The following is a 56,139-nucleotide window of genomic DNA, read 5'->3' on the forward strand; positions in this document are numbered from 1 at the left end:
GCCGGCCCGCTCCAGCGCCGACATCAGCTCGCTGGCGTCGATGTCGGCGTTGAAACGGAACCACACCAGATTGATGTGGACATCGGCCGGATCGATGTCGACGCACGGCAGCCTGGCCAGACCCTCGGCCAGGTAGCGGGCGTTGGCGTGGTCCTCGTCCAGCCGCGCCGCCATCTCGGTCAAGGCCAGCAGGCCGGGCGCGGCGATCACGCCGGCCTGGCGCAGGCCGCCGCCCAGCAACTTGCGCTTGCGGCGCGCCTCGGCGATGAAGCCGGCCGAACCGGCCAGTATCGAGCCTATCGGCGCGGCCAGGCCCTTGGACAGGCAGGCCATCACGCTGTCGGCGTGGGCGGTGATCTCGCGCACGTCGCAGCCCAGGCTGGCGGCGGCGTTGAACACCCGCGCGCCGTCCAGATGCACCGGCACGCCGTGCCCGCGCGCCAGCGCCGCGGTGTCGGCCATCGCCGCCAGCGGCAGCACCCGGCCGTTGCCGTGGGCGTTCTCGACGCAGATCAGGCCGGTGCGCGGCTCGTGGATGTCGTCGCCGACGCGGATGCGTCGCTCGATGTCGCCGACCGCCATCAGTCCCTTGTCGCCTTCTATCGTCCGCAGATGGGCGCCGGCGATCACCGCCGCCGCGCCGGCCTCGTGCCAGACGATGTGGCTGTTGTCCTCGACGATGACCTCGTCGCCGCGCCGGCAGTGGGTGAACAGCGCCAGCTGGTTGCCGAAGGTGCCGCTGGGCACCAAGAGCGCCGCCTCCTTGCCCAGCTTCTCGGCGGCCAGCGCCTCCAAGCTGAGCACGGTCGGATCGTCGCCGTAGACGTCGTCGCCGACCTCGGCCTCGGCCATCGCGCGGCGCATCGCCGGCGTCGGTTGGGTGACGGTGTCGCTGCGGAAATCTATCCACTGCATCTGTGCTTCTCCTCTAGCGTGTCGTTGCCCGCCGGCAGGCCCAGATAGCCCGCCAGCGCGTCGGTGATCACATCGTCCAGCGCCTCGCCCGGCGCGTCGGCGTCCAGCAGCAGGCCGTGCACCAGGCTGTCGGCCATCGCCAGCAGCAGCCCGGCCCGGCCGGCGTCGGCGCCGATGCCGTCCAGCCAGCCGGCGACGAGCTCGCGCAGCGCGGCGTCGCCGGGATTGCTGGCCGGCGGCTCGTCATACGCCGGCCATTCGCGCTCCAGCACCCGGTGCAGGCCCAGTTCGCGCCGGTGCAGGTCCAGCGTGGCCGCCACCATCGCCGCCAGCTGCGCGCGCGGCGGCCGGCCGGCGCCGTGCGCCAGCGCGGCGGCCAGCGCCTCCAGCGTCTGTTCGCCGTGACGGCGGTGCAGCGCGGCCAGCAGCGCCTGCTTGTTCGGAAAGTACTGGTACAGCGAGCCGACGCCGACGCCGGCCAACTCGGCGACGCGGTTGGTGTTGAAGGCGGCGTAGCCGTCGCGGGCCAGAATGCGAGCCGCCGCTTCGAGAATGGCGGCGACGGCATGGCGGGAACGGGCTTGGCGCGGCTGTTTGCGCGGCTGCGGAATGACGGTCATGGGCCTAGCTAAACACGAGTTTTCCGGCATCGCAAGCGCGCTTACATTAGTGCTTGAGCGGAGCCGGCCCGCCGTCTATTTCCATCGATACGGGAGCACCACGATGTCCAAGACCCTGACCTTCTTCGCGCTGATGCGCGTCCACCCCAACTGGCTGCGGCTGAGCCGGCCGGAGCGCCGCCGCTTCGAGGACGAGACCCTGAAGCCGATCTACGCCCGCTATCCGGAGGTGAGGATGCGCTGGTTCGACGCCGAGGCCTTCACCACCCGCTGCAGCGACGTCGCGATGTTCGAGACCGGCTCGCTGCAGGCCTTCCACTACCTGATAGACGCGTTGCGCGACAGCAGGCTGGTGACCGAGCCCTATTTCGAGTTCGTCGACATCATTCCGGCGGTGGAGGAAGGCTTCCGCGACTACGACGCCCAGCTGGCCGACTGAAACGCCGACGGCGGCCGCTTGGGCCGCCGTCCGACGATCAATTCAGGCGCTTGCCTGACAAGGCCGGCGGCGATGCCGGCCGAGGCGTTTCTACAGATTGTGGGAAGGTCCGCTCAGTGGATTCGATACGATTGACGGATGGCGTCGGCCTGGCGTTCGGCCCGCTGGATGTCGGGCGCCGCCAAGGAGATGTCGGCGCCGCAACTGCAGCGCAGCGACTGGTCCGGCAATATGGTCCTCAGATGCTGGCGGGTTTCCTTCCCACACTCTTCGCAGGCGATCACCACGGTGGCGTTGTAGTGCTTGTCCAAATCGATATCGAATCTTTGCTGCTTCATCGGAATCTCCCTAATGCTGAGAGTCGGCCGGCAGAGGATTTGCACGCGGCAATTCATGCCGGTCCCGGACACGCGCCCAGCTCGGGCGCGTATAGAACAAGATAAGGCAATCGAAAAAAGGTTCCAATCAATCAAGCAGTTGGATTGTAAAAAATCCTTCACGCCCGGCAGAAACGCCACACCGCCCCCGCCCGGCGCCGGACAAAACCTCGCCGGGGCTGGCATGGCGCCGTCCGCTTGGTTATCCTTGGCCGTTTTTGCGCAACAGGTTATACCGATGGACCATTCCGCCGACCTCGACCGCCGCTTCGGCGGCATTGCCCGCCTGTACGGCGACGACGCGCTGACGCGCTTTCGCCGCGCCCACGTCTGCGTGGTCGGCGTCGGCGGCGTCGGCTCCTGGGTGGTGGAGGCGCTGGCGCGCAGCGCCATCGGCCGGCTGACGCTGATCGATCTGGACAACGTCGCCGAATCCAACACCAACCGACAACTGCCGGCGCTGGACCCGCTTTACGGCATGGCCAAGGTGACGGCGCTGGCCGAGCGGATCAAGGCCATCAACCCGGCCTGCGAGGTGACGGAGATAGAGGATTTCGTCACCGAGGAGAATATGGACGAGATGCTGGGCCAGGGCTACGACTACATCGTCGACTGCATAGACAGCCTGAAGGTGAAGACGGCGATGGCGGCCTGGTGCGCCGGGAAGCGCCAGCGCTTCATCGTCTCCGGCGGCGCCGGCGGCCAGATGGACCCGAGCAGGATCAAGCTGGCCGACCTGGCCGAGGTCACGCAGGACCCGCTCTTGTCCAAGCTCCGCTATAACCTGCGCCGCCATCACGGTTTCGCCCGCGACGGCAAGAAGATGGGCGTGCCCTGCGTCTATTCGACCGAGCAGCTGGTCTATCCGCAGGCGGAGGCCTGCGACGCCGGCCAGGCCCGCGGACCGCAGGGCCTGTCCTGCGCCGGCTTCGGCGCAGGCATGGTGGTGACGGCCAGCTTCGGCCTGTTCGCCGCGTCGCGGGTGCTGACCGATCTGGCCAAGGCCAAAAAGTAAGCCTCCTACGCCGGCTCTTAGCGCCTGTTCAAGGTCTTTTTGCGGCATCGGCGGTTTAGGGCCACGGGACGCATCGAAAACCTTATGTCTCCGCGACAACAAACGCCAATGTCGCGTCAGGCATTACCAATCGATACTCAGTCCTTGCGCTGAATCAGGTCCCACTGATTGCCGCACAGGTCGCGGAACACCGCCACCGTGCCGTAGTCCTGCTGCTGCGGCGGGCGGGTGAATTCGACGCCGGCCGCGCGGTAGCGCTCGTAATCGCGCCAGAAATCGTCGGTGTCCAGGAACAGCCACACCCGGCCGCCGGCCTGATTGCCTATCGCCGCGCGCTGCGCGTCGTCGCTGGCCCGCGCCAGCAGCAGGCCTGCCGCCGAACCCGGCGGCGTCACCACCACCCAGCGCTTGTCCTGCTCCGCCTGGTAGCTGTCCTCGCTCAGCTCGAAACCGAGCTTGCCGACAAAGAATGCGATGGCCTCGTCGTAGTCGGCCACCACCAGCGACACCAGCGCCAGACTCTGCTTCATATCCGTCCCCCTTGCCCGGCGCCGCCGGCGGGAACTCCGCCGGACCATGCCGCGCCGCGGCCAGGACGCGATGATACCGCGAACGGGCGCCGCCGCTCACTGCCGCAATATCTTGCAGTCGTGGTCCTGCAATTCCTCGGCCGACGCCCGGTTGGCGCGCAGCAGGTCGACGCGGGTGGCCAGCAGCGCGAAACCGTCGCCGTCGGAAAAGCTCGCCGGCAACAGCGCCAGACCGTAGCGGCCCATGTCGTCGCGCGCGCCCGGCATTTCGTCGGCCAGCAAGCGGAACGGGTCGCCGACCGGATTGCCGTCGGCGTCGGCGTCGACGCGCCGCGCCCAGTAGGCATGGCCCTTCAGTTCCACCGGCAACAGGCGCCATCGCCGCGGCAGGCCGTCGTCCAGATCGTCGATCTGCTGCCTAACCGTGCGGTCGATACAGGAAATATGGATGTGCAGCTGGTTCTGGCTGCGGCCGTATTGCGAGTTGATCGCCAGCGACACCGCCCGCCGCGGCAGCGGCTGGCCGCGCCGGGCATCCATGAAGGCGCGCGCCGCCCAGGCCTCGCGCCAATAGGCCGGCGCGTCGCCGTCGAGCAGCTGCGGGCTTTCGATGCCGCCGACGCGTCGGGTCGGAATCAGCAGGTATTGCAGCGCGCCGTCGCGGTCCTTCAACACCGCCACGCCCTGCGACAGCTTCACCTCGGCGCAGGGCGCCGGCGCGCCCTGCGCCTGCTGGCCGGGCACGCATTGTTCGCCGACGATGCGCCACAGCGCATCGCCGTCGGCCAAGGCATAGTAGGACGCGCCGGCGGCCGCGAGGCCGCACAGGCCGATGCTGAGCAACAGTCGTTTCTTCATCGTCACCGGATTCCAGGATGGTCCTCGGCCGTCCGCGCGGCCGACGTCGGCATGATAACCCGCGCCAGCGCCGCGACCAATCGCCGAAACTCCATTGAAAATTGTCAGACAACAGGGCAATTAAATTGCCAAACTTGTTGATTTTTATCCAAAACAAATTCAATTTAAATACAAATAAGCGACCTGACATTCCTCATATCAGCCAAAAAAAGCCACAAACACCGAATCCAGTACCAAAGGACAGGGTCTGGGTCGGAGGAATTGACCTATGGTGGCGCCGATTCCGCGCCGGCCTCGCCGCCGGGCGCCGCAACCACCCCTCATCAGGAAAACCGCGTCACCCATGTCCGCTGAACCGTTTCGCCCGCTGCTCGCCATCTCCCGCCGACAGGCCCTGCTGTTCTGCCTGCTGCTCACCGCCTTCGAACTATTGACCTATCTCGCCAGCGACATGGTGATGCCGGCCATGCTGCGCGTCACCGCCGACTTCGCCGCCGACAGCCGCCACGTGCCGACGGCGCTGAACGCCTTCCTGCTCGGCGGCATCGCCTTCCAGTGGCTGATCGGCCCGCTGTCCGACCGTTTCGGCCGCCGCCCGCTGCTCCTGGCCGGCACGCTGATCTTCGCGCTCGCCTGCCTGGCCGCCGCCGGCAGCCAGCACATCGCCTGGTTCAATCTGCTGCGCTTCGTCCAGGGCATCGCGCTGGGCTTCATCGTCGTCGTCAGCTACCCGGCGCTGCAGGAGACCTTCGCCGAGAGCGACGCGGTACGGCTGATGGCGCTGCTGGCCAATATCGCGCTGCTGTCGCCGCTGGTCGGCCCGCTGCTGGGCAGCCTGCTGCTGGAAGCGCTCTCCTGGCGGGAACTGTTCGCCGCCCTTGCCGCGGCCACCGCGCTGGTGGCGCTGGGGCTGTGGCGCTGGATGCCGGAAACCATGGGCGCGCCGACGCCGCTACGCCTGCGCGTCGCCCTGGCCAACTATCTGGCGCTGCTGCGGCACCGCGACTTCGTCTGCGGCAGCCTGGCGCTGGGCCTGCTGACGCTGCCGCTGATCGCCTGGATAGGCCTGTCGCCGCTGCTGCTGATCCGCCATCTCGGCTACAGCGGCCTGGAATACGGCCTGTGGCAACTGCCGGTGTTCGCCGCGATGATCGCCGGCAATCTGCTGCTGAACCGGCTGGCCGGCCGCATGGAACTGTCCCGCCTGCTGCGGCTGGCGCTGTGGCCTATGGCCGGCGGCCTGTCGCTGGCCGGCCTCGCCGCGCCGCTTCAGCCGTCTCTGCCGGCGCTGGTCGCCTGCCTGGCCGTCTACGCCTTCGGCCTGGGTCTCGGCAACGCCACGCTGTACCGGCTGACGCTGTACAGCAGCGACAACGCCAAGGGCAGCGTCGCCGCGATGCTGGGCATGCTGTCCACCGCGATGCTGGGCGGCGGCAGCGCCGTCCTCGCGCTGCTGGACGCCGGCGACAGCCCGGCCCGCTTCGCCGCCGGCATCAGCCTGGCCTCGCTGCTGGCCGTGCCGCCGCTGTGGCTGCTGCTGCGCCGGCCGCTGCCCGCCCCCGTCGCCGCCTGAAGCCCGATTTCTTCATCACTGGAACCGTCATGAGCACACTTCCCCATGTCGAGGCGCTGTGCGCGCTGGAACAGCCGTACCGCGCCGACGCCGAATGCGACCGCCTGTTCGACGCCGCGATGCGCGAGCTGGTCGACTACCATTGCGAACACAGCCCAGGCTACCGCCAATGGCTGCAACAGAACGGCTTCACGCCGGAGCGGCTGGCCGGCCTGTCCGACTGGTCGCAACTGCCGCCCATCTTCGCCAACTATTTCAAGCGCAGGCTGCTGCTGAGCAAGACCGGCGAGGACGCGCTGGAACTGACCTCGTCCGGCACCACCGGCCAGAAGAGCCGGATGCGCTACGACGCGCGCAGCATAGGCGCCGCCCAGCGCATGGTCGACCGCATCTTCGACCACTACGGCTGGAACACGCCGGAGCAAGCGTGCAACTACCTGCTGCTCAGCTACGAGCCGGCAGGCGCCATCACGCTGGGCACCGCCTATACCGACCAGTTCCTGTGCAAGTACGCGCCGATCAACCGCGCCGTCTACGCCTTGCGCCACAACGGCAAGAGCAACGAGTTCGACCCGTTCGGCGCGATACGCGCGCTGCGGGAGTTCGCCGACGAGGGCCTGCCGGTGCGCATCTTCGGCTTCCCCGCCTTCCTGTGGTTCACGCTGGAGCGGATGCGGGACATGGGCCTGCCTCCGCTGGCGCTGCATCCGGAATCGCTGGTCCTGCTCGGCGGCGGCTGGAAGACCCACGCCGACAAAGAGATACCCAAGCTCGAGCTGTACCGCCGGCTCGGCGAGCAGCTGGGCCTGCCGGACGAGCGTTGCCGCGACGGCTACGGCTCGGTCGAACATCCGGTGCCGTACAACGAATGCCCGCGCCACCGCTTCCACGTGCCCAGCTGGGCCCGCGCCTGGGCGCGCGACACCGCGACGCTGGCGCGGCTGCCCTACGGCGAGGCCGGCTTCCTGCATCTGGTTTCGCCGTACATCACCTCCAGCCCGGCGCACAGCATGCTGCAGAGCGACCTCGCCGTCGTTCATCCGGCCGAGAGCTGCGGTTGCGGCCTGGCCACCGACTGGTTCGAGCTATTGGGCCGCGCCGGCACCAGCAAGAGCCGCAGCTGCGCGCTGGCCGCGTCCGAACTGATCAAGGAGTCCTGACATGTATCTGATTGATGGTGAACTGCGCGCCGATCTCGAACTCGATGCCGCACTGGCCGCGCTGCGCGGCCGATTGGCCGACACGCTGGCCGACACGGTCGACGTCGAGACCGTGCTGTCCTGCGCCGAGCGCTTCGCCGACGCGCTGGCCGCCTCCCCGCGCCACCCGCTGCTGGACGACCCCGCGCGCGCCGATCTGGCCGCCTTCTGCCGCCGCGGGACGCTGCGGACCAAGCTGGAGCGCGAGCTCGGCGAGCGCCCGTTCTCCCTGCGCCGGCCCGACTACCGCGAGGCGCGCTTCGAAGCCTGGCAACCGCTGGGCCTGGTGCTGCACGTGACGCCGTCCAATGCGGCGCTGCTGCCGTTCATGGCCGCGCTGGAAGGCCTGCTGGCCGGCAATATCAACTGGCTGCGCCCCAGCGGCAGCGACCGGGATCTCAGCGCCAGGCTGCTGGCGGAATTCCTGCAGCACGACACCAGCGGCAAGCTTGCCGCGCGCCTGGCGGTGCTGCCGGTGGCCAGCGGCGAGCTGGGCAGGCTGCTGGCCGACGCCGACGGCGTGTCGGCCTGGGGCGGCGACGCCGCGCTGACGGCGATCCGCGCCCAGTTGCCGCCCGGCTGTCGCTGGATAGACTGGGGCCATCGCGTCAGCTTCGCCTACCTCGATCCGGCCGCCGCCTCGGACGAGGCGCTGGACGCGCTGGCCGACGATGTCTGCCGTCTGGACCAGCAGGCCTGTTCCAGCCCGCAGGCCCTGCTGGTGGACAGCGACGATCCGGCGGTGATCCAGGACATGGCGCGCCGGCTTGCCGCCGCGCTGGCGCGTCGCGCGCCGCAGTGGCCGGCGCTGACGCCTAATTTGCAGGAGGCCGCCGAGATCAGCACCCGGATGGCCTTCCACCGGCTGGACCAGGCCTTCGCCGACGAGCAGGACCAGGTGCTGTCCGGCCAGGGCTGGCGGCTGGCCTGGAATATGGAACAGGCGCTGGCGCCGTCGCCGCTGTTCCGCACCGTGGAATTGCGGCCGGCGCCGTGCGCCGCGCTCGCCCGCGTCCTCCGTCCGTGGCGTACCCGCCTGCAGAGTTGCGGCCTGATCGCGCCGGCCGCGCGGCTGCCCGAGCTGAGCCGCGCGCTCCTGGCCGCCGGCGTCAGCCGCGTCGCGCCCGCCGGCCGGATGCACGACGGCTACCACGGCGAACCGCACGACGGCGTCTACGCCTTGCAGCGCTTGTCGCGCCGGGTGTCGGTCAGCCTGGACGCCGCCGCGCTGCCCGGCCACGCCCACCTGGACGCGCCCCCGGCCGAACCGGAAGGCCTGACGGCGCTGCCCTTGATGGACAAGGCCGTCTTCCAGGGCGAGCCGGCCAACGACAAGGCCCAGCTGTTCTTCCGCAGCGGCGGCAGCAGCGGCGCGCCCAAGCTGGCGGGGGTCAGCTACCGCGACTACCGCCACCATATGCGCGCCGCCGCCGACGGCATGCTGGCCGCCGGCCTGAACCCGACCACCGACCGCGCGATGAATCTGCTGTACGGCGGCAAGCTGTACGGCGGCATGCTCAGCTTCTTCTCGATCATGGAGCGCATGGGCGTCACGCAGTATCCGATGGGCGGCCCGTCCGACGACGACTTCAGCGAGATCGCCCATTTCATCGTCGACCAGAAGATCAACACGCTGATCGGCATGCCGGGCACGCTGCATCGGCTGTTCGAATGCGAGAACCGGGTGCTGCGTCGCTACGGCGGCGTGCGCAAGGTGTTCTGCGGCGGCGAGCACATCAGCGACGGCCAGCGCGCCTACATCGGCAGCTTCGGCGTCGAACTGATCCGCTCGGCGATGTACGGCTCCGTCGACGCCGGCCCGCTGGGCCACGCCTGCCCGCACGGCAAGGACGGGGAATTCCACCTGCTGGCCGAAGCCCAGTGGCTGGAGATATTGGAAACCGACAGCGACGCGCCCGCCGCGCCCGGCGCCGTCGGCCGCCTGGTGTTCACCTCGCGCGAGCGCGAGGCGCAGCGAGTCGAGCGCTACGACCTAGGCGACCTCGGCCAGTGGCTGCCCGGCCGCTGCCGCTGCGGCCTCGCCACGCCGCGCTTCAGGCTGGCCGGCCGCCACGGCGCGCTGCTGCGCGTCGGCACCATCTTCGTCAATCCGACCGCGCTGACCGAGAAGATAGGCCTGTCGCTGCAATGGCTGGTCGACCGCGCCGACGACGGCGGCGACCGCATCCATCTGCTGGCCGACGGCGATCCGTCGGCGATACGCGCGCGCTTGCTGCAGGAGCCGATACTGGCCGAAGTCGTCGGCGGCGGCCTGCTGAGGCTGGAAATCACCGGGACGCCAGCGGCCGAGTTCCGCCGCCACCCGCACAGCGGCAAGACGCCGCTGGTGATGGACTTTAGACATTGAAATCCGGCCGGCGCCACGGCGCCGGCATATACACACATAATGATGAATTCGAAACTGATCTCGCTGGTCGAGCACGCCAGACGCCATTCCCCGCTGTACCACGAACTGTATCGCGAGCTGCCCGCACGCGGCTGGCGGCTGTCCGAGCTGCCGCCGGTCGACCCCGCCGCCTACTGGCGGGACTCGCGGGACCTGTCGCGCTGGCCGGCGCTGACCGCCGCCCCGGTCGGCGGCCATGTGTTCAAGACCGGCGGCTCCACCGGCGACGGCAAGCTGTCGGTGTTCAGCAGCGACGAGTGGCAGGCCTTCGTCCAGACCTTCGCCTCCGGCCTCGCGCGCCAGCTGCGCGCCGGCGACCGCGTCGCCAATCTGTTCTTCGCCGGCGACCTGTACACCAGCCTGCTGTTCACCCACGACGCCTTGTCGCGCTCGCCGGTGCCGGTGCTGGAATTCCCGTTCACCTGCCATGTCGACGACGACGTGCTCATCGACGCGATCCGCGTCCACAGGATCAATGTGCTGGCCGGCGTGCCGGCCCAACTGCTGCGCTTCGCCCACTATCTGGACGAAAACGCGCTGGCGCTGTCCGAAGTGGAAACGGTGCTCTACGCCGGCGAAAGCCTGTTCGGCGAGCAGATCGCGCTGTTGAAGCAGGTGTTTCCGCTGGCGCGGATAGGCTCGATCGGCTGCGCCAGCGTAGACGCCGGCCTGATAGGCTACGCCGAGCCGGACTGCGCGCACGGCGAACACCGGATGTTCGACGGCGACAACATCGTCGAGATCGTCGACGAGGACAGCGGCGAGGCGATAGAAGAGCCCGACCGGCCCGGCCTGCTGCTGCTGACCAATCTGCAGCGCAGGCTGATGCCGGTGATACGCTATCCCAGCGGCGATCTCGCCTGCTGGCGCGAGCCACCCGGCCCGAACCGCAAGTTCGCGCTGCTGGGCCGGGCCGGCAACGGCCATCGCGTCCGCGTCGGCACCCTGTCGCTGTTTCCGGACCAGTTGGGCGCCTCGCTGCTCAGCCAGGGCGAGCTGCTGGCGTGGCAGTTGCAGATCTCGCGCCGGCACGGCCGCGATTGCCTGCGGCTGCTGCTGGCGGCTCGCACGCCGCTGGACCTGCCGCCGCTGCGGCAGGCCTTGCTGCGGGCGCAGCCGGCGATGGCCGCGCTGTGCGCCGCCGGCGAGCTCGACCTGGAGCTGGAACAGGTCGCGCCGGCGCAAATGCGCACCCACCCCCGCTCCGGCAAGCTGATGCGGGTGGCCGATCTGCGCGACTACCGGCCGGCGGAGGCCACCGCATGAGCGCCCGCCATCCGCAAGCCGCCTGGGCGCGCGACTACCAGCCATCCGACGCCGCCGACATCAGCGCGCTGTTCCGCGCCATCTACGGCGACCGCTATTTCTACGCCGACGTCTATCTGCCCAGCCAGATCCAGCAACGCAACGCCAGCGGACAATGGCGCTCGGCGGTCGCGGTCCGCGACGACAGGCTGCTGGGCCACGCGGCGCTGTGGATGGACCCGGCCAGGCCCGGCCAGGCCGAACTGGCAATGAACGTCGTGCACCCGGACGCGCGCGGCCAGGGCATCGCCAGCCTGCTGGGCCGCCACCTGCGCGACGCGGCCGTCGGCCTCGGCGTCGAACTGCTGACGATCAAGCAGGTCTGCTCGCATCCGCGCAGCCAGTACGTCGCGCGCGCGCTGGGCTTTCACAACACCGCGCTGCTGCTGGACTACATCGACACGCCGTTTGCCGGACCGGAACCGGAAAGCATCGTGCTAGGCTGCCTGCCGCTGCAGCCGAGGCCGTTGCCGCGGCTCGAGTGGCCGGCGGGCTGGGAGACGTGGGTGGCGCCGCTGCGGCTGGCCTTCGGTGAAACCGGCGAATCCGGGCAGGCCGGCCTGCCCAGGCTGAGCCTGAGCCGCCACGGCCAACGGCTGGAGATCATCGTCAGCCAGCCCGCCGAGGCGCGGCTGCGGGAGCTGGCGGCGCTGCCGGCCGGCCAGCTGATCTATCTGAAATTGCCGGCCGCGGCGGAAACGCTGGCAAGGCTGCCTCAGCTGGAACGCGACGGCTTCCGCTTCGGCGGCCTGCTGCCGGACACCGTCGGCTGGCAGCTGCTGTTCCTGCGCGGACACGGCGACGGCGAGCCGGGCTTCTGCGATCCGCAGTCCGAACGCCTGCTCCGGCTGGGAGCGGGCTAGCCGGCCGACGACGCGTCCAGCGGCTCCACCCTGACCGCGGTGCCGTAGCACAGCACCTCGGTCAGGCCCGCCATCACGTCGGTGGCGTCGTAGCGCATGCCGATCACCGCGTTGGCGCCCTGCGCCATCGCGTGCTCGCACATCAGCGCGTAGGTTTCCGAACGCGCCTGCTCGCATAGGCTGGTATAGATGGTGATATTGCCGCCGAACAGCGACTGCAGACCGCCGAGGAAGTTGCCGACCAGCGAGCGCGAACGCACGGTGATGCCGCGCACCACGCCGAAATTGGCGACGATGCGATAGCCTGGCAGTTCGAAGGCGGTGGTGATCATGCGGGCGGGCAGCATGGCGTTCTCCTGGATAAGAGCCTGTTTACGAGCAACGCAGCCGGCAGGCCGGATGCGGAAGGGGGCGGCGGTCCGCCCGGACCACCATGGTAGCGCGCCGCCGCCGCGCCTGCATCCCCGCTCAGGCCCCGGCCAGCGCCTCCAGCGCGCGATAGGCGCCGTCCCGCAGCAAGGGCACGCAGTCGCTGACGTTCAGCTGCGCCGCCAGCGCCACGTCCTCCTCGAAGCCGCGCTCTCGCAAGGCCGCGGCCGACGCGCCCAGCCCCAGCTGGTTCTCCAGATCGTGACGGGCCAGCACGAAGGCGGCCTCGGCCGCCAGCGCCTCCGGGGTCTTGCTGCCGGACAGGCCGTAAATGATGGCGCCGGCGCCGATGAAGTCCTCGTAGGCGAAACGCAGGCGGCCGTCCTTGTCCACTTCGCCTGCGGCGATCACCAGCACCGATCCGCCCTCGCGCTCCAGATGCGCGGCCACCGCGGCGGCGTTGCGCAGGCAGCCGGCGACGGTGCCGGCGGCGCAGCTGGCCAGGCTGGTCCGCGCGCCGTTCGGCGACGGCAGCACCAGCCGGCTGCCGTCGGCCAGCTGCTGCAGCGAGGCCGGCGACAGCGACGGCTGCAGGCGGTTGCGCCGCGCCGCCAGCTGCGCGCGCCTCGCCTCGGCGAACGCCTGGGCGTCGTCGCCGCGCTCGTGGTAGGGCCAGACCTCGGCGCCCCTGGCGCAGGCGACGTCGACGCTGGTGCTGAACGACAGCACGTCGACCACCACGCAATGATCGGCCTGCCCGCTCAACAAACGCGCCGCATCCAGCCCCCATTGCAGGCGCACCGAAAATTCCTGTTGCGCGTAATGCATTTCCCGTCCCCGAAAAACGGAAGCCGCCGGCATGATGCCGGCGGCGCCTCCGAATGATCCCGCCCGGCCGCGGCCGGACGAAACTTATTATTCAAAAGGTCAAAATCTTAACCATTGGACGGGAAAAACTCAAAAGAATCAGGCAGCAAGGCCGTCGCCGGCGGCGGCCTCGCTGCGGAATTTCCAACACTGGCCGGCGATTCAGTCCAGCCGCAGCGTCAGCAGGTATTCGCCGCCCCGCTCGCCGGCGCGGGCGACGATGCGGCCATCGCCGGACAGGCCGGCGAAATCGCCGCCGCCGCTGCCCTCCACCACCGTCAGGCGGCCGCTGACGCCGGCGCTCGGCGAATAGACGCCGTCGTGCTTCAGGACGAAGCTGCCGCGGCGCTCGCCCCAGCTCGCCGTCACCCGCTCGTAGCCGATGAAGGCGGCGTCGCCGCCCGGCCGGGCCGGATACAGCAGCTGGTACTCCAGCCTGCCCTCGCCCTCCAGCGGTCCGCTGAAGGCGTTGACCACGCTGGCGCGCTTCAGCTCGCCGGCCCCGTCGGCCGCGTTCAGACCGGTTTCCTGCCATTGGCTGACCTGGAAACGACAGGCCAGCGCCACTGCGCTAGAAGAACCCATGACAACCTCCCGACAAAGCACTGCACGCTACGAAAAAACGCCGCCGGTCTTTCGAGCGGCGGCGTCGTCGATACGGAACGGGCGACCTCAGGCCAGCAGGCAGGACGACTGCGTCTCGCCGCTCAGCCGGCGCAGCTTCGGCACCTCCTGCGCGCAGCGCGCCTCCGCCTGCGGGCAGCGCGTGCGGAACACGCAGCCGGACGGCGGACTGATCGGGCTGGGCAGGTCGCCCTGCAGGATCTGGATCGCCTTGCCCCTCTCCAGCTTGGGATCGGGGATAGGAATCGCCGACAACAGCGCGCGGGTGTAAGGGTGCGACGGCACATCGTACAGCGCGCGCTTCTCGGCCAGCTCCATCTCGCGGCCCAGGTACATCACCAGGATGCGGTCCGAGATGTGTTTGACCACCGCCAGGTCGTGGGCGATGAAGATCAGCGCCAAGCCCATTTCCCGCTGCAATTCCTTCAACAGATTGATGATCTGCGCCTGTATCGACACGTCCAGCGCCGACACCGGCTCGTCGCAGATCACCAGCTTGGGCTCCAGGATCAGCGCGCGGGCGATGCCGATGCGCTGACACTGGCCGCCGGAGAACTCGTGCGGATAGCGGTTGATCATCTGCTCGCGCAGACCGACCTTGCGCATCATCGCCTTGACCCGCTTCATCACCTCGTCGGCGGACAGCTCGGGCCGGTGCACGCGCAGCGGCTCGCCTATGATCTGGGCGATGGTCATCCGCGGGTTCAGCGAGGCCAGCGGATCCTGGAAGATCATCTGGATATCCTTGCGGACGTTCTGCCAGTCCCTGGCCGAACCCTTGCGCAGGTCCTTGCCCATCCAGACGATCTCGCCGTCGGTGGCCGGGATCAGGTTCAGTATCGCGCGGGACAGCGTGGACTTGCCGCAGCCGGACTCGCCGACCACGCCCAGCGTCTCGCCGGCGAACAGGTCGAAACTGACGCCGTCCACCGCCTTCAGCGTCTTCTTCGGGCTCCACGGCCAGGCGTCGCCGGCCTTGACCTGGAAATGCACCTTGACGTTGCGCACCGACAGGATCGCTTGCTTTTGATCAGACATGGGTCACCTCCTCGGCGGCTTGAAGCAGTTCCTCCGCCGGCTTGTGACAGGCGCGCAGCAGTTGTGGATTGAGCGGGCTGGCCGCCAGCGGCGGCAGCTCGCTGGCGCAGCGGGCGTTGGCGTGCACGCAGCGCTCGCTGAACGGGCAACCTTTTGGCATATTCGCCATATTCGGCGGATTGCCCGGGATGCTGACCAGTTCGGAACCGTCGTGGTCCAGTCTCGGCAGCGCGCCCAACAGGCCTATCGTGTACGGATGGCTCGGACGGTAGAAGATGTCGTCGGCGCGGCCGTATTCCATCGCGCGGCCGCCGTACATCACCAGCACGTTCTCGCACAGGCCGGCCACCACGCCCAGATCGTGGGTGATCATGATGATGGCGGTGCCGAAATCGCGCTGCAGATCCTTCAGCAGCGTCAGGATCTGCGCCTGCACCGTCACGTCCAGCGCCGTCGTCGGCTCGTCGGCGATCAGCAGTTCCGGCTCGCACAGTAGCGCCATCGCGATCATCACCCGCTGGCGCATGCCGCCGGAGAACTCGTGCGGATACATATCGACCCGGCGCGCCGCCTCGGGAATGCGCACCGCGTCCAACAGCTCGATCGCGCGCTTCTTCGCCTCGCGGCGGCTGATGCCCTTATGCAGCTCCAGCACCTCGGTCATCTGCCGCTCCACCGTCAGATACGGGTTCAGCGAGGTCATCGGGTCCTGGAAGATCATCGACACGCGGTCGCCGCGGATGCGGTTCAAGTCGCGCGTCGGCAGCGTCAGCAGGTCCTTGCCGTGGAACAGCGCCTCGCCGCTGGTCTTGCCGTTGCGGGCCAACAGGCCCATCAGCGCCAGCATGGTCTGGCTCTTGCCGGAACCGGACTCGCCGACGATGCCCAGCGTCTGGCCCTTGTTCAGCTCGAAGCTCACGCCGTTGACGGCGTTGACGACGCCGTCGTTGGTCTGGAACTGAACCCCGAGGTTGTTGACTTTCAAAATGCTCATGGCTTGCCTCATCTATCCTGCGGGGGTCAGCGGTCTTTCGGGTCCAGCGCGTCGCGCAGGCCGTCGCCGATGTAGTTGGCGCAGTAAAGCGTCAGCGACAGCATGCCGGCCGGGAACAGCAGGATCCAAGGCGTGGTTTCCATCACGCCTGCGCCGTCCTGGATCAGCACGCCCCAGCTGGTCATCGGCTCCTGCACCCCGAGGCCGAGGAAGGACAGCACCGACTCGGTCAGGATCACGCCCGGCACCGTCACCGTCGTGTAGATCACCACGATGCCCAGGAGGTTGGGCACGATGTGGCGGAAGATGATGGTCGGGGTCGACACGCCGATCGCGTGCGCGGCCTCGACATACTCCTTGGACTTGATCGCCAGCGTCTGGCCTCGCACCACGCGCGCCATGTCCATCCACGAGAACACGGTGATGGTCAGCACCACCAGATAGAACTCGCGGCCCAGCAGCGTCACCATCAGGATGGCGATCAGCAGGTAGGGCACGGCGTACATCATGTCGACGATGCGCATCATCAGCGCGTCGACCTTGCCGCCGAGGAAGCCGGCGGTCGCGCCCCAGACGACGCCCAGCGTCACCGAGGCCACGGTGGCCAGCGCGCCGACCATCAGCGAGATGCGGCCGCCGGTCAGGCAGCGCACCAGCAGGTCGCGGCCCAGCGCGTCGGTGCCGAACCAGTGCGTGCCGGCCCAGGCCGGCGCCTGGCTCATCGCGTTCCAGTCGGTATCCTCATAGCTGTACGGCAGCACCATCGGGCCGACGATACAGGACAGCGTGATCAGCACCAGCACCACCAGGCTGACCACCGCCGCCTTGTTGCGGAAAAAACGGATGCGGGCGTCGCGCCACGGGCTGCGGCCCTCGACCGCGGCTTCGGCCAGGCCGTTCTCGATTGCCACCACGGCGGCGGCTTGCTTGCTCTTCATCATAACTCCCGCCCCCTCAGTAGCGGATCTTCGGATCGAGCAAGGCGTAGGCCAGGTCGACGAGGAGGTTGAATACCACGGTGATCACCGTCACCAGCACCACCAGGCCCAGCACCAGCGTGTAGTCGCGGTTGGCGGCGCCGTTGACGATCAGCTTGCCCAGGCCGGGCAGCGAGAAGATCGATTCGGTCACCACCGCCGAGGTGATCGACGAGATCGCCAGCGGCCCCAGCAGCGTCACCACCGGCATCAGCGCGGGCTTCAGCGCGTGGCGCAGCACGATGGTGCGCAGCGGCAGGCCCTTGGCGCGGGCGGTGCGGATGAAGTTGCTGTTCAGCACCTCGATCAGGCTGCCGCGCATCACGCGGCCTATCGTCGAGATGTTGATGAACACCAGCAGCATGATGGGCAGCACCATGAACTTCGGATCGAAATGGTTCCAGCCGCCGGCCGGCAGCCATTTCAGCGTCACGGCGAAGATCAGCACCAGCACCGGTCCGAGGATGAAGGACGGAAAGGCGCCGCCGATATTGCCGAGGAACATCACCAGGTAATCGACCATGCTGTTCTGGCGCAGCGCGGCCATCACGCCGAGCGCGATGCCTATCACCAGCGAGATCAGGATGGCGCTGCCGCCTATCGTGGCGGAAACCGGCAGCGCGCTGGCCACCAGGTCGTTGACGCTCCAGTCGGCGTAGCGGAAGGAGGCGCCCAGATCGCCGTGCAGCAGGCTATTCAGGTAGTACAGATACTGCTTCCACAGCGGCAGGTCCAGATGGTATTTGGCCTGCAGATTGGCCAGCACCGCTTCGGAAATCTTGCGCTCGCCGTCGAACGGCCCCCCCGGGGTCATGTGCAGCAGCAGATAGCAGACGGTAATGACGGCCAGCAGCGTCGGAATCGCCGCCAGAATGCGTCGGAAAGTGTAGGACCACATGGTGTAACTCCGTATGGGCGGACGCGGCGCGCGCCGCGGCCCGGCCCCTACATCACAAGCCGGATGGCCGCGTCGGCGGACATCCGGCCTCGTTTGTCGCCGGCGGGGCCGGCGTTTCGCCTCAGTGCTGGATGATGTACAGATCCTTGCTGCGGTAGCGGTCCAGCGGGTTCTGGCCGACGCCTCCGACATAGGACTTGATCAGACGCGGCGCCGTGTACTGCAGCAGCGGCAGCATCGCGTAGTCGTCCATGATCATCTTCACCGCCTGGGTGAACAGCTGCTTGCGCTTGGCCGGATCCAGCGACTGGTTGCCCTGCTTGATCAGCTCTTCGGCCTTCGGATTGCAGTTCTGGTTGTCGTTCTGGGTGTTGCCGCACTCGACCAGCGCCAGGAAGGTGGTGGCGTCGTTATAGTCGGCGTTCCAGCCATTGCGGGCGATCTGGTAGTCGCCGTCGTGACGCTTCTTCAGCAGCACCTTGAACTCCAGGCTTTCCAGCTCGGTGTTCAGGCCCAGCTTGGACTTCCACTCGGACGCGGCGAAGATCGCCATCTTCTTGTGGTAGTCGTTGGTGTTGTAGGTGAACTTGATCTTGGCGCCCGGCTTGACGCCGGCCTGGGCCAGCAGCTTCTTGGCCTCGTCCACGCGTTTGGCCATCGGCCACTTGACCCAGTCGTAGCTGGACGGATCGGCGCCGGACACGCCGTGCACCATCACGCTGTAGGCCGGATTCTGGCCGTCGGCGGTCACTTTCTTCGCCAGGATGTCGCGGTCGATGACCATGGACAGCGCCTTGCGCACGCGCACGTCCTTCAGCAGCGCATCCTTGTTGTTGAACGAGTAGTAGCGCAGCGCGGCCAGTTCGCCGTTGTGGATTTCCTTCGGATACTGGGCCTTGTACTTGTCGAAGGAGCCCGGCGGCAGGTTCAGCACCCAGTCGTTCTGGCCGGACTCATACAGCTTGACGTCGGCGTTGCTGTCCTCGATCGGCAGATAGGTGGTCTGGTTCAGCACCACGCTCTTGGCGTCCCAGTAGTTCGGGTTCTTGGCGACGACGACCTTGCTGTTGACCTGCCAGTCCTTCAGCATGTAGGCGCCGTTGCTGACCATCTTGCCCGGTTTGACCCAGTCCTTGCCGTACTTCTCGATCACGGCCTTCGGCGCCGGAGCGAACTGGGTGTTGGCGACCAGCGCCGGCAGGAACAGCACCGGGTACGGCGTCTTCACTTCCAGCGTGTATTTGTCGACGGCCTTGATGCCGAGCTCGGACGGCTTCTTCTTGCCGGTGGCGATCTCCTTGCCGTTCAGGATGAAGATGCCGTAGGTCTCGGAATACGGGGAGGCAGTTTTCGGATCGAGGAAGCGCTGCCAGCCGTAGACGAAGTCGTCGGCGGCGACCGGACGGCCGTCGGACCACTTGGCGTTCTTGCGCAGATGGAACACCCAGGTGGTGGCGTCGGTCTGCTTCCAGGACTCGGCCACGCCCGGCAGGATCTTGCCGTTGTTGTCGGCGCTGGTCAGGCCTTCGAACAGATCGGCGGTGATGGTGTTGGCCGGCACCGATTCGGCTACCGCCGGGTCCAGCGTTTCCGGCTCGGAGCCGGTGTTGCGGATCAGGGTCTGCTTGGCGGCCAGCTTGACGCCCGCGGGCACCTGGGCGGCCAACACGGAACCGGAAGCCAGCGCCAGCGCGACGGCGGCGGCGACCGCGCGCAGCGATTGCTTATTCGTCATCTTCTACTCTCCTTGTTCTGTCTCGCCACTCGGCGCGCCGGCAGCGGATTTTTTTCACTCGATTGTATCCAGAGTGGATGCGCAGATTATGCGCAGAGGGTTTTGAATACATCAAGCCCCCAGACAGACAATATGCCATTCATTTTAATCAAAAAGAAAAATTTGTCCGACAATGGACTATTCAGCTAAATCAATGGCCTTGCCGGGCATTCGTTTTTATTGTTTTGACATCCTGACATGTGAAATGCTGGTGGCTGATCCAAGTAAAATTCATGCCATATCCGGGGGCGGACCCTTATTTCATATTTAAAATCAGAATAATCTTATATTTAAAAAGCGATCGCGCCTGTCGCATTCAATGCGAAACGGCCCGCCGATGAAAAAAGCCGCCCGAAGGCGGCCTTGGCGTGATGGCGTGCCGGATCAGTCCCTGAACCGCCAGGCCACGCTTTCCCCGGCGCGCAGCGGCACCAGCGCGTCGCCCGGATACGGCAGCTCGGCCGGCACCGTCCAGCTCTCCTTGACCAGTTCGATGCGGTCGCCGTTGGCCGGCAAGCCGTAGAAGGCCGGACCGTTCAGGCTGGCGAAGGCCTCCAGCCTGTCCAGCGCGCCGGCGGCCTCGAAGGCCTCGGCGTACAGCTCGATCGCCGCGTTGGCCGTGTACATGCCGGCGCAGCCGCAGGCCGCCTCCTTGGCGCCCTTCGCGTGCGGCGCGCTGTCGGTGCCGAGGAAGAACTTGGCCGAGCCGGACGTCGCCGCCTTCAGCAGCGCCTGGCGGTGCAGCTCGCGCTTCAGCACCGGCAGGCAGTAGTGGTGCGGACGGATGCCGCCGACGAACAAGGCGTTGCGATTCATCAACAGATGATGGGCGGTAATGGTCGCGGCGACATTGGCCGGCGCGGCGGCAACGAACTCGGCCGCCTCGCGGGTGGTGATGTGCTCGAACACCACCTTCAGCGTCGGCAGCTTCTGCAGCAACGGCTTCATCACCCGCTCGATGAAGACCGCCTCGCGGTCGAACACGTCGATGTCGGCGTCGGTGACCTCGCCATGCACCAACAGCGGCAGGCCGAGCTCGGCCATCGCCTCCAGCGCCGGCATCGCGCGGGCGATGTCGGTGACGCCGTGGTCGGAATTGGTGGTGGCGCCGGCCGGGTACAGCTTGACCCCGTGGACGAAGCCGCTGGCCCTGGCCAGGCGGATCTCGTCCGCACTGGTCTTGTCGGTCAGGTACAGCGTCATCAACGGCTCGAAGCGGCTGCCTGCGGGCCGGGCGGCCAGGATGCGCTCGCGGTAGGCGGCGGCGGCCTCGACGGTGGTCACCGGCGGCTTCAGGTTAGGCATCACGATGGCGCGGCCCATCTGGCGACAGGTGTCGGGCAGCACCGCCGCCAGCGCGGCGTCGTCGCGCAGGTGCAAGTGCCAGTCGTCGGGGCGGATCAGGGAAAGTGTCTGCATGGTGGATGGCTTGCCGTTACGATGGATAAAACAATGGCGACGGAAAACCGTCGCCAGCGATGTCTACTTGCGCCGGAGCACCATCCGGAACTTGCCCTCGGCGGTGGCGGTCGATTCCAGCAGGCCGTTGCCGGTCTGCCGGCAGAAGGCCTCGAAGTCCTTGGGCGCGCCGGGGTCGGTGGCGATCACCTCCAGCACGGCGCCGCTGGCCATGTCGGCCAGCGCCTTTTTCGCGCGCAATATCGGCAGCGGGCAGTTCAGGCCGGAAAGATCAATCTGCTTGTCGGGTGTCATGGGCCGGTATCCTCAGCCATATCGCGTTACAATGGAGAAATCCGGGCCTGCGCCGACGAGCGGACAGGCCGTAGCCGTATAGTTTACGCCAGTCGTCAAGCCTTACCCAAATCGGTCACCGCATCATGTGCATCATTGCTTTCGCCTACAAAACGCCGGGCCTGGGCCAATTGGTACTGCTGGCCAACCGCGACGAATACTACGCCCGCCCCGCCGAGCCGCTGGACTGGTGGCCGGAATACCCGAACACGCTGGGCGGCCGCGACCTGCAGTCCGGCGGCAGCTGGCTGATGGTGGACGGCCGCAACCGCATCGCCGCCGTCACCAACGTCCGCGACGGGTTTCCCGCCAAGGCCGAGCGCTCGCGCGGCGAGCTGGTGCAGCGCTTCGTCAGCGGCGACGAGGACGCCTTCGCCTTCGCCGACTGGCTGCGCGCCGAATGCCACCGCTACGGGCCGTTCAATCTGTTGTTCGGCACCACCGCCGACCTGTTCTTCTTCCACAGCCCCGGCCGGCAGATCGCCCGCGTGACGCCCGGCATCCACACGCTGTCGAACGCCACGCTGGACACGCCGTGGTTCAAGAGCCAGCGGCTGGCGGAATACCTGGGCGGCTTCGGCCGGACGCCGACCGAGGATCAGGCCTATGCGGCGCTGTCCGATCCGACGCCGGCCGGCCCGGGCCAGCTGCCCAATACCCGCATCGGCCTCGCGCTGGAAAAGACGCTGTCCCCGATCTTCATCCAGGGCCGAGACTACGGCACCCGCGCGTCGATGCTGCTGACGGTGTCCAGCCGCGGCGACATAGGCTTTTCCGAACTGAGCTGGGGCCTGGCAGGACGCGAGACCGGCCGCCGGCATTACAATCTGCGCGCCGGCCAGGCGCGCTGAGGAGCACACCGTTGAATATCCGTTTCACCGCATTGCCGGCCGCGCTGGCCTTGTGCCTGAGCCTGACGGCCCAGGCCGAGGGCCGCGTTATCAAGAACTACAACTACGCGATCGACGACGACAAGCCGTGGCAGGAAGAGGACTACGCGCTGCCGCCGTACCCGCAGGCGGCCGACTGGGTCGAGGTGAAGCCGGACTGGCTGCAGCAGAACCGCTATTTCGTCGATGCCGGCTCGCTCAGCATCGGCAAGGACGGCGTCGTGCGCTACATCAGCAAGGTCCTCAGCAGCGGCGGCGTCGAGAACCTCAGCGCCGAGGGCATACTGTGCAAGGACAACAAGTACCGCGCCTACGGCTTCGGCGACAGCGTCAACCATCGCTGGATTGAACCGATGCGGCCGCTGTGGCAGGACATCGTCTTCGGCGACAAGCTGCGCCGCGAACTGCGCGAACGCCTGTGTCCGGACCACCAGGCCCCGCGCGACCTCGACGTCGCCCGGCAGGCGCTGCGCAAGGGCGGCTGAGCCCGCCGCGAAGCCGCCCGGCGGATGTTCTAGAATAAAACATCTGTCTTGCATTCGCGCGGGCGCCGATGGATCAGCAAACTCAGCAGGAAAACCGGGAAAGGGAATGGGTCAGGCGGCTATTCGAGCAAAAGGGCATGGAGCCGCTCGACATGCAGTCGCTGAAATGCCCGGCGCCCGACGTCGGCGTCAAGCTGCCCGACGGCCGCCTGCTCGCCATCGAGGTGACCGAGGTGCTGGCCGGCGAGCATACCCGCCGGCACAGCCGCAAACGCGAGGCGCACTCGACGCTGCAGATCGCCGGCGGCATCGGCTCGCTGTTCTCGCTGCCGGCCAACGCCCTCGACGTCGCCTGCCGCATCGAGGCCAAGGTCGGCAAGGACTACCAGGTCCCGTCCGGCCACCAGTTGCACCTGCTGCTGGCGGCCGGCACGCTGGAGCACGGCGTCGCCGCCTGGCCGCTGCTGCTGGCCATCTCCATCCCCGAACTGAACCGCCTGACCGACGGCATGCTGGCGCGCTCGCGCTACCAGCATGTCTACCTGCACCTGCAGCGCGGCCGCGCGCTGTACGAGTGGAATCGCCACGACAGCTGGCACGAGATCCATCCCCCCGCCGTCCACGCCGACGGCTATCCGCAGATGCAGCCGCAGGAGGCGGGCAAGTAGCCGGCGCATGCCAATGTTATGGTATAGTCGCAGGCCTCGCGCCGGCATGCCGCCGCGCGCCGATCGCAACCTCGAACCGATACCCGGCATGTCGATTTCCCTGTTCGCTCCGCTGCTCTACCTGCTGGCCGGCCTCGCGCTCGGCCGCGCCCCGTTCGACGTCAAAAGCCGCGCGTCGGCGCTGCTGACCAAGTTCGTCATTCCGCTGGTCATCATCTACAACATCGCCGCCCACCGGCCCGGCGTATTCGCCGTCATGGCCGGCACAATGGCCATGATGGTCGGCCTCCTGCTGCTGAGCCGGCTCTCTACGCGGGACCCGGTGCGCAATCTGTGCTTCAGCTATCTGAACATAGGCTGGCTGGGCATGCCGGTGGCCAGCACGCTGTTCGGCGACGGCGCGGCGACGGTGTTCATCGCCGCCTATGTCGGCAGCTCGCTGCTGGGCAATTCGGTCGGCGTCGGCCTGATGGCCGGCGGCAGCAGCCTGAAGGCGCGGACATGGGAGACGTTGAAGGCGCCGCCGGTGTGGGCGCTGCTGGTCGGCGTCGCGCTGATGCCCTTCGGCCCGCAGCTGCAGGCCTACGCCCGTCCGGGCTACGAGGCGCTGAAATTCCTGATGAGCCTGCTCGGCATGTCGATACTCGGCATCTGGCTGTCGGCCACGCGGCTCGGCGTCGCCGATTTCGGCCGGGCGCTGCGGCTGTCGGCGCTGCGCGCCGCCGCCATCGCCGCGCTGCTGACGCTGTTCGTCGCGGTCTGCCGCCAGCTGGACATCCGGCTGGTGCTCGACAACCAGCCGGCGCTGTATCTGATGTGCCTGCTGCCGCCGGCGGCGAACATCATCGTGCTGGAAACCCACTATATGAAGACCGGCCGCTCGGCCGGCCCCATCGCCTGCGGCACCTGCATCAGCATCGTCGCCATCGGCGTCTACGCGGCGGCGGCGCTGCTGCTGCGCGGCGCCGGCGGCTAGCCGGCGCGCCAGCTGCCGCTGTTGCCGCCGTCCTTCTCCAGCAGGCGCACGCCGTCGATGACCATGCCGCGGTCCACCGCCTTGCACATGTCGTAGATGGTCAGCAGGCCGACGTTGACCGCCGTCAGCGCCTCCATCTCGACGCCGGTCTGGCCGGCGCACTCGGCGATGACCGCTATCCGCACCGCCGATTCGGCGTCCCTCAGCTCGAAGTCCACCGCCAGCCGCGTCAGCGCGATCGGATGGCACAGCGGGATCAGGTCCCAGGTCTTCTTCGCCGCCATGATGGCGGCGACACGGGCGATGCCGAGCACATCGCCCTTCTTGTGGCCGCCGCCCTTCACCAGCGCGAACGTCGCCGGCTGCATGCGGATCAGGCCCTCGGCGACCGCGCGGCGCGCGGTGACGGCCTTGGCGCCGACGTCGACCATATGGGCCTGGCCGGCTGCGTCGAAATGGGTCAGTCGGGTCATGGACAATCCATCCTTCAATGCAAAACGCCCGCGGCGCTCAGCGCAGCAGGCGGAAAATCAGCCAGAAGCAGGAAACGACGATCAGCAGGCCGGCGCTCCAGCGGACGATGGCCAGCACGCGCCGCAGGTGGCGGCGGTCGCGGGTCAGCGCGAAACACAGCAGGGCCCAGCCTGTCGCCAGTATCGTCGCCAGCAGCCACAGCCGCCAGAAGCCGAACACGGCCTCACTCCTCGGGCGGCAGCTGATGGAAGCTGGACGGCGCGTCCAGCGGATCGTCGAAGCTGGCGTACTCCCAGGCCTCCGGCGTTTCCAAGAGCTTGCGCAACAGCCTGTTGTTCATCGCGTGGCCGGATTTGTGGCCGGAGAACGCCGCGATCAGCGGGTGGCCGACGATGTAGAGGTCGCCGATCGCGTCCAGGATCTTGTGGCGGACGAACTCGTCCGGGAAGCGCAGGCCTTCCGGATTCAGCACGTATTCATCGTCGATGACGATGGCGTTGTCCAGGCTGCCGCCGCGTCCCAGGCCGTGGTTGCGCATGTATTCGACCTCGTGCATGAAGCCGAAGGTCCGCGCGCGGCTGATCTCGTCGGTATACGAATGATGGGCGAAGTCGACTTCCACCGTCTGCGGCGCGCGGTTGAACGCCGGATGGTTGAACTCGATGGACAGCGTGATCTTGAAGCCGTCGTGCGGGTCCAGCCGGACCCACACGCCGCGGTCTTCCACCATCACGGTCTGCTTGACGCGGATGAAGCGCTTCTTCTTGGCTTGCTCGACCACCCCGGCCGCCTGCAGCAGGTAGAGGAAGGGGGCGGCGGAACCATCCATGATGGGGATTTCCGCCGCCGTCACCTCGACGATCAGGTTGTCGATGCCGAAGCCGGCGAACGCCGACATCAGATGCTCGATCGTGCCGACACGCACGCCGGTATCCGTCACCAGCGTGGAGGAGAGGCGCGTGTCGTTGACGAGCGAAGGTTCCACCTTCACGTCGACCGGCTCGGGCAAGTCGGTGCGACGGAAGACGATGCCGGTATCGGGCGGCGCCGGCAGCAGGGTGAGCTTCACCCGCTCGCCGGAATGCAGACCGACGCCCGTGGCGCTGATCGCTTGCTTCAGCGTGCGCTGCAAGATCATTTCAGGCTACTCAACCAAACGGGAAAACCCGATTCTAGCATAGCGACCGCCTATGCTTTATTGATTGATTTGCTGGCATGAATAGCGTTTATCTATCCGCGTCCCCCGTTCAATCGGCCTGCTTGCGCAGGAAGGCCGGGATGTCGTAGCTCTCGCTGACTTCCGGATTGGAGAAGTCCAGCGACGGCGACGCGCGGCGGCGGCCGGTGCGCATGATGGCCGGCGCGTCCAGGTCCTCGTAGTTGACCATCTCGACGGCGCGGTCGTCGGTGCCGGTCTTGACGATCTTGATGTATTCCGGACGATCCTCGTTGCGGACCGCCTTCTTTTGGCCGAGGCCGGTGGCGATCAGCGTCACGCGGATGGTGTCTTCCGGCATGTCTTCCACTTCGGCGGTGCCGAACTTGATCTGGGCGTCCTCGTCGGCGTACTGGCGCACGATGCCCATGATCTCGCGGTACTCGCTCATCTTCAGGCAGCCCGGCGCGGTGGAGATATTCACCAGCACGCCGCGCGCGCCTTCCAGCGTGATGTTGTCCAGCAGCGGGCTGGCCACGGCCTGCTCGGCGGCCACGCGGGCGCGGTCGATGCCGGAGGCGTAAGCGGAACCCATCATCGCCAGGCCCATCTCGCTCATCACGGTGCGCACGTCGGCGAAGTCGACGTTGATCAGGCCCGGGCAGGTGATCACTTCGGCGATGCCGGCCACGGCGCCCTTCAGCACGTCGTCGGCGGCGCGGAAGGCCTCGCGCATCGTCACGTCGTCGCCCAGCACTTCCATCAGCTTCTCGTTCGGAATCACGATCAGCGAGTCGACGTGCTTCTTCAGATCCTCGATGCCGTTCTGCGCCACTTTCAGACGCTTGCCTTCGTGCTCGAACGGACGGGTGACCACGCCGACGGTCAGGATGCCCATTTCCTTGGCCACCTCGGCGACGACCGGTGCCGCGCCGGTGCCGGTGCCGCCGCCCATGCCGGCGGTGACGAAGACCATGTTCGCGCCGCGCAGACTTTCGGCGATGCGCTCGCGGTCTTCCAGCGCCGCGCTGCGGCCGACTTCCGGATTGGCGCCGGCGCCGAGGCCGCGCGTCAGATTGGTGCCCAGCTGCAGCTTCTGCGGCGCGCGGTTGCGCTGCAGCGACTGCGCGTCGGTGTTGGCGCAGATGAATTCCACGCCGTGCACATTGCCGGTGATCATATTGTCGATGGCGTTGCAACCGCCGCCGCCTACGCCGATCACCTTGATGACGGCCGCGCTGGCCGTTTCCTGCATCACTTCAAAAACCATTCCGCTCATTTTCCTCTCCTCAACATAAGATGAGCCACGTGTACTACGCCCGAATTACCTTGCCGCCGCACCGTGCGGCGGCCTGTGCTGCTTAGAAGTTCCCGGCGAACCAGGCCTTCATCTTGCCGAACAACTGGCCCACGCCGGCGGATTCCGCCTTGCCGCTGGGGCCCGAATAACCCTGGATCTGATCCTTGCCGTACAAGAGCAGGCCGACGCCGGTCGAGAAGCGCGGCGTCTTCACCACCTCGGCCAGGCCGCCGACATACTTCGGCACGCCGACGCGGACCGGCAGGTGGAACACCTCCTCGGCCAGCTCCACCATGCCGGGCATCAGGCTGGCGCCGCCGGTCAGCACCATGCCGGACGACAGCAATTCCTCGAAACCGCTGCGGCGCAGCTCCTGCTGCACCAGCTGGAACAGCTCCTCGACGCGCGGCTCGACCACTTCGGCCAGCGTCGCGCGCGACATCTGGCGCGGACCGCGCTCGCCGACGCCCGGCACCTCTATCATCTGGGCCGGATCGGCCAGGCCGACCAGCGCGACGCCGTGCTGGATCTTGATGTCCTCGGCCTCCTTGGTCGGCGTGCGCAGCGCCATCGCGATGTCGTTGGTGATCTGGTCGCCGGCGATCGGGATCACCGCCGTGTGGCGGATCGCGCCGCCGACGTAGACGGCGATGTCGGTGGTGCCGCCGCCGATGTCGATCAGGCAGACGCCGAGGTCCTTCTCATCCTCGGACAGCACGGCGATGGCCGAGGCCATCGGCTGCAACACCAGGTCGGACACCTCGAGGCCGCAGCGGCGCACGCACTTGGTCACGTTCTGCGCGGCGGACACCGCGCCGGTGACGATGTGCACCTTGGCTTCCAGCCGCACGCCGCTCATGCCCAGCGGCTCGCGCACGCCTTCCTGGCCGTCGATGCTGTATTCCTGGGTCAGGATGTGCAGCACCTGGTGGTCCGGCGGGATGGTCACCGCGCGCGCGGTCTCTATCACCCGGTCGATGTCCATCTTGGTGACTTCGCGGTCCTTGATCGCCACCATGCCGTGCGAGTTCACGCTCTTGATGTGGCTGCCGGCGATGCCGACGAAGACCTCGTGAATCTTGCAGTCGGCCATCAGCTCGGCCTCTTCCAGCGCGCGCTGTATCGCCTGCACGGTGGACTCGATGTTGACCACCATGCCGCGCTTCAGGCCGCGGGACGGGGTATGCCCCATGCCGACGATGTTAAGCTGGCCGTCTTCCAGCACCTCCGCCACGATCGCCACGATCTTGGAGGTGCCGATGTCCAGGCCGACCAGCATGCTCTTGCTTTCCTTTGGTTTGCTCACCTGTCGCTCCAACGCCTAATCACTTGTTTCCCTTGGCCGGCGGCGCCTTGTAATCGGGCATCCGCACGGCGAATCCGTTCGGGTAGCGCATGTCGACGTATTCGATGTGATACGGCAACCGCGCCAACCTGCTCTTCCAGTAGCCGGCGAAGCGCTCCGCGCGCATCGCCGCGTCATTACGTCCCAGCTCCAGCTGCAACTGGTTGTCCAGCACCACTTTCCACGCCCGCCGCGACGACAGCCACAGCTCTCGCGGCGCCAGGCCCGACGGCTGCAATGCCTGCCGCAGCTGCGTCAGCATCGCCGTCATGTCCTTCTCGGCGCCTGCCGGGCCGTAGAACACCGGCAGCTTCGCGTCGCTGGCGGCGTCGAAGCGCTCGCCGCGGGTGTTGACCAGACCGCTCTCCCCCCAGCGCGCCAGCGCCGCATGCTCCTCCACGGTGATGTCCAGCGCGTCCGGCCAGCGCCGCCTCACCTGCGCGTCTCGCACCCACGGCAGCTTGCCGAAGGCGGCCCGCGTCTTGTCGATGTCCAGCGTGAAGAAGGTGCCGGACAGCTCGTGTTCCGCGATGAACTTCAACTGCTCCGCCGTCACCCGGTTCATGTCGCCCTGAATCCGTATCTTCTTCACCGGGAACACCGGCGCATGCGTCAGCCAGAATCCCCCCGCGTACAGCAACATCAGCGCTGCAGCGCCCAGCATCAGATTGGCCAGGCTCCGGAGCAGCCGATGGTTATCCCACATGCACCGTATCCAATACCTTCAGACACAGGTCTTCGTAACCGATGCCCTCGGCCCGCGCCGCCATCGGCACCAGGCTGTGGCTGGTCATGCCGGGATTGGTGTTGGCCTCCAGCAGATACACGCCGCCGGCCTCGTCCATCAGGAAGTCCACCCGGCCCCAGCCCTGGCAGCCCAATACCTTGAACGCCTTCAGGCACAGTTCGCGCGCCCGGCTCTCCGCGTCGCCGGCCAGGCCGGGGCAACGGTAGACGGTGTCGTCGCGGAAGTACTTGGCGTCGTAGTCGTAGTACTCGGTCGCCGGCTCGATCTTCACCGTCGGGTAGGCGGTCTCGCCTATCACCGCGCAGGTATACTCGCCGCCGCCGATGAACTGCTCGGCGATGACGATGTCGTCGTAGCGGCTCGCCTCCTCGTAAGCCGCCTTCAGGCCGCCCGGCGTCTTGACCTTGCTCACGCCTATGCTGGAGCCTTCGGTCGACGGCTTGACGAAGATGGGCAGGCCCAGCGCCTTCTCGATCGCGTCGAAATCGCTGTCGTCGGTCAGCAGCTCGAACGCCGGTATCGGCAGGCCGGCGCCCTTCCACAGCAGCTTGGTGCGCCACTTGTCCATGCAGACCGCCGACGCCATCACGCCGCAACCGGTATACGGCACGCCCAGCGCCTCCAGCGCGCCCTGCAGCGTGCCGTCCTCGCCGAACGGGCCGTGCAGCACGTTGAACACGCTGTCGAAACCCTCGTCCTTCAGCGCCGACAACGGCTTCTCGGCCGTATCGAACCCGTGGGCGTCCACCCCCTTGGCCAGCAGTGCCGCCAGCACGCCGGCGCCGCTCATCAGCGACACTTCGCGCTCGGCCGAGCTTCCGCCCATCAACACCGCCACCTTGCCGTACTGCTTCATCTGTCTATCCTCTGCATGTCCGCGCCGGCGGCGCGGACGGAATTCTGTCAAACCGCCAGCGCCAACACCTTGGCCGGCACCGCGCCGACCGAGCCGGCGCCCATCGTCACCACCACGTCGCCGTCCCTCGCCGCGTCGACAATGGCCTGCGGCAGATCGGCGATGTCCTCGACGAACAGCGGCTCCACCTTGCCGCCGACGCGCACCGCGCGCGCCAGCGCCCGGCCGTCGGCCGCGACGATGGGCGCCTCGCCGGCGGCGTACACCTCGGACAGCAGCAGCGCGTCTACGCCGGACAGCACCTTGACGAAGTCCTCGAACAGATCGCGGGTTCGGGTGTAGCGGTGCGGCTGGAAGGCCAGCAGCAGCCGGCGGCCCGGGAAGGCGCCGCGCACGGCGGCCAGCGTCGCGGCCATTTCCACCGGGTGGTGGCCGTAGTCGTCGACCAGCGTGAAGCTGCCGCCGTCCTTCGCCTTGACCTCGCCGTAGCGCTGGAAGCGGCGGCCGACGCCGGCGAACTCGGACAGGCCCTTCTGGATGGCCGCTATGCTGGCGCCGCACTCCAGGCCGATGGCGATCGCCGACAGCGCGTTCAGCACGTTGTGGCGGCCCGGCAGGTTCAACACCAGCGGGAAGCGGGTGATGGCGCCGTTCTTCACCACCACGTCGAAATGCATCTGGCCGGCGACGGCGCGGACGTTCTCGGCGTAGATGTCGGCCGAGTCGTCGAGGCCGTAGGTGGTCACCGGCTTGGTGACGCGCTCGCGGATCTCGCGCACATTCGGGTCGTCGACGCACAGCACCGCGCGGCCGTAGAACGGCATCCGCTGCAGGAAGTCGACGAAGGCCTGCTTCAGCTTGTCGAAGCTGTGGTCATAGGTGTCCATGTGGTCGGCGTCGATATTGGTCACCACCGCCATCACCGGACTCAGGTGCAGGAAGGACGCGTCCGACTCGTCGGCCTCGGCCACCAGGAATTCGCCGAGACCCAGCTTGGCGTTGGTGCCGGCGGCGGTCAGCTTGCCGCCGATGACGAAGGTCGGATCGAGGCCGGCCGCGCCCAGCACCGACGCGGTCAGGCTGGTCGTCGTCGTCTTGCCGTGGGTGCCGGCGATGGCGATGCCCTGCTTGAAGCGCATCAGCTCGGCCAGCATCATCGCGCGCGGAATCACCGGGATGCGCTTGTCGCGCGCCGCCAGCACTTCCGGGTTGTCGGCCTTGACCGCGGTCGAGGTCACCACGACGTCGGCGCCCTCGATATAGGTGGCGTCGTGGCCGAAGAACACGCGCACGCCCTCGGCCGCCAGCCGCTTGGTCGTCGCGCCGTCGGCCATGTCGGAACCGGACACGGTGTAGCCGAGGCCGTGCAGCACCTCGGCGATGCCGCACATGCCGACACCACCGACGCCGACGAAATGTATGTGTTTGACCCTGTGTTTCATGTCTGTGTCTCTGCTGGGACGCTCGCTCGGCGCCCTGTCATTCCCCGGCCAGTTGCCGGCACAGCTCGGCCACGCGGCCTGCGGCGCCCGGACGGGCCTGCGCGCGGGCGCGCTCGGCCTTGTCCAGCAACTGTTCCCTGTCCAGCCGCGCCAACAGGCCAGCCAGCCTGTCCGCGCTCAATTCCCGTTGCGGCACGTGCCAGGCCGCGCCTTCCTTCTCCAGCCACTCGGCGTTGTCGCGCTGGTGGCCGGTGGTCGACACCACCAGCGGCACCAGCACGCTGGCCACGCCGGCCGCGCACAATTCGCTGACGGTGATCGCGCCGGCGCGACAGATCACCAGATCGCACTCGGCCAGCCGCTTCGGCATGTCGTCGACGAAGGGCAGCAGCTCCACCGCGTCCGACAGGCCGGCGGCCCGGTAGGCCGCCTCGACCGCGGCGAAATTCGCCTCGCCGGTCTGATGCGTCAGCAGCGGCCGCTTGTCGGCCGGCAGCAGGGCCAGCGCCTGCGGCAGCGTGTCGTTCAATACCCTGGCGCCCAGGCTGCCGCCGACGACCAGCACCTTAAGCGGGCCGCTGCGGCCGGCGAAACGCTCGGCCGGCGGCGCCATGCCCTCGATCTCGCCGCGCACCGGATTGCCGGTGACCAGCGCCTTCGCCGCGCTCGCCGCGTCGCCGTCGAAGCCGCAGGCCAGCTTCTTCGCGAACGGCAGCAGGGCCTTGTTGCTCAGCAGCAGGCTGGCGTCGGCGTTGACCAGCACCAGCGGCTTCCACAGCAGGCCGGCCATCACGCCGCCCGGCAGGCAGACATAGCCGCCCATGCCCAGCACCACGTCCGGACGGTGGCGCAGAATGGACGCCGCGCTGCCGAAAAAGGCGCCGAGCAGCTGCAGCGCGCCCTTGATCGAACCGAGCAGGCCCTTGCCGCGCACGCCGTGGAAATTCAGTCTTTCCAGCGGAATGCCGGTCGGCGGCACCAGCTTGTTCTCCATGCCGCGGCGGGTGCCCAGCCATACCACCTTCCAGCCGCTCTGCTGCAATTCCCTGGCCACGGCGAGGCCGGGGACGATGTGTCCGCCGGTACCTGCCGCCATCACCATGACCGTTCGATTCGCCATTTCTCTCAAACCTTGTACCCGCGCATGATGCGCCGGTTCTCATAATCAACTCGCAGCAGCACCGCCACCGCGATCAAATTCATCAGCATCGCCGAGCCGCCGAAGGACATCAGCGGCAGCGTCAGACCCTTGGTCGGCAGCAGGCCCATGTTCACGCCGATGTTGAAGAACACCTGGATGCCGAGCCAGATGCCTATGCCCTGCGCCACCAGCGCCTGGTAGTAGCGCTCCAGCTTTTTCGACTCGACACCGATGTGGAAGGCGCGACGCACGATCCAGGCGTACAGGCCGATCACCACGCAGATGCCGGCGAAGCCGAACTCCTCGGCGATCACCGCCATGATGAAGTCGGTGTGCGCCTCCGGCAGGTAGAACAATTTCTCGATGCTGCCGCCCAGGCCGACGCCGAACCATTCGCCGCGGCCGATGGCGATCAGCGAGTGGGACAGCTGGTAACCCTTGCCGTACGGGTCGTCCCACGGATCCATGAAGCCCAGCACCCGCTTCAGCCGGTACGGCGACGACACGATCAAGAGCACGATGGCCACCACCGCCATCGCCGCCAGTCCCGAAAAGATGCGCATATTGATGCCGCCGAGGAACAGCAGGCCCATCGCGATGCTCATCACCACCATCAGCGCGCCGAAGTCCGGCTCGCGCAGCAAGAGGAAGGCCACGACCACCATCGCCGCGAACATCGGCAGGAAGCCCTCCTTGATGCTGTGCAGCAGATGGCTCTTGCGCACCGTGTAGTCGGCGGCGTACAGCACGGTGGCGAACTTCATCACCTCCGACGGCTGCAGGTTCAACACGAACAGATTGATCCAGCGGCGCGAGCCGTTGACCACCTTGCCGATGCCGGGTATCAACACCAGCACCAGCATCACCAAGCCGATCAGGAAGATCTTTCCCGAGTACTTCTGCCAGAAGCCGGTCGGAATCTGGAAGGCCGCGTAGGCCGCCGACAGCCCGATCACCATGAACACGATGTGGCGTATCAGGTAGAAGTAGCGGTTCTGCGTCGCCGCATCCGCCTCCGCGTACGCGATGGACGCCGAATACACCATCACCAGGCTGATGGACAGCAGCAGCGCCAGCGCCCAGGCCAGCGCCTCGTCCAGCGGGGTGATCGCCGTGTAGCGGCGTGCCGGATTGCCGTTCATGCCCGCTCCGCCTTCACCGCCGCGACGGTGTCTACGAATACCTGGGCCCGGTGCGCGTAGTTCCGGAACATGTCCAGGCTGGCGCAGGCCGGCGACAGCAGCACCACGTCGCCGGAACGGGCCAGCGCCGCCGCGCGGCGGGTCGCGTCCTCCAGCGTGTCGCAGCGCTCCAGCGCCAGGCCGCTGCCGTCCAGCGCCGCCGCGATCTTGTCGGCGTCGCGGCCTATCAGCAGCACTGCGCGGGCGATGCGCCGGCAGGCCGGCTCAAGCGGCGCGAAGTCCTGACCCTTGCCGTCGCCGCCGGCGATCAGCACCACCGGCCGGGTCATGCCGTTCAGCGCGGCCTCGGTCGCGCCGACATTGGTGCCCTTGGAATCGTCTATGAACGCGACACCGTCGAATTCGTCTACCAGCTCGACGCGGTGCGCCAGGCCGCGGAAAGTCTTCAATCCATCCAGCAACGGCGCCAGCGGCAGGCCTATGCCCTGGCACAGGCCCAGCGCGGCCAGCGCGTTGGCGGCATTGTGCAGGCCCTGCAGCTGCATGTCGGCGCAGTCGAACACTTTTTCGCCGTCCACCTTCAGCCAGTAGCCGCCGTCGCGCGCCAGCGCGTAGTCTGCGGCGCCCTCGAGCGAGAACCACCGCTGCGCATGGTCCGGCCGCGCCATCGCCCGCACCAGCGCGTCGTCGCGGTTCAGCACCTGCACGCCACGGCCGTTGAACACCCGGGTCTTGGTGTGGGCGTAGTCCAGCAGATCGGCGTAGCGGTCGAGGTGGTCCTCGGAAATGTTCAGCACGGTGGCGGCGTCGGCCTCCAGCGAGTAGGTCGACTCCAGCTGGAAGCTGGACAGCTCCAGCACCCAGACATCGGGCCGCTTGCCGCTTTGCTCCCTTTCCCGCTGCGCGTCCAGCACCGCCAGGCCGATATTGCCGGCGACGACGGTGTCCAGGCCGGCGGACTCGCACAGATGGCCGACCAGGCTGGTGACGGTGCTCTTGCCGTTGGAGCCGGTGATGGCGATCACCTTGCTGCCGTCGTTCCGGATCGCGCGCGCCAGGATCTCGATGTCGCCGACGACCTCGCCGCCCGCGCGGCGGAAGGCGGCGACGGCCGGGTTGGCCAGCGGCACGCCGGGGCTGAGCACCAGCAGCTCGGCGCCGGCGAAGGTCGCGTCGTCGAAGTCGCCGGCGATCACCTCGGTGCCCGGCAGGTGACGCTCCAGCTCGGCCAGCCGCTCGGCGGACGGCCTGGCGTCGGCGACGCGCACGCGCGCGCCGTGGGCGGCCAGGTAGCGCGCGGCCGCCAGGCCGGAGCCTCCCAGCCCCACCACCGTCACATGTCGATTGGCGTAATCCATTTATTCCGTCCTCAGCGCAGCTTCAGCGTCGACAGGCCGATCAGCACCAGCATCATGGTGACGATCCAGAAACGCACGACCACCTGGGTCTCCTTCCAGCCCTTCAATTCAAAATGGTGATGCAGCGGCGCCATCCGGAACACGCGCTTGCCGGTCAGCTTGAAAGAGCCGACCTGTATCATCACCGACAGCGCCTCCATCACGAATAGGCCGCCCATGAAGAACAGCACGATCTCCTGACGGACGATCACCGCCACGGTGCCGAGCGCGGCGCCCAGCGCCAGCGCGCCGACGTCGCCCATGAAGACCTGGGCCGGATAGGCGTTGAACCACAGGAAACCGAGACAGGCGCCGCACATCGCCGCGCAGAACACCACCACCTCGTGGGCGCCGGGAATGAAGGGCAGGCCCAGATACTTGGAGAACACCGCGTGGCCGGCGACATAGGCGAAGATGGACAGGCCGGCCGACACCAGCACCGTCGGCAGCGCCGCCAGGCCGTCCAGGCCGTCGGTCAGGTTGACGGCGTTCGACGTGCCGACGATGACCAGATAGGTCAGCACGCAGAAGCCGACCGCGCCCAGCGGATAGGCGACAGTCTTGACGAAAGGCACGATCAGCTCGGTCGACGCCGGCAGCTTGGCGGTGACGATCAGGAACACGCCGGCGCCGATCGCGATCGCCGACTGCCAGGCCATCTTGAACTTGGCGGACACGCCTTTCGGGTCCTTGTACACGACCTTGCGCCAGTCGTCGTAGAAGCCCAGCGCACCGGTGCCCAGCATCACCGCCAGCAGCAACCAGACGTATTTGTTGGACAGGTCGGCCCACAGCAGCGTGGTCAGCGTGATCGCCAGCAGGATCAGCGAGCCGCCCATGGTCGGCGTGCCGGCCTTGACCAGGTGGGTCTGCGGACCGTCGTTGCGCACCGCCTGGCCGACCTTCAGCTCGGTCAGCTTGCGGATCACCCACGGCCCCAGCAGCAGCGAGATCGCCAACGCGGTCAGCGCCGCCATCACCGCGCGCAGCGTGGTGTAATTGAAGACATTGAAGGCCCGGATATGCGAACCCAACAGATCAGCCAGCCAAAGCAGCACCTTAAACTCCCTCTTTCTTTGCTTGCATCAGGTACTCCACTATCCGGGGCATGCCCATGAAACGCGAACCCTTGACCATCACGGAGCCGCCTGCCTGCAGATGAGCGTCGAGATAGGCGTACAACGCCTCTATCGATTCGAAAAACCGGCCGTCCTCGCCAAACGCCGCCACGGTGTGCCGCGTCAAGTCGCCCAGCCCCAGCAGACGATCGATCCCCCGGCTGAGGGCATACGCTCCCACCTCGGCGTGCAAGGCCGCCGCGGTCTCCCCGAGTTCGCCGAGGTCTCCCAGCACCAGGTAGCGTGGTGCCGGCAGCCGGGACAACACATCGATCCCCGCCTTGGTCGAATCGGGATTGGCGTTGTAGCTGTCGTCAAAAACGGTGATGCCGCGCGCGCTCTGCAGGCAGTGCGAACGCCCCTTGACGCCGGTAAAAGTCGCCAGTCCGCGGGCGATGGCGGCCAGCGGCACCTCCAGTGCCAGCGCCAGGCTGCTCGCAGCCAGGGCATTGCTCACATTGTGAGCGCCCGGCACCGGCAACTCGATGGCCTGCTCGCCCGCCGGCGTGCGCAGGATGAAACGGCTGCTCAAGGCATCCAGCACCACCTCGGCGGCGTCCACCTGCGCCTGCCCTTTCAAGCCGAAGCTCAATTGGCGGCGCTGGCCTGCCGCGGCGCGGAACAAGCCCTGGTACTCATCGTCGGCATTGATCACGGCCACGCCGTCGTCGCTCAGGCCCTCGAAGATTTCAGCCTTGGCCCGCGCCACCTCCGCCGTGGAGCCGAAATGCCCCAAGTGCGCGCGCATCACATTGTTGACCAACACCACCTGTGGCCTGGCCAGCGCCGTGATATAGCTCAGCTCGCCGAAGTGGTTCATGCCCATCTCGATCACCGCGTAGCGGTGCTGCGGCCGCAGTTGCAGCAGCGTCAGCGGCAGGCCGATGTCGTTGTTGAAATTGCCGGCGGTGGCCAGCACCGCGTCGTCGCCGGCATGGGCGCGCAGGATGGCCGCCAGCATTTCCTTGACCGTGGTCTTGCCGTTGGAACCGGTGACGCCGACGCGGACGGCCGGCTGCGTTTCGCGCCAGCCGGCGGCCAGGCGGCCCAGCGCCAGCCGGGTGTCGTCGCCCGCCTGGATCAGGCTGGCCCCGGCCAGCTCGAAACCGTCGCGCACCAGCGCGGCGGCGCCCTTGGCCGTCACTTCGGCGACGAAATCATGGGCGTCGAAACGCTCGCCCTTCAGCGCGACGAACAGATCGCCCGGCTGCGCCTGGCGGCTGTCGGTGATCACGCGCGACACTTCGCCGTCGGCGCCGACGAGGCGGCCGTCGGCGAGACGGGCGGCTTGGCTCAGCGTCATCATCATGGCCGCCTCCCCCATGCCGTCAGCGCTTCCTCGGCGACGCGGAAGTCCGAGAACGGCCGCTTGACGCCGGCGATGTCCTGGTACTCCTCGTGGCCCTTGCCGGCCACCAGCACCACATCGCCCACCTTGGCCTGGCCCACCGCCCAGTGGATGGCGGCCTCGCGGTCGGCCTCGACATGGGCGCGCGCGGCGTCCATGCCGGCCAGCACGTCGCGGATGATGGCCTGCGGGTCCTCGCTGCGCGGGTTGTCGCTGGTCAGCACCGCCACGTCGGCGTATTTCTCGGCGACGCCGCCCATCATCGGGCGCTTGCCCGGATCGCGGTCGCCGCCGCAGCCGAACACGCAGAACAGCCGGCCGCCGGTCGGGCGGATGTCGGACAAGGTCGCCAGCGCCTTCTCCAGCGCGTCCGGCGTGTGGGCGTAATCGATCACCACCAGCGGTTCGTGGGTGCCGCCTACGCTCTGCATGCGGCCGCGCGCCGGCTGGATGCGCGCCATCACCGCGGCGGCCTCCTGCAGGCCGACGCCGTTGACGCAGAGCGTGGCCAGACAGGCCAGCAGATTGGCGGCGTTGAAACGGCCGACCAGGCCGGTGCGCACGTCGACCGTGCCCCACGGCGTCGTCACCGTCAGCTGCAGGCCTTCCAGCGTCGCCGCCAGCGCCAGCGGGCGCACATCGCCCTGCTCCAGGCCGTAGGTGACCACGCGGGTCAGCTTGGGGTCGATCTCGGCGGCCAGCTGGCGGCCGAAGGCGTCGTCGGCGTTGATCACCGCGTGCTTCAGGCCTTCCCAGAAGAACAGCTTCTTCTTCGACTCGCCGTAGGCCTCCATCGAGCCGTGGTAGTCCAGGTGGTCGCGGGTCAGATTGGTGAACACCGCGGTGGCGAACTCGACGCCGTTGACGCGGAACTGGTCCAGGCCGTGGCTGGACACCTCCATCGTCACCACGTGCGCGCCCTGGCGGCGGTATTCGGCCAGCTTCTGCTGCACCGTCACCGGATCCGGCGTGGTGTGGGTGGTTTCGGTCAGCTGGCCGTAGAAGCCGTTGCCTACGGTGCCGATCAGCGCCGCCTTCTGGCCCAGCAAGGAGAAGGCCTGCGCCAGCCAGTGCGAGATCGAGGTCTTGCCGTTGGTGCCGGTGATGCCGACCACGGTCAGGTCGCGCGACGGCTGGCCCAGCACATGGGCGGCGACGATGCCGGCGCGCTCGCGCAGATTGGGCACCGCCAGATTCGGAACCTGCCACTCGGCTTGCCAGGCGAAGCCGTCGGCGTCGTCCCACAGCACGGCGGCCGCGCCCTTTTCCAGCGCGGCCGGAATGAAATCGCGGCCGTCGGCGTATTCGCCGCGGCAGGCGAGGAACACATCGCCCGGCAGCACGCGGCGGCTGTCGGCCTCCACCCTTTTGATCGGGAGGCCCAGCTGTTGCAACAAGGCCGGATCCCAGTCCGGCAACGCAGTCAAACGGCTTTTCATGATCTTAGAAATCCACCGGAACCGGGGTCGATTCCGGCAATAAAGTGTTGTTGGATGGCTCATCCGGCGCGACGTTCAATATGCGCAGCGCGCCGCCCGCCACCTGCGAGAACACCGGGGCCGACACGGCGCCGCCGTAATACTTGCCCGCCGTCGGCTCGTCTATCATCACTGCCACGATCACCTTGGGCGCGTGGCCCGGCGCGAAGCCCATGAACAGCGCGCGGTGCTTGTTGGCCACATAGGTGCGGCCCTCCAGCTTGCGCGCGGTGCCGCTCTTGCCGCCTATGCTGTAGCCGATGATGCGGCCGCCGACGGCGCCGCCGCCCGGCTGGCTGTTGGCGATCAGCAGATCGCGCATCTCGTGCGCGGTCTTCTCGTTGAGCACGCGCTTGCCCGGCATCGGGTTCGCCGTCTTGTACAGCGAGATCGGCAGCATCACGCCGTCGTTGGCGAAGATGGTGTAGGCGCGCGCCATCTGGATCAGGCTGACCGACAGGCCGTAGCCGAAGGACATCGTCGCCTGCTCGATCGGACGCCACTTGTGCCAGTCGCGCAGCCGGCCGCTGGCCTCGCCGGGGAAGCCGGTGTTGGGCGCGCGGCCGAAGCCCAGCGCGTCGTAATGCTTCCAGGCGTCTTCCGGCGTGTTCATCAAGGCCAGCTTGCTGGTGCCGACGTTGGACGATTTCTGGATGATGCCCAGGATGTCCAGGCTGGACTGCGGCGACACGTCGCGTATCGTCGCCGGCCCTATCATATAACTGTGGGTGTCCAGCACCGTATTGACCCTGGCCTTGCCGTGCTCCAGCGCCAGCGAGATCGACAGCGGCTTCATCGTCGAACCGGGCTCGAACAGGTCGATCACGCCGCGGTTGCGCATCATCTCCGGCGTCACGCCGACGCGGTTGTTCGGGTTGAACGACGGGTAGTTGGCCAGCGCCAGCAATTCGCCGGTCTTGGCGTCCAGCACCACCACGCTGCCGGCCTTGGCCTTGTTGGTCTCCACCGCGGCCTTGATCTCGCGGTAGGCCAGGTACTGGATGCGGTGGTCCACCGCCAGCGCCAGCTTCTGGCCGTCGCGCGGCGGCTCGATCGCGGCGACGTCCTCGATGATGTGGCCGCGCCTGTCCTTCAACACCACGCGGCGGCCGTCCTTGCCGGCCAGCATCTTCTCGCGCGCCAGTTCCACGCCCTCCTGGCCCTTGCCGTCGACACCGGTGAAACCGATGATGTGCGACACGATCTCGCCGGCCGGGTAGAAGCGGCGGTATTCCTGCTGCTTGGCGATGCCGGGTATGCCGAGCGCCATCACCTTGTCGGCCTGTTCCGGGCTGATCTGGCGCTTGATATAGACGAATTCCTTCTTGCGGTCGGACAGTTTGGACGACAGCTCTTCCGGCGACAGGTCCAGCAGGCCGGCCAGCTCGCGCAATTTGGCCGGCGGCACCGGTTCCATGTCGGCCGGGCTCGCCCAGATGGTCTGCACCGGCGAGCTGATCGCCAGCGGCTCGCCGTTGCGGTCGGTGATCACGCCGCGGTTGGCCTCCAGCGTCAGCGTGCGGCGAAAGCGCGCCTCGCCCTGGTTCTGCAGGAAGTCCTGCTGCACCACCTGCAGATAGACCGCGCGGCCTATCAGCGCCAGGAACAGCAACGCCAGCATCAGCAGCACGCAGCGCACGCGCGTGCTGGTCATCCGCAGCGCCGGACTGGCCGGAACGGGACGGGTGCGTACGCTGTAACTGGAACCGGCGCGCATCAGAGCGGTCCTCCCGGTCCTATCACCTGGATCTGTCGCGGATCCGGCGTGTGCATGCCGAGGCGGGTCGACGCGGCTTTCTCAATCACCGCGTGCGCGCCCCAGGTGCTCTGCTCCAGCTGCAGCTGGCCGAACTCGACCTCCAGCTGCTGGCCCGACTTGGTTTCCTTCTGCAAGTCGCTATAGAGCTTGCGCGACACGTGCGTGGACGTCACCACCGACCAGGCGGAGAACACGGCCATCATCAGCAGCATCGCGTTGAGCTTGTTCATGCGTCGCCCTCCCGCCACGGCGCGGCCGTGCGCTCGGCGACGCGCATGATGGCGCTGCGGGCGCGCGGGTTTTCGCGCACTTCCTCGTCGCCGGCGCGGATCGCCTTGCCGACCAGCGCGATCGGCGGCTTGGCCATGTCGGCCGCGCGCACCATCGCCCAGGCCGGCAGCTTCTCCTCGCTGCTGACGTCGCGCAGGTATTGCTTGACGATGCGGTCCTCCAGCGAGTGGAAGCTGATCACCGCCAGCCGCCCGCCTTCGTTCAAGAGGCGCGCCGCCTGCGGCAGCACCGCCGTCAGCTCGTCCAGCTCGCGGTTCACAAAGATGCGGATCGCCTGGAAAGTGCGCGTGGCCGGGTCCTGGCCCGGTTCGCGAGTACGGACGTTTTGCCCAACGAGCACAGCGAGCTCGCGGGTGGTCGTGATGGGGCTTTCGTCCCGTTGCGCAACAATGGCTGCTGCGATCTTGCGAGCAAACCGCTCTTCACCATAAGTCTTGATGACCTCTCTGATATCGGCCTCGTCGGCCGTTGCCAACCACTCGGCGGCCGTCATGCCGCGGGTGGTATCCATGCGCATGTCCAGCGGCGCGTCGAAACGGAAGCTGAAACCGCGGCTGCCGTCGTCTATCTGCGGCGACGACACGCCCAGATCCATCAGCACGCCGTCGACGCCGGCCACGCCGAGGCGGGCCAGTTCGGACGACAGCGTCTCGAAACCGTTGTGCACGATGCCGAAGCGGGCATCTTCAGCGGCCAGCCGCTCGGCGACGGCGATGGCCTGCGGATCCTTGTCGAAGGCGATCAGCCGGCCGCCGGGGCCCAGCTTGCTCAGGATCAGCCGGCTGTGGCCTCCGCGCCCGAAGGTGCAGTCGACGTAGACGCCATCGGGGCGGATGGCCAGCGCGTCGACCGCTTCGGTCAGCAGTACCGTGCGATGCACGAAGGTGGGGGTGCTCACAGCGTGAAATCTCCAAGGTGTTGCGCCAGGTCGGCCTGGTCGATCGCCAGCGCGTCGGCGGTCTGGCTGTCCCATTCCTCGGCATTCCACAGTTCGAAGCGGTTGCCCATGCCTACCAGGGCAACGTCCTTGTCCAACGCGGTCAGCTCGCGCAGGCGGGCCGGCAGCAGCACGCGGCCGGCGGAGTCCATCTCCAGCGTCTCGGCATGGCCGAGCACCAGTCGTTGATAGCGTTTCAGGGTGGGATTGCCGGTGGGAAGGGCCAGCAGACGGGCCTCGACCGGGCGCCAATTGGGTTCGGGATACAGCAGCAGGTGGTCCTGGGATTCGAGGGTGACGATCAGCTTGTGGCCGAAAGCGGACAGCAGCGTCTCGCGGTGCTTGGCCGGAATAGCCAAGCGCCCCTTGCTATCGAGAGACAAGATGCTGACGCCACCAATCATGATTTGAACCCGCTGACCGAGAAAACGGAGCCGTCGCTCCGGGGGGCAGTTACCCCACTTTCACCCACTTTACCCCACTTTTCGCCACTATAAGAAAGAACCGCCCCACGGTCAACATCGGAATTCCCTAATTCGCCTTTTGCGACAATGACTTACGGACAGGCATAAAAATGGAATCCCTGACAAATCAGCAACTTAAAATCATCGGTGAAAGTGGGACATGAATATTGGACTGGGCGGCAGCGGCGGCAAGGCGGCAATCATTAGCGCTGGAACTGTTTGAACCACAAGCATCTTTAAGAAAAGCAACAAATTACCGGCGGCGAATCTGTCGGTGTATTTAAAAAACGACATGGCGGCCATTGCGGCCGCCATGCGCGTTCTGCCTGCGCCCGGTCTAGAGCAGCTTCTGGCGCAGGATGTCCTGCACCTGGGCCGGGTTGGCCTTGCCCTTGGACGCCTTCATCACCTGACCGGCCAGCGCGTTCAGCGCCTTTTCCTTGCCGGCGCGGAATTCCTCGACCGCCTTCGGATTGGCGGCGATCGCCTCTTCCACCATCTTCTCGATGGCGCCGACGTCGGACACCTGCTTCAGGCCGTCGCGCTCGATGACGGCGTCGGCGGACAGATCGCTGTCCCACAACGCCTCGAACACCTGCTTGGCCAGCTTGCTGGACAACGTATTGTCGGCGATGCGGACGATCAGGCCGGACAGACGCTCCACCGAGATCGGGCAGTCTGCGATGTCCTTGCCGTCGCGGTTCAGGCGCGCGGCGATCTCGCCGTTGATCCAGTTGGCCGCCAGCTTGCCTTGGCCGGAGGCCTTGGCCGCGGCTTCGAAATATTGCGCCTGCGCCAGGCTGGAGGTGAGCAGCGCCGCGTCATAGGCGGACACGCCGTAAGCGTCGACGAAACGGGCCTGCATCGCGGCCGGCAGCTCGGGCATCTCGTCCTTGATGCGGGCGATCTGCTCGTCGGAGATGCGCACCGGCAGCAGGTCCGGATCCGGGAAGTAGCGGTAGTCGTGCGCGTCTTCCTTGCTGCGCATCATCCGCGTCTCGCCGGTGTCCGGGTCGAACAGCACGGTGGCCTGCTGGATCTTGCCGCCGTCCTCCAGCGTGTCGATCTGCCACTGGATCTCGTACTTGGCGGCCTGCTCCAGGAAGCGGAAGGAGTTCAGGTTCTTGATCTCGCGGCGGGTGCCGAATGCCTGCTGGCCCTCCGGACGCACCGACACGTTGACGTCCATGCGGAAGCTGCCTTCCTGCATGTTTCCGTCGCAGATGCCCAGCCAGGTCACCAGCGTGTACAGCGCCTTGACGTAGGCCAGCGCCTCGTCGACCGAGCGCATGTCGGGCTCGGACACCACCTCCAAGAGCGGCGTGCCGGCGCGGTTCAGGTCGATGCCGGACAGACCCTGGAAGTCCTCGTGCAGGCTCTTGCCGGCGTCCTCTTCCATGTGGGCGCGGGTCACGCCGATCACCTTCTCCTGATCGCCGACCAGGATTTTCAGCTTGCCGTGCTCGACGATGGGCAGGTCCATCTGGCTGATCTGGTAGCCCTTGGGGAGGTCCGGATAGAAGTAGTTCTTGCGGGCGAACACGTTCTTCTGGTTGATGTTGGCGTCCAGCGCCAGGCCCAGACGGATGGCCTTGTCCACCACCGCGCGGTTCAGCACCGGCAGCACGCCGGGCAGCGCCAGCTCCACCGCGGAAGCCTGGGTGTTCGGCTCCGCGCCGAAGGCGGTGCTGGAGCCGGAGAAGATCTTGGAGGCGGTATTGAGCTGCACGTGCACCTCGATACCGATGACGACTTCCCATTTCATGGTCGGAAAATCCTTTTCATGCCAGAGCGCAGCATCGCTCCGGGAAACGTAAACTTATCAGCCAGCGCGCGGGCGGCGCGAAGGCAAGGCGGGCGCGCGCAGGCAGTACACTCGTACGGCAAGCGCGCCCACGCCGTATTCGCGTCGCGCAGCCGCCGGCGTTACAGCGCCGGCGCCTTGGCGTGCCAGTCAGTCGCCTGCTGGAACTGGTGCGCCACGTTCAGCATCCTGGCCTCGCCGAAGTAATTGCCGATGATCTGCAGGCCGATCGGGCGGCCGTTGGCGGCGAAGCCGGCCGGCACGCTCATGCCGGGCAGGCCGGCCAGGTTCACCGACAGCGTGTAGACGTCGGACAGATACATCTGTACCGGGTCGGACGACATCTGGCCGAGATCGAAGGCGGCGGTCGGCGCCACCGGCCCCAGGATCACGTCGCACTGGCCGAAGGCGGTCTTGAAATCGTTGGCGATCAGCCGGCGTATCTTCTGCGCCTTGATGTAGTAGGCGTCGTAATAGCCGTGCGACAGCACATAGGTGCCGACCATGATGCGGCGCTTGACCTCGTCGCCGAAGCCTTCGGCGCGGGTCTTCTCGTACATCTCGACCAGGTCCTTGTAATCATTGGCGCGGTGGCCGTAGCGGACGCCGTCGTAACGCGACAGATTGGTCGAGGCCTCGGCCGGCGCGATCACGTAATAGGCCGGGATCGACAGCTCGGTGTTCGGCAGGCTGATCTCGACCGCCTCGGCGCCCAGCTTCTTCAGCTCGGCCACCGCGTTGTCGACGACTTGCGCGACGTCGGCGTCCAGGCCGGCGGCGAAGTATTCCTTCGGCAAACCGACCTTCAGGCCGGCCAGCGATCGGTTCAGATCGCGGGTGTAGTCTTCGCGGGCGCGCTCCAGGCTGGTGGAGTCGCGCTCGTCGAAGCCGGCCATCACGTTCAGCATCAGCGCGCAGTCCTCGGCGGTCTGCGCGATCGGGCCGCCCTGGTCCAGCGAGGAGGCGAAGGCCACCATGCCGTAGCGCGACACCGCGCCATAGGTCGGCTTGATGCCGGTGACGCCGCAGTGGCTGGCAGGCTGGCGGATCGAGCCGCCGGTGTCGGTGGCGGTGGCCACCGGCGCCAGCCGCGCGGCGACGGCGGCGGCCGAACCGCCGGACGAACCGCCCGGAATCGCGTTCAGATCCCACGGGTTCTTCACGGCGCCGTGGAAGGAGTTCTCGTTCGACGAGCCCATCGCGAACTCGTCCATATTGGCGCGGCCCAGCGTCACCATGCCGGCGGCGGCGCACTGCTCGACCACGTGGGCGCTGTACGGCGAGACGAAGTTGTCCAGCATCTTGGAGCCGCAGCCGGTCTTCCAGCCCTGCTGGCAGAACAGGTCCTTGTGCACCAGCGGCACGCCGGTCAGCGCGTCGGCGGAACCGGCGGCGAGGCGGGCGTCGGCGGCGCGGGCCTCGGCCAGCGTCTTCTCCCGGTCGACGGTGACGATGGCGTTGAGCCGCGGGTTCAGCGCCTCGATGCGATCCAGATACTGGCTGGCCAGCTCGACGCTGGAAACCTGCTTGGCCGCCAGCTGTTGCGACAATTGCTTGAGGGTGGCTTGTGTCATTTCGATCAAATCTTGCTATCGGGATAGTCTGGCCCGGCGATCTGCGTCCCGATGGGAACCAATCTCGCCGGGGCGGCTCAGAGGCTTACTCGATCACTTTGGGAACGAGGAACAGGCCTTTTTCCACCTGCGGCGCGACCGCCTGGAAAGCCTCGCGCTGATTGGTTTCGGTGACGACGTCGTCGCGCAGCCGCAGGGAAACGTCCTGCGGATGCGCCATCGGCTCGATGCCGTCGGTGTCGACCGCCTGCATCTGCTCGATCAGGCCGAAAATATTGTTGAGCTGCTCCGCGGTGGCGGCGATTTCCGCTTCGCCGACCTCGATGCGGGCGAGCTTGGCGATCCGTGCGACATCCTGGTGCGTCAGCGACATGGCTTCCTCGTTAAAACCTTTAATATTTCAAGCTTTATAGGGTATCATACCCCGTTTGATTCTCCCAAGATCGACATTGCGCCACGACGCATTCCCGGGGCATTTCCCGCCCCGCAGGAAGCCTGCGCCGGGGCCCGCAGACGCAGGCCGTATCCGCCGCCGGGAAAGACCGGCAACGAATGTTGCCACGCCTGGATAAAAAGGCGGGGAAATCGGCCTGCCACAGATTAAACTGGATTTTTACGGACGCCGCCGGCGTCCGCCACTGACGAAAACTGACCAGGACCGCCCAATGTTTCGTTCGCTGACCGGATACTTCTCCAACGACCTCGCCATCGACCTCGGCACCGCCAACACCCTGATCTACATGCGCAGCAAGGGCATCGTCCTCGATGAACCTTCGGTCGTCGCCATCCACAACGACGCGCCGACCAACAAGAAGTCCATCCTGGCCGTCGGCCTGGAAGCCAAGCGCATGCTGGGCCGCACCCCGGGCAGCATCCAGGCGATCCGCCCGATGAAGGACGGCGTGATCGCCGACTTCACCGTCACCGAACAGATGCTGAAGCAGTTCATCAAGAAGGTGAACCCGAACCGCTTCTTCGCCGCCAGCCCGCGCATCGTGATCTGCGTACCCTGCGGCTCCACCCAGGTCGAGCGCAAGGCGATCCGCGACTCCGCCCTCGCCGCCGGCGCCCGCCGCGTCGAGCTGATCGAGGAGCCGATGGCCGCGGCGATCGGCGCCGGCCTGCCGGTGGAAGAGCCGACCGGCTCGATGGTGGTGGACATCGGCGGCGGCACCACTGAGGTGGGCGTGATCTCGCTGGGCGGCGTGGTCTACTCCAACTCGGTGCGCGTCGGCGGCGACAAGTTCGACGAGGCCATCATCAACTACATCCGCCGCAACTACGGCATGCTGATCGGCGAGACCACCGCCGAGGAAATCAAGAAAACCATCGGCTCCGCCTTCCCGGGCGCCGAGGTGCGCGAAATGGAAGTCAAGGGCCGCAACCTGGCCGAAGGCATCCCGCGCGCGTTCACCGTGTCTTCCAATGAAATCCTGGAAGCGCTGACCGAACCGCTGAACCAGATCGTTTCGGCGGTGAAGATCGCGCTGGAGCAGACCCCGCCGGAACTGGGCGCCGACATCGCCGAGAAGGGCATGGTGCTGACCGGCGGCGGCGCGCTGCTGAAGGACATCGACCGCCTGCTGGCGGAAGAGACCGGCCTGCCGGTGTTCGTCGCCGAGGAACCGCTGACCTGCGTCGTGCGCGGCTCCGGCAAGGCGCTGGAAAAAATGGACAAGATCGGCACCATTTTCACCAACGTGCCTTAAACTTCCAGCAACGAACTTATAACCCGAGCGAACGCCGCGCCGTCAAGGCGCGGCGGTTGTGGCCATGGATTTCGCCAACACCCCCAGCTTCTTCCGCTCCGGGCCGCCGCCGGGCGCGCGCCTCGCGATGAGCGTGGTCGCCTCCATCGCGCTGCTGATAGGCGATAGCCGCTACGGCCTGATGGAACAGGCGCGCGAGGCGCTGTCGCTGGCGCTGTACCCGGTGCAGCGCGCGGTCAATCTGCCGGCGCAGGCGATGCGCCACGCCGGCGACTACCTGACCTCGCAGACCGAGCTGAAGCAGGACAACACCGAGCTCAGGGCGCGCCAGCTGCAGATGTCGGCGCAATTGTCGCGCCTGCAGACGCTGGAGCGCGAGCTGAACGAATTGCGCGCGCTGAACCGCATCCGCGCCCAGCGCGACGACGCGGCCCAGATCGCCGAGACGCTGTACACCGGCCGCGATCCGTTCTCGTACAAGATCATCATCGACAAGGGCGACGACGCCAAGCTGCAAGCCGGCCAACCGGTGGTCGACGGCCAGGGCCTGCTGGGCCAGGTGACCCGCGTGCAGCCGCTGACCGCCGAAGTGACGCTGATCATAGACAAGAACCAGATGGTGCCGGTGATGATCGCCCGCACCGGCGAGCGCGCGATACTGTACGGCTACGGCGGCGGCATCGAGCTGCGCTATCTGCCGCAGAGCTCGGACGTCAAGGAGAACGACAGGGTGGTGACCTCCGGCCTGGACGGCGTATTCCCGGAGGGCATCCCGGTAGCCGTCGTCAGCAAGGTGGAGCGCAATCCGGGCGCCGCCTTCACCCGCGTCAGCACCCAGCCGCTGGCCGGCGTGCAACAGACCCGCTACGTGCTGGTGCTGCAGGCCAGGCAGACGCCGGCGCGTCCGGCGGAACCGCCGCCGCTGCCGGAAAAAAAGACCAAGGGCGGCAGGAAGGCCGCCGACGAGGAGTAAGCCGCGATGTCGTTGGACCGCCCCAAGGAACTGCTCAAGCCGGTCAAGCGCCGTTTCATCATGACCACCTTCGTGATCGCCGTGCTGATCGAGCTGGTGCCGCTGCCGCATGGCAGCACGCGCTGGCTGCCTGACTTCATCGGCCTGTTGATCCTGTACTGGGTGATCAACCAGCCGCGCCGGGTCAACATCGGCATCGCCTTCATGATGGGCATCGTCGCCGACGTGTCCACCGCCGGCCTGTTCGGCCAGCACGCGCTGGCCTATTCGGCGACCGCCTTCCTGGCGCTGAGCCGCCAGCGCCAGCTGGTGATGTTCAACCTGGGCCAGCAGGCGCTGGTGGTGCTGGGCCTGATGCTGACCAATCAGCTGATCATGGTGGTGGTGCGGATGCTGACCGGCTCGGCTTTCGTCGGCTGGAGCTATTTCCTTCCGCCGCTGATCGGCGCGCTGCTGTGGCCGCTGTTGACCAAGCTGATGCTGATACCTTACCGCCACCACTCGGTATGAGACCCGACTGACCCATGCGCCGCCCGTCCCGCCTCAAGAACCCGCAAAACGAAGAAGAACAGTTCGAGCTGCGGCTGGTCATCGCCTACGCGCTGATCATCCTGATGTTCCTCACGCTGCTGGCGCGCTTCGTCTGGCTGCAGGTGCTGCAGCACGACCACTTCTCGACGCTGGCGCAGAACAACCGCATCTCGCTGGTGCCGATACTGCCGAACCGCGGCCTGATCCTGGACCGCAACGGCGTGGTGCTGGCGCAGAACTACTCCGCCTATACGCTGGAGTTGACGCCGAGCAAGATCGCCGACCTCCCGGCCACCATCGCCAAGCTGAAAAAACTGGCCGACGTCAGCCCGCGCGACGAGAAGCTGTTCAAGAAGCTGCTGGCCGAAAGCAAGAACTTCGAGGCCATCCCGCTGAAGGTCAAGCTGACCGACGAGGAGGCCGCCCGCGTCGCCGCCAACGCCTGGCAGTTCCCCGGCGTCGAGGTCAAGGCCAGGCTGTTCCGCGACTACCCGTACAAAGAGATGACCAGCCATGTGCTGGGCTATATCGGCCGGATCAACCAGAAAGACCAGGAGCGCCTCGCCGACGAGGACAAGACCACCAATTACAAGGGCACCAACTACATCGGCAAGACCGGCCTGGAAGCGGTGTACGAGGACGATCTGCACGGTCAGGTCGGCTTCGAGGAAATGGAGACCGACTCCGGCGGCCGCGCGGTGCGCAGCCTGCGCCGGACGCCGCCGGTCAACGGCAACACGCTGAAGCTGGCGCTGGACATCCGCCTGCAGGAGATGGCCGACAAGCTGTTCGGCGACCGCCGCGGCGCGCTGGTGGCGATAGATCCGAGCACCGGCGGCGTGCTGGCCTTCCTGTCCAAGCCCGGCTTCGACCCCAGCCTGTTCATAGACGGCATCGACAGCCAGACCTGGGCCTCGCTGAACACCGACTGGCAGAAGCCGCTGGTCAACCGCGCGCTGCGCGGCACCTATCCGCCCGGCTCCACCTTCAAGCCCTTCATGTCGATGGCGGCGCTGATGACGCACAGCATAGGCATGCACGATATGCGCGCCGCGCCCGGCTACTTCACGCTGCCCGGCTCCAGCCACCAGTTCCGCGACAGCAAGAAGAGCGGCAACGGCGTGATCAATCTGCAGCGCGCGATCACCGTGTCCAGCGACACCTTCTTCTACAAGCTGGCCTGGGACATGGGCATAGACAAGATCCACCCGGTGGTCGGCTCCTTCGGCCTCGGCAGCAAGACCGGCATCGACCTCGACGGCGAGGCCAGCGGCGTGCTGCCGTCCAAGGAGTGGAAGGCGAAACGCTTCGCCCGCTACAAGCCCGAGGTGAGGCGCTGGTATCCGGCCGACGTGGTCAGCGTCGGCATCGGCCAGGGCTTCAATGCCTACACGCCGCTGCAGATGGCCAACGCCACCGCCATCATGGCCAACAACGGCCAGGTGTTCAAACCCCACCTGGTGCAGCAGGTGGTGGACTCCAAGACCGGCCAGGCGCGTCTGATCGAGCCTAAGCCGCTGCGGCAGCTGCCCTACCCTCAGGAATACTTCGATTACATCAAGGAGGGCATGCACGGCGTGATGATCTCCGGCACCGGCGCCCGCGTCGGCATAGGCCTGAAGTATTCGATGGCCGGCAAGACCGGCACCGCGCAGGTGGTGGCGATCAAGCAGGGCGCCAAGTACAACGCCGCGTCGCTGGCCGAGCAATACCGCGACCACAGCTGGTTCATCGCCTTCGCGCCGGTGGAGCAGCCCAAGATCGCCGTGGCCATCATCGTCGAGAACGCCGGCTTCGGCGCGGCCGCCGCGGCGCCGGTGGCGCGCGGCCTGTTCGACTACTATCTGCTGGGCAAGGTGCCCAACGATCTGGCCGGCCTGCTGAAGACCGTGCCGATGGAAAACGGGGAAGCGCGTGAAGACTCCGCTGATTAAGCAGATCTGGCAACAGATCAAGGAGCCGCTGGACGGCTGGATGATGCTCTTCCTCGGCCTGATCTTCGCGGTCAGCATGGTGCTGCTGTATTCCGCCAACAACCAGTCCTTCGACAAGATAGACAACAAGCTGGCCTATACGGCGCTGGCGCTGGCGGTGATGTGGGTGATCGCGCGGATGCGGCCGCAGAGCGTGATGAACTTCGCGCCGCCCATCTATGTGCTGGGCGTGCTGCTGCTGGTAGCCGTGCACTTCAAGGGCATCACCGTCAACGGCTCCACCCGCTGGCTGAGCCTGGGCGTCACCCGCATCCAGCCGTCGGAGATCCTGAAGATCGCGCTGCCGATGATGCTGGCCTGGTTCTTCCAGAAATACGAGCTTTCGCTGCGCTGGTGGCACTACCTGATCGCCGCCGCGCTGGTGCTGGTGCCGGTGGGCCTGGTGCTGAAGCAGCCCGACCTCGGCACCGCGCTGTTGATCGCCGCCGCCGGCTTTTTCGTGCTGTTCTTCGCCGGCCTGCCGTGGAAGGTGATCTTCGCCGGCGCCGCGCTGTTCGCAGCCAGCCTGCCTGTGGTGTGGAACCACCTGCACGACTACCAGCGCAAGCGCGTGCTGACGCTGATAGACCCGACCACCGACCCGCTGGGCACCGGCTACCACATCATCCAGTCGATGATTGCGATCGGCTCCGGCGGCCCCTGGGGCAAGGGCTGGCTCAACGGCACCCAGACCCACCTGGACTACATCCCCGAGCGGACGACTGACTTCATCTTCGCCGTCTACTCCGAGGAATTCGGCCTGGCCGGCAATGTGGTGCTGCTGGTGCTCTACCTGCTGATACTGAGCCGGGCGCTGATGATCACCGCCAGCGCGCAGACGCTGTACGGCCGGCTGATGGCGGCGTCGATCACGATGTCCTTCTTCGTCTACGCCTTCGTCAATATGGGCATGGTGTCCGGCATCCTGCCGGTGGTCGGCGTGCCGCTGCCCTTCATGTCCTACGGCGGCACAGCCTCGGTGACACTGTTCATCGGCATGGGGATGTTGATGGGCATCAGCAATCTGCGCCGGCTCTAAGCCACGGGCAGAATCCCCGATCCTGCGTTGCGCCTCCTTGCCGTACCCTGTATTGGGCATCAGCAGCCTGCGTCGGCTATAAAGCCTGTTGTTGTGTCCGCTCCGCGGACGCTATTCCGGTGCCGGTTCCGCCCGGCAGGCGGGCCAGGGGCTGTGCGGCCAGCCCCTTGGCAATCCCAGGCCGCCCCTCATCGCGCGAAACCCCGATAAAAAAGCGCCAGGCGAGGCGCCGCCGGAACTAGCCGCGCGCTAACGTCGCGCGGCGTCGAACAGCCGGCGTCTTAAAACCTCGCCCGCCGCTTTTTTACCGGCGCGCTCTGAAGGGGAAAGGGGCGCATCGGATACGCGATTTCTCATTAGCCAAGCCCAGAACCCGGAAGCCGCGGGAAAAACACTGAAACGGCAATGCTCCCGCCTCAACCGCCCTGCTGATCCGGCTGCACCGCCTCCGCCTCGTCCGCCGGCGGCGCGCTGTCCGGCAGCGGCTTGCCGTCGCGGCCGAACAGCCGCAGCTGGCGCGGCAGGTCGTGGTCGTCGGCCATCTTCACGCCGACGCCGAGCAGGCGCACCGGGCGGCCGCCGCGCGCGTGGCCGGTGCGCAGCAGCTGGCCGAAGGCGGCCATGGCCAAGGCGTAGCCCGGCTGCTCGACCGTGGTCTGGCTGAAGTCGTCGAACTTCAGCTTGACCGACAGGCCCTTGAATTCCGGATTGCCGTTGCGGGCCAGCCTGGCCTGCAGCCGGTCGACCAGCTCCGGCAGCTTGGACAGGCAGCTGGCCAGGTCGGGCAGGTCCTGCGCGTAGGTTTCCTCGACGCTGATCGATTTGCGGCTGCGGTCGGTGGACACCGGCCGATCGTCGTTCCCGTGCGCCAGCGCCAGCAGCCGCTCGCCGAAGCTGCCGAAATGGCGGAACAGGTCGGCCGGCGACCAGCGCCGGACATCGCCGCAACTGTGGATGCCCAGCCGGTGCAGCCGCTCGGCGGTGACGCGGCCGACGCCGTGTATCTTCTCGACCGGCAGCGTGACGACGAAGGCGTCCACGTCGCGCGGGCGGATCAGGAACTGGCCGTCCGGCTTGTTCCAGTCGCTGGCCACCTTGGCCAGGAATTTGTTCGGCGCGATGCCGGCCGAGGCGGTGATGCCGACCTCCTCGCGTATCTGCCGCCGTATCGCCTCCGCCATCAGCGTCGCGCTGCCCTGCTCGTGGGGCTGGCCGGTGACGTCCAGATAGGCCTCGTCCAGCGACAGCGGTTCTATCACCTCGGTGTAGCGCTGGTAGATGGCCATGATCTGCTGGCTGGCCAGCCGGTAGCGCGCCATGTCCGGCGGCACGATCAGCAAGTCCGGACACAGCCTGAGCGCGCGCGCCGACGACATCGCCGAATGCACGCCGTAGCGGCGGGCGATGTAGTTGCAGGTGGCGACGACGCCGCGCGTCTCCGGCCGGCCGCCGACGGCCAGCGGCCGCTCGCGCAGGCCGGGGTCGTCGCGCATCTCGATCGCGGCGTAGAAACAGTCGCAATCGATGTGGATGATCTTGCGCTGGACGGCGTTCATCTCGGCGTCAGCGGCGGTCGCTGTGTCCCAGCGGCTTGTCCGGAGCGATGCGGTCGCGCAGCCGCTGCTTCAGCGCCTTCAGTTCCGGAAAGCCGTCCTCCTCCTTGCGGTCCCACAGCAGCTCGCCGTCGACCTCGACGCGGAATACGCCGCCGCTGCCGGGACGCAGCGCGACCTCGGACAGTTCCTTTTCAAACGTGGTGAGCAGCTCCTGCGCCAGCCAGCCGGCGCGCAACAGCCAGCGGCAGCCGGTGCAGTAATGGATGACGACGCGGGGCAGCGGGGACAATGGGGAATCGGCGCTAATCATGAAAAAAGAAGATGGCGGGACAAAAACAGAGCATAACGCAGAAAATGGCCGCCGCCCCCTGTCTTAGCTTGTTTTCGGGTGCATGGCACCCGCTCCTCCATCGTTTCTCTTGTAGTGGCAGACTTGGCGCAGTACCGGTTGCGGGGGGCGGCGGCCTATGGCGTCTTGTTCAAAACTCATTGCCAGACCCAGTTTGCCCAGCGCCGCACAGGCTGTAAAGCGAATGCTCCAGCCCCGTCCGCTTGCTGCAAAGCAGCATGTAACTTCGGCGCAACGCCGCCGCAAAACGGATAAAAAACAGCAGCTTGCCCGTCTGGCGGGCAAGCTGCCGTTCATCGTCCGCCCGGTGAGCGGGCGGCGCCGGTCAATGGCTGTGGCTCTCGGCCGGCATGCCGTCCTGCACGACCACGTCGACGACGATGCTGCCGGCCTTCTCGAAGTTCAGCGTCAGCGGGAAGCGGTCGCCGGCCTTCAGCGGCTGTTTCAGGCCGACCAGCATCACGTGGTAGCTGCCCGGCGCGAACTTGACGGTCTGGCCCGGCGCGATCTCGACGCCGCCCTCGACCTTGCGCATCCGCATCACGCCGTTGTCGTTGACGTGGGTGTGCAGCTCGGCGCTGGCGGCGCGCGGCGTGCTGGCCGACAACAGGCGGTCGGCGCCCTTGCCCTGGTTTTCCAGCGACAGGTAGACGCCGCCGGTCGGGCTGGCGAGCGGCATCGCGCGGCTCCACGGATGGCCGATGTGGATGGAGCCGAGTTGGAAGGAATGGGCGGCGGCCAGGCCGGACAGGCACAGGGCGAACAGGGCGGCGGCAAAACGTTTCATCGCGGACTCCGTCGGGTCGGGAAAGGGAAAAATCGCGCCACTGTAACACAGCGCGCCCCTGCCCGGACGCGACAAAATGCCGCAGCCGTGGCGCCCGCCGCCACACCACCGCATGCCGCTGGTCTAAAGCGCAGCTCCCCGCTACCCCGCCTCAACGTAAGCCTCTACAATCGCATGGCTACACAATCGGCCCGTAACCATGTTTAAGACGCTGTCGCTGCAATTCCTGTTTGGCGGTCTGCTCAGCCTGATCACCATCACCAATCCGCTGTCCAAGATCCCGCTGTTCATCACTCTGACGCGCGAGATGAACGACATCCACCGCGATGCCCAGGCCAAGCGCGCCTGCGTGTTCGCCGCCGCCATCATGGCGGTCAGCCTGCTGGCCGGCAATCTGATCATGGCCGCCTTCGGCATCTCCTACGGCGCGCTGCGCATCGCCGGCGGCTTCGTCGTCGCGGTGCTCGGCTACCGCATGCTGTTCCTGTCGCAGGACCCGGGCCAGGCGCCCAGGCAGTCCGGCGAACGCGAGGACTACGCCTTCTTCCCGCTGGCGATGCCCGGCATCAGCGGCCCCGGCACCATCGCGGTGGTGATAGGCATCTCCACCGAGATCGCCGAACTGACCACCGTGCCGGCCAAGGCGCTGGCCTTCGCGATGACCTTCGCCGCCATCGGCCTGACCTGCGTCGGCATGTGGCTGACGCTGAAATCGTCGCTGCTGATCTCGGAGCGCTTGGGCCGCGGCGGCCGCGAGGTGATGACGCGGCTGATGGGCTTTCTGCTGATCTGCATCGGCGTGCAGTTCGTCGGTTCCGGCATCCGCACCTTCATGGCCGGCTCCTGAGCGCCGCGCGCGCGAACCCCATTTCTGCCACAATGGACGGATAGTTCCGCTATCCGTTCCGCCATGCCCGCTACCGCCCAAGAACGTTCCGAGCTGTTCCGCGCCGACGATCTCGGCCGGCTGGAATGCCATAGAGCCTGTCCACGATCTTTTTACGAGCAGCGCAGCCCAAACAGGAGGCCAGATGC

General features: G+C 67.1%; 56 protein-coding genes (1 of these 56 only partly in view). 17 read left to right on the plus strand and 39 right to left on the minus strand.

Annotated features, from left to right (window positions below; all coding sequences use genetic code 11):
- On the minus strand, positions 1-915 hold the 5' portion of the coding sequence (locus WNM05_RS21820) for a threonine aldolase family protein (protein WP_434631029.1). 114 nt of this gene lie to the left of the window's left edge; the window shows 915 of its 1,029 coding nt (coding positions 1-915); its start codon is at positions 913-915; the stop codon falls past the left edge of the window.
- Entirely contained in the window at positions 903-1,535 is a 633-nt protein-coding gene (locus WNM05_RS21825) for a TetR/AcrR family transcriptional regulator (protein WP_434631032.1), read from the minus strand. Before WNM05_RS21825 ends, WNM05_RS21820 begins: the two co-directional genes overlap by 13 nt.
- A 103-nt stretch (positions 1,536-1,638) precedes the next feature.
- Here WNM05_RS21825 and WNM05_RS21830 point away from each other — a divergent pair, with 103 nt between their 5' ends.
- Entirely contained in the window at positions 1,639-1,974 is a 336-nt protein-coding gene (locus WNM05_RS21830) for a darcynin family protein (protein ID WP_434631035.1), read from the plus strand.
- Between the two features lie 113 nt (positions 1,975-2,087).
- Here the strand turns inward: WNM05_RS21830 and WNM05_RS21835 are convergent, their stop codons facing one another.
- Positions 2,088-2,312 (minus strand): hypothetical protein, encoded by a 225-nt coding sequence (locus tag WNM05_RS21835; protein ID WP_434631038.1) that lies wholly within the window; start codon positions 2,310-2,312, stop codon positions 2,088-2,090.
- A gap of 277 nt (positions 2,313-2,589) precedes the next feature.
- Here WNM05_RS21835 and WNM05_RS21840 point away from each other — a divergent pair, with 277 nt between their 5' ends.
- Positions 2,590-3,366, plus strand: a complete 777-nt coding sequence (locus tag WNM05_RS21840) for a tRNA threonylcarbamoyladenosine dehydratase (RefSeq protein ID WP_434631040.1) — start codon at positions 2,590-2,592, stop codon at positions 3,364-3,366.
- 137 nt (positions 3,367-3,503) lie between these two features.
- Here the strand turns inward: WNM05_RS21840 and WNM05_RS21845 are convergent, their stop codons facing one another.
- Both WNM05_RS21845 and WNM05_RS21850 read right to left on the minus strand, forming a co-directional pair.
- Positions 3,504-3,896, minus strand: coding sequence for a VOC family protein (locus tag WNM05_RS21845; protein WP_434631043.1), 393 nt, complete (start codon positions 3,894-3,896; stop codon positions 3,504-3,506).
- Positions 3,897-3,992: 96 nt separating this feature from the next.
- The gene (locus WNM05_RS21850; protein ID WP_434631046.1) at positions 3,993-4,754 is read right to left on the minus strand and encodes a CDP-diacylglycerol diphosphatase; all 762 of its coding nucleotides are present in this window, start codon (positions 4,752-4,754) and stop codon (positions 3,993-3,995) included.
- 343 nt (positions 4,755-5,097) lie between these two features.
- Here WNM05_RS21850 and WNM05_RS21855 point away from each other — a divergent pair, with 343 nt between their 5' ends.
- The 5 genes from WNM05_RS21855 to WNM05_RS21875 are packed head-to-tail and all read left to right on the plus strand — an operon-like array spanning position 5,098 to position 12,101.
- Complete coding sequence (locus WNM05_RS21855; protein ID WP_434631049.1) at positions 5,098-6,327, plus strand: MFS transporter; 1,230 nt, start codon at positions 5,098-5,100, stop codon at positions 6,325-6,327.
- Positions 6,328-6,356: 29 nt separating this feature from the next.
- Positions 6,357-7,487 carry an acyl-protein synthase gene (locus WNM05_RS21860; RefSeq protein WP_434631052.1) on the plus strand — a complete coding sequence of 377 codons (1,131 nt, stop codon included), beginning with the start codon at positions 6,357-6,359 and terminating at the stop codon, positions 7,485-7,487.
- A gap of 1 nt (position 7,488) precedes the next feature.
- Positions 7,489-9,894, plus strand: a complete 2,406-nt coding sequence (locus tag WNM05_RS21865; protein WP_434631055.1) for an acyl-CoA reductase — start codon at positions 7,489-7,491, stop codon at positions 9,892-9,894.
- Positions 9,895-9,933: 39 nt separating this feature from the next.
- Positions 9,934-11,199, plus strand: coding sequence for a phenylacetate--CoA ligase family protein (locus WNM05_RS21870; protein ID WP_434631058.1), 1,266 nt, complete (start codon positions 9,934-9,936; stop codon positions 11,197-11,199).
- Positions 11,196-12,101 (plus strand): GNAT family N-acetyltransferase, encoded by a 906-nt coding sequence (locus WNM05_RS21875; RefSeq protein WP_434631061.1) that lies wholly within the window; start codon positions 11,196-11,198, stop codon positions 12,099-12,101. Before WNM05_RS21870 ends, WNM05_RS21875 begins: the two co-directional genes overlap by 4 nt.
- Here the strand turns inward: WNM05_RS21875 and WNM05_RS21880 are convergent.
- The 10 genes from WNM05_RS21880 to WNM05_RS21925 form a co-directional block, all read right to left on the minus strand.
- Positions 12,098-12,448, minus strand: coding sequence for a YbjQ family protein (locus tag WNM05_RS21880; RefSeq protein WP_434631063.1), 351 nt, complete (start codon positions 12,446-12,448; stop codon positions 12,098-12,100). The two genes, WNM05_RS21875 and WNM05_RS21880, sit on opposite strands and share 4 nt — an antisense overlap.
- 121 nt (positions 12,449-12,569) lie before the next feature.
- Positions 12,570-13,298 (minus strand): 2-phosphosulfolactate phosphatase, encoded by a 729-nt coding sequence (locus WNM05_RS21885; RefSeq protein ID WP_434631066.1) that lies wholly within the window; start codon positions 13,296-13,298, stop codon positions 12,570-12,572.
- A 201-nt stretch (positions 13,299-13,499) separates the two neighbouring features.
- Positions 13,500-13,922 carry a DUF3224 domain-containing protein gene (locus WNM05_RS21890; protein ID WP_434631069.1) on the minus strand — a complete coding sequence of 141 codons (423 nt, stop codon included), beginning with the start codon at positions 13,920-13,922 and terminating at the stop codon, positions 13,500-13,502.
- 87 nt (positions 13,923-14,009) lie between these two features.
- On the minus strand, positions 14,010-14,999 hold the full coding sequence (oppF, locus tag WNM05_RS21895) for a murein tripeptide/oligopeptide ABC transporter ATP binding protein OppF (RefSeq protein ID WP_434631072.1): 990 nt from the start codon (positions 14,997-14,999) through the stop codon (positions 14,010-14,012).
- On the minus strand, positions 14,992-15,993 hold the full coding sequence (locus WNM05_RS21900; RefSeq protein WP_434631075.1) for an oligopeptide/dipeptide ABC transporter ATP-binding protein: 1,002 nt from the start codon (positions 15,991-15,993) through the stop codon (positions 14,992-14,994). Before WNM05_RS21900 ends, oppF begins: the two co-directional genes overlap by 8 nt.
- Positions 15,994-16,019: 26 nt before the next feature.
- Complete coding sequence (locus WNM05_RS21905) at positions 16,020-16,934, minus strand: ABC transporter permease subunit (RefSeq protein ID WP_434631077.1); 915 nt, start codon at positions 16,932-16,934, stop codon at positions 16,020-16,022.
- A gap of 13 nt (positions 16,935-16,947) precedes the next feature.
- Positions 16,948-17,868, minus strand: coding sequence for an oligopeptide ABC transporter permease OppB (oppB, locus tag WNM05_RS21910; protein ID WP_101709920.1), 921 nt, complete (start codon positions 17,866-17,868; stop codon positions 16,948-16,950).
- A gap of 121 nt (positions 17,869-17,989) precedes the next feature.
- A complete protein-coding gene (locus WNM05_RS21915) occupies positions 17,990-19,603 on the minus strand; it encodes a peptide ABC transporter substrate-binding protein (RefSeq protein WP_434631079.1) in 1,614 nt (537 codons plus the stop codon).
- A gap of 423 nt (positions 19,604-20,026) precedes the next feature.
- A complete protein-coding gene (pyrC, locus tag WNM05_RS21920; protein WP_434631081.1) occupies positions 20,027-21,061 on the minus strand; it encodes a dihydroorotase in 1,035 nt (344 codons plus the stop codon).
- 63 nt (positions 21,062-21,124) lie between these two features.
- Positions 21,125-21,355 carry a sulfurtransferase TusA family protein gene (locus tag WNM05_RS21925; protein ID WP_434631084.1) on the minus strand — a complete coding sequence of 77 codons (231 nt, stop codon included), beginning with the start codon at positions 21,353-21,355 and terminating at the stop codon, positions 21,125-21,127.
- 125 nt (positions 21,356-21,480) lie between these two features.
- Between WNM05_RS21925 and WNM05_RS21930 the strand changes: the two genes are divergently transcribed.
- The 4 genes from WNM05_RS21930 (at position 21,481) to WNM05_RS21945 (ending at position 24,413) form a co-directional block, all read left to right on the plus strand.
- Positions 21,481-22,245 carry an NRDE family protein gene (locus WNM05_RS21930; protein WP_434631086.1) on the plus strand — a complete coding sequence of 255 codons (765 nt, stop codon included), beginning with the start codon at positions 21,481-21,483 and terminating at the stop codon, positions 22,243-22,245.
- A gap of 11 nt (positions 22,246-22,256) precedes the next feature.
- On the plus strand, positions 22,257-22,769 hold the full coding sequence (locus tag WNM05_RS21935) for a CNP1-like family protein (protein ID WP_434631088.1): 513 nt from the start codon (positions 22,257-22,259) through the stop codon (positions 22,767-22,769).
- 137 nt (positions 22,770-22,906) lie between these two features.
- Positions 22,907-23,437 carry a hypothetical protein gene (locus tag WNM05_RS21940; RefSeq protein ID WP_434631090.1) on the plus strand — a complete coding sequence of 177 codons (531 nt, stop codon included), beginning with the start codon at positions 22,907-22,909 and terminating at the stop codon, positions 23,435-23,437.
- An 88-nt stretch (positions 23,438-23,525) separates the two neighbouring features.
- Positions 23,526-24,413: a permease gene (locus tag WNM05_RS21945; RefSeq protein ID WP_434631092.1), complete on the plus strand. Its 888-nt coding sequence runs from the start codon at positions 23,526-23,528 to the stop codon at positions 24,411-24,413.
- Here WNM05_RS21945 and moaC read toward each other — a convergent pair.
- The 21 genes from moaC to gatC all read right to left on the minus strand — a co-directional run bounded on the left by moaC (position 24,410) and on the right by gatC (position 46,560).
- Positions 24,410-24,886, minus strand: a complete 477-nt coding sequence (gene moaC / locus WNM05_RS21950; protein ID WP_434631094.1) for a cyclic pyranopterin monophosphate synthase MoaC — start codon at positions 24,884-24,886, stop codon at positions 24,410-24,412. The genes WNM05_RS21945 and moaC overlap by 4 nt on opposite strands.
- A gap of 37 nt (positions 24,887-24,923) precedes the next feature.
- Positions 24,924-25,106, minus strand: coding sequence for a hypothetical protein (locus WNM05_RS21955; RefSeq protein WP_434631095.1), 183 nt, complete (start codon positions 25,104-25,106; stop codon positions 24,924-24,926).
- A 4-nt stretch (positions 25,107-25,110) separates the two neighbouring features.
- On the minus strand, positions 25,111-26,022 hold the full coding sequence (lpxC, locus tag WNM05_RS21960) for a UDP-3-O-acyl-N-acetylglucosamine deacetylase (RefSeq protein ID WP_434635184.1): 912 nt from the start codon (positions 26,020-26,022) through the stop codon (positions 25,111-25,113).
- Positions 26,023-26,134: 112 nt separating this feature from the next.
- Positions 26,135-27,322: a cell division protein FtsZ gene (gene ftsZ / locus WNM05_RS21965; protein ID WP_434631097.1), complete on the minus strand. Its 1,188-nt coding sequence runs from the start codon at positions 27,320-27,322 to the stop codon at positions 26,135-26,137.
- Positions 27,323-27,404: 82 nt separating this feature from the next.
- Positions 27,405-28,622 (minus strand): cell division protein FtsA, encoded by a 1,218-nt coding sequence (ftsA, locus tag WNM05_RS21970; RefSeq protein ID WP_434635185.1) that lies wholly within the window; start codon positions 28,620-28,622, stop codon positions 27,405-27,407.
- Between the two features lie 46 nt (positions 28,623-28,668).
- A complete protein-coding gene (locus tag WNM05_RS21975; protein WP_434631099.1) occupies positions 28,669-29,394 on the minus strand; it encodes a cell division protein FtsQ/DivIB in 726 nt (241 codons plus the stop codon).
- On the minus strand, positions 29,384-30,292 hold the full coding sequence (locus WNM05_RS21980; RefSeq protein WP_434631101.1) for a D-alanine--D-alanine ligase: 909 nt from the start codon (positions 30,290-30,292) through the stop codon (positions 29,384-29,386). The genes WNM05_RS21975 and WNM05_RS21980 overlap by 11 nt, the downstream gene beginning before the upstream one ends.
- A 47-nt stretch (positions 30,293-30,339) precedes the next feature.
- On the minus strand, positions 30,340-31,734 hold the full coding sequence (gene murC, locus WNM05_RS21985; RefSeq protein WP_434631103.1) for a UDP-N-acetylmuramate--L-alanine ligase: 1,395 nt from the start codon (positions 31,732-31,734) through the stop codon (positions 30,340-30,342).
- Between the two features lie 37 nt (positions 31,735-31,771).
- Complete coding sequence (murG, locus tag WNM05_RS21990) at positions 31,772-32,854, minus strand: undecaprenyldiphospho-muramoylpentapeptide beta-N-acetylglucosaminyltransferase (RefSeq protein ID WP_434631105.1); 1,083 nt, start codon at positions 32,852-32,854, stop codon at positions 31,772-31,774.
- 5 nt (positions 32,855-32,859) lie between these two features.
- Entirely contained in the window at positions 32,860-34,017 is a 1,158-nt protein-coding gene (gene ftsW, locus WNM05_RS21995; protein ID WP_434631107.1) for a putative lipid II flippase FtsW, read from the minus strand.
- On the minus strand, positions 34,014-35,375 hold the full coding sequence (murD, locus tag WNM05_RS22000) for a UDP-N-acetylmuramoyl-L-alanine--D-glutamate ligase (RefSeq protein WP_434631110.1): 1,362 nt from the start codon (positions 35,373-35,375) through the stop codon (positions 34,014-34,016). The genes ftsW and murD overlap by 4 nt, the downstream gene beginning before the upstream one ends.
- Before the next feature lie 11 nt (positions 35,376-35,386).
- On the minus strand, positions 35,387-36,472 hold the full coding sequence (gene mraY, locus WNM05_RS22005; RefSeq protein WP_434631112.1) for a phospho-N-acetylmuramoyl-pentapeptide-transferase: 1,086 nt from the start codon (positions 36,470-36,472) through the stop codon (positions 35,387-35,389).
- Position 36,473: 1 nt separating this feature from the next.
- Positions 36,474-37,841: a UDP-N-acetylmuramoyl-tripeptide--D-alanyl-D-alanine ligase gene (locus WNM05_RS22010; protein ID WP_434631115.1), complete on the minus strand. Its 1,368-nt coding sequence runs from the start codon at positions 37,839-37,841 to the stop codon at positions 36,474-36,476.
- Positions 37,838-39,319, minus strand: coding sequence for a UDP-N-acetylmuramoyl-L-alanyl-D-glutamate--2,6-diaminopimelate ligase (locus WNM05_RS22015; protein WP_434631118.1), 1,482 nt, complete (start codon positions 39,317-39,319; stop codon positions 37,838-37,840). The genes WNM05_RS22010 and WNM05_RS22015 overlap by 4 nt, the downstream gene beginning before the upstream one ends.
- Positions 39,320-39,323: 4 nt before the next feature.
- Positions 39,324-41,075: a peptidoglycan D,D-transpeptidase FtsI family protein gene (locus tag WNM05_RS22020; RefSeq protein ID WP_434631121.1), complete on the minus strand. Its 1,752-nt coding sequence runs from the start codon at positions 41,073-41,075 to the stop codon at positions 39,324-39,326.
- Positions 41,075-41,347: a cell division protein FtsL gene (gene ftsL, locus WNM05_RS22025; protein WP_434631124.1), complete on the minus strand. Its 273-nt coding sequence runs from the start codon at positions 41,345-41,347 to the stop codon at positions 41,075-41,077. The genes WNM05_RS22020 and ftsL overlap by 1 nt, the downstream gene beginning before the upstream one ends.
- Entirely contained in the window at positions 41,344-42,306 is a 963-nt protein-coding gene (rsmH, locus tag WNM05_RS22030; RefSeq protein WP_434631126.1) for a 16S rRNA (cytosine(1402)-N(4))-methyltransferase RsmH, read from the minus strand. Before rsmH ends, ftsL begins: the two co-directional genes overlap by 4 nt.
- Positions 42,303-42,749 (minus strand): division/cell wall cluster transcriptional repressor MraZ, encoded by a 447-nt coding sequence (mraZ, locus tag WNM05_RS22035; RefSeq protein ID WP_043571751.1) that lies wholly within the window; start codon positions 42,747-42,749, stop codon positions 42,303-42,305. The genes rsmH and mraZ overlap by 4 nt, the downstream gene beginning before the upstream one ends.
- A 397-nt stretch (positions 42,750-43,146) precedes the next feature.
- Entirely contained in the window at positions 43,147-44,574 is a 1,428-nt protein-coding gene (gene gatB, locus WNM05_RS22040; RefSeq protein WP_434631130.1) for an Asp-tRNA(Asn)/Glu-tRNA(Gln) amidotransferase subunit GatB, read from the minus strand.
- 161 nt (positions 44,575-44,735) lie between these two features.
- Positions 44,736-46,187: an Asp-tRNA(Asn)/Glu-tRNA(Gln) amidotransferase subunit GatA gene (gene gatA / locus WNM05_RS22045; protein ID WP_434631133.1), complete on the minus strand. Its 1,452-nt coding sequence runs from the start codon at positions 46,185-46,187 to the stop codon at positions 44,736-44,738.
- An 85-nt stretch (positions 46,188-46,272) separates the two neighbouring features.
- The gene (gatC, locus tag WNM05_RS22050) at positions 46,273-46,560 is read right to left on the minus strand and encodes an Asp-tRNA(Asn)/Glu-tRNA(Gln) amidotransferase subunit GatC (RefSeq protein WP_434631136.1); all 288 of its coding nucleotides are present in this window, start codon (positions 46,558-46,560) and stop codon (positions 46,273-46,275) included.
- A 292-nt stretch (positions 46,561-46,852) separates the two neighbouring features.
- On the opposite strand from gatC, the gene WNM05_RS22055 reads away from it, so the two are divergent.
- From WNM05_RS22055 to rodA, 5 genes are all read left to right on the plus strand, one after another.
- The gene (locus tag WNM05_RS22055; protein WP_011137903.1) at positions 46,853-47,896 is read left to right on the plus strand and encodes a rod shape-determining protein; all 1,044 of its coding nucleotides are present in this window, start codon (positions 46,853-46,855) and stop codon (positions 47,894-47,896) included.
- 64 nt (positions 47,897-47,960) lie between these two features.
- A complete protein-coding gene (gene mreC / locus WNM05_RS22060; RefSeq protein WP_434631141.1) occupies positions 47,961-48,869 on the plus strand; it encodes a rod shape-determining protein MreC in 909 nt (302 codons plus the stop codon).
- A gap of 6 nt (positions 48,870-48,875) precedes the next feature.
- Positions 48,876-49,379: a rod shape-determining protein MreD gene (gene mreD, locus WNM05_RS22065; RefSeq protein ID WP_434631143.1), complete on the plus strand. Its 504-nt coding sequence runs from the start codon at positions 48,876-48,878 to the stop codon at positions 49,377-49,379.
- 14 nt (positions 49,380-49,393) lie between these two features.
- Positions 49,394-51,334 (plus strand): penicillin-binding protein 2, encoded by a 1,941-nt coding sequence (mrdA, locus tag WNM05_RS22070; protein WP_434631146.1) that lies wholly within the window; start codon positions 49,394-49,396, stop codon positions 51,332-51,334.
- Complete coding sequence (gene rodA, locus WNM05_RS22075) at positions 51,315-52,412, plus strand: rod shape-determining protein RodA (RefSeq protein WP_434631148.1); 1,098 nt, start codon at positions 51,315-51,317, stop codon at positions 52,410-52,412. Before mrdA ends, rodA begins: the two co-directional genes overlap by 20 nt.
- Positions 52,413-52,828: 416 nt before the next feature.
- Here rodA and dinB read toward each other — a convergent pair whose 3' ends face one another.
- The 3 genes from dinB to WNM05_RS22090 form a co-directional block, all read right to left on the minus strand.
- Positions 52,829-53,968, minus strand: a complete 1,140-nt coding sequence (dinB, locus tag WNM05_RS22080) for a DNA polymerase IV (protein ID WP_434631151.1) — start codon at positions 53,966-53,968, stop codon at positions 52,829-52,831.
- Between the two features lie 7 nt (positions 53,969-53,975).
- On the minus strand, positions 53,976-54,257 hold the full coding sequence (locus WNM05_RS22085) for a SelT/SelW/SelH family protein (protein ID WP_434631153.1): 282 nt from the start codon (positions 54,255-54,257) through the stop codon (positions 53,976-53,978).
- A gap of 385 nt (positions 54,258-54,642) precedes the next feature.
- Entirely contained in the window at positions 54,643-55,104 is a 462-nt protein-coding gene (locus tag WNM05_RS22090) for a copper chaperone PCu(A)C (protein ID WP_434631156.1), read from the minus strand.
- A gap of 199 nt (positions 55,105-55,303) precedes the next feature.
- Between WNM05_RS22090 and WNM05_RS22095 the strand changes: the two genes are divergently transcribed.
- Positions 55,304-55,951, plus strand: a complete 648-nt coding sequence (locus WNM05_RS22095) for a MarC family NAAT transporter (protein WP_434631158.1) — start codon at positions 55,304-55,306, stop codon at positions 55,949-55,951.
- Positions 55,952-56,139 lie beyond the last annotated feature (188 nt).

Source organism: Chromobacterium sp. CV08 (assembly GCF_051129845.1).
Classification (GTDB): Bacteria; Pseudomonadota; Gammaproteobacteria; order Burkholderiales; family Chromobacteriaceae; genus Chromobacterium.

Bases quoted from the DNA above. Each gene is read 5' to 3' on its own strand.
- WNM05_RS21825 (WP_434631032.1), bottom strand. From the start codon at position 1,535: ATGACCGTCATTCCGCAGCCGCGCAAACAGCCGCGCCAAGCCCGTTCC.
- WNM05_RS21830 (WP_434631035.1), top strand. From the start codon at position 1,639: ATGTCCAAGACCCTGACCTTCTTCGCGCTGATGCGCGTCCACCCCAAC.
- WNM05_RS21835 (WP_434631038.1), bottom strand. From the start codon at position 2,312: ATGAAGCAGCAAAGATTCGATATCGATTTGGACAAGCACTACAACGCC.
- WNM05_RS21840 (WP_434631040.1), top strand. From the start codon at position 2,590: ATGGACCATTCCGCCGACCTCGACCGCCGCTTCGGCGGCATTGCCCGC.
- WNM05_RS21845 (WP_434631043.1), bottom strand. From the start codon at position 3,896: ATGAAGCAGAGTCTGGCGCTGGTGTCGCTGGTGGTGGCCGACTACGAC.
- WNM05_RS21850 (WP_434631046.1), bottom strand. From the start codon at position 4,754: ATGAAGAAACGACTGTTGCTCAGCATCGGCCTGTGCGGCCTCGCGGCC.
- WNM05_RS21855 (WP_434631049.1), top strand. From the start codon at position 5,098: ATGTCCGCTGAACCGTTTCGCCCGCTGCTCGCCATCTCCCGCCGACAG.
- WNM05_RS21860 (WP_434631052.1), top strand. From the start codon at position 6,357: ATGAGCACACTTCCCCATGTCGAGGCGCTGTGCGCGCTGGAACAGCCG.
- WNM05_RS21865 (WP_434631055.1), top strand. From the start codon at position 7,489: ATGTATCTGATTGATGGTGAACTGCGCGCCGATCTCGAACTCGATGCC.
- WNM05_RS21870 (WP_434631058.1), top strand. From the start codon at position 9,934: ATGATGAATTCGAAACTGATCTCGCTGGTCGAGCACGCCAGACGCCAT.
- WNM05_RS21875 (WP_434631061.1), top strand. From the start codon at position 11,196: ATGAGCGCCCGCCATCCGCAAGCCGCCTGGGCGCGCGACTACCAGCCA.
- WNM05_RS21880 (WP_434631063.1), bottom strand. From the start codon at position 12,448: ATGCTGCCCGCCCGCATGATCACCACCGCCTTCGAACTGCCAGGCTAT.
- WNM05_RS21885 (WP_434631066.1), bottom strand. From the start codon at position 13,298: ATGCATTACGCGCAACAGGAATTTTCGGTGCGCCTGCAATGGGGGCTG.
- WNM05_RS21890 (WP_434631069.1), bottom strand. From the start codon at position 13,922: ATGGGTTCTTCTAGCGCAGTGGCGCTGGCCTGTCGTTTCCAGGTCAGC.
- oppF (WP_434631072.1), bottom strand. From the start codon at position 14,999: ATGTCTGATCAAAAGCAAGCGATCCTGTCGGTGCGCAACGTCAAGGTG.
- WNM05_RS21900 (WP_434631075.1), bottom strand. From the start codon at position 15,993: ATGAGCATTTTGAAAGTCAACAACCTCGGGGTTCAGTTCCAGACCAAC.
- WNM05_RS21905 (WP_434631077.1), bottom strand. From the start codon at position 16,934: ATGATGAAGAGCAAGCAAGCCGCCGCCGTGGTGGCAATCGAGAACGGC.
- oppB (WP_101709920.1), bottom strand. From the start codon at position 17,868: ATGTGGTCCTACACTTTCCGACGCATTCTGGCGGCGATTCCGACGCTG.
- WNM05_RS21915 (WP_434631079.1), bottom strand. From the start codon at position 19,603: ATGACGAATAAGCAATCGCTGCGCGCGGTCGCCGCCGCCGTCGCGCTG.
- pyrC (WP_434631081.1), bottom strand. From the start codon at position 21,061: ATGCAGACACTTTCCCTGATCCGCCCCGACGACTGGCACTTGCACCTG.
- WNM05_RS21925 (WP_434631084.1), bottom strand. From the start codon at position 21,355: ATGACACCCGACAAGCAGATTGATCTTTCCGGCCTGAACTGCCCGCTG.
- WNM05_RS21930 (WP_434631086.1), top strand. From the start codon at position 21,481: ATGTGCATCATTGCTTTCGCCTACAAAACGCCGGGCCTGGGCCAATTG.
- WNM05_RS21940 (WP_434631090.1), top strand. From the start codon at position 22,907: ATGGAGCCGCTCGACATGCAGTCGCTGAAATGCCCGGCGCCCGACGTC.
- WNM05_RS21945 (WP_434631092.1), top strand. From the start codon at position 23,526: ATGTCGATTTCCCTGTTCGCTCCGCTGCTCTACCTGCTGGCCGGCCTC.
- moaC (WP_434631094.1), bottom strand. From the start codon at position 24,886: ATGACCCGACTGACCCATTTCGACGCAGCCGGCCAGGCCCATATGGTC.
- ftsZ (WP_434631097.1), bottom strand. From the start codon at position 27,322: ATGAGCGGAATGGTTTTTGAAGTGATGCAGGAAACGGCCAGCGCGGCC.
- ftsA (WP_434635185.1), bottom strand. From the start codon at position 28,622: ATGCTGGTCGGCCTGGACATCGGCACCTCCAAGATCGTGGCGATCGTG.
- WNM05_RS21975 (WP_434631099.1), bottom strand. From the start codon at position 29,394: ATGTGGGATAACCATCGGCTGCTCCGGAGCCTGGCCAATCTGATGCTG.
- WNM05_RS21980 (WP_434631101.1), bottom strand. From the start codon at position 30,292: ATGAAGCAGTACGGCAAGGTGGCGGTGTTGATGGGCGGAAGCTCGGCC.
- murC (WP_434631103.1), bottom strand. From the start codon at position 31,734: ATGAAACACAGGGTCAAACACATACATTTCGTCGGCGTCGGTGGTGTC.
- murG (WP_434631105.1), bottom strand. From the start codon at position 32,854: ATGGCGAATCGAACGGTCATGGTGATGGCGGCAGGTACCGGCGGACAC.
- ftsW (WP_434631107.1), bottom strand. From the start codon at position 34,017: ATGAACGGCAATCCGGCACGCCGCTACACGGCGATCACCCCGCTGGAC.
- murD (WP_434631110.1), bottom strand. From the start codon at position 35,375: ATGGATTACGCCAATCGACATGTGACGGTGGTGGGGCTGGGAGGCTCC.
- WNM05_RS22010 (WP_434631115.1), bottom strand. From the start codon at position 37,841: ATGATGATGACGCTGAGCCAAGCCGCCCGTCTCGCCGACGGCCGCCTC.
- WNM05_RS22015 (WP_434631118.1), bottom strand. From the start codon at position 39,319: ATGAAAAGCCGTTTGACTGCGTTGCCGGACTGGGATCCGGCCTTGTTG.
- WNM05_RS22020 (WP_434631121.1), bottom strand. From the start codon at position 41,075: ATGCGCGCCGGTTCCAGTTACAGCGTACGCACCCGTCCCGTTCCGGCC.
- ftsL (WP_434631124.1), bottom strand. From the start codon at position 41,347: ATGAACAAGCTCAACGCGATGCTGCTGATGATGGCCGTGTTCTCCGCC.
- mraZ (WP_043571751.1), bottom strand. From the start codon at position 42,749: ATGATTGGTGGCGTCAGCATCTTGTCTCTCGATAGCAAGGGGCGCTTG.
- gatB (WP_434631130.1), bottom strand. From the start codon at position 44,574: ATGAAATGGGAAGTCGTCATCGGTATCGAGGTGCACGTGCAGCTCAAT.
- gatA (WP_434631133.1), bottom strand. From the start codon at position 46,187: ATGACACAAGCCACCCTCAAGCAATTGTCGCAACAGCTGGCGGCCAAG.
- gatC (WP_434631136.1), bottom strand. From the start codon at position 46,560: ATGTCGCTGACGCACCAGGATGTCGCACGGATCGCCAAGCTCGCCCGC.
- WNM05_RS22055 (WP_011137903.1), top strand. From the start codon at position 46,853: ATGTTTCGTTCGCTGACCGGATACTTCTCCAACGACCTCGCCATCGAC.
- mreC (WP_434631141.1), top strand. From the start codon at position 47,961: ATGGATTTCGCCAACACCCCCAGCTTCTTCCGCTCCGGGCCGCCGCCG.
- mreD (WP_434631143.1), top strand. From the start codon at position 48,876: ATGTCGTTGGACCGCCCCAAGGAACTGCTCAAGCCGGTCAAGCGCCGT.
- mrdA (WP_434631146.1), top strand. From the start codon at position 49,394: ATGCGCCGCCCGTCCCGCCTCAAGAACCCGCAAAACGAAGAAGAACAG.
- dinB (WP_434631151.1), bottom strand. From the start codon at position 53,968: ATGAACGCCGTCCAGCGCAAGATCATCCACATCGATTGCGACTGTTTC.
- WNM05_RS22090 (WP_434631156.1), bottom strand. From the start codon at position 55,104: ATGAAACGTTTTGCCGCCGCCCTGTTCGCCCTGTGCCTGTCCGGCCTG.
- WNM05_RS22095 (WP_434631158.1), top strand. From the start codon at position 55,304: ATGTTTAAGACGCTGTCGCTGCAATTCCTGTTTGGCGGTCTGCTCAGC.